The 57,162-nt window shown below is 62.6% G+C and carries 53 protein-coding genes (2 of these 53 running past the window's edge); 39 read left to right on the top strand and 14 right to left on the bottom strand.

The features are described from left to right. On the top strand, positions 1–113 hold the 3' end of the coding sequence (gene cobO, locus ACN9MO_RS09010) for a cob(I)yrinic acid a,c-diamide adenosyltransferase (protein ID WP_057254188.1). Its footprint begins 532 nt before the window's first position; the window shows 113 of its 645 coding nt (coding positions 533–645); its start codon lies off the left edge, out of view; it ends in the stop codon at positions 111–113. Further along, positions 113–538, top strand: coding sequence for an EamA family transporter (locus tag ACN9MO_RS09005; protein WP_113133093.1), 426 nt, complete (start codon positions 113–115; stop codon positions 536–538). The genes cobO and ACN9MO_RS09005 overlap by 1 nt, the downstream gene beginning before the upstream one ends. A 663-nt stretch (positions 539–1,201) precedes the next feature. On the opposite strand, the gene ACN9MO_RS09000 is transcribed toward ACN9MO_RS09005, so the two are convergent. Both ACN9MO_RS09000 and ACN9MO_RS08995 read right to left on the bottom strand, forming a co-directional pair. After that, positions 1,202–1,813: a methyltransferase family protein gene (locus tag ACN9MO_RS09000; RefSeq protein WP_425987107.1), complete on the bottom strand. Its 612-nt coding sequence runs from the start codon at positions 1,811–1,813 to the stop codon at positions 1,202–1,204. A gap of 1,182 nt (positions 1,814–2,995) precedes the next feature. After that, entirely contained in the window at positions 2,996–3,781 is a 786-nt protein-coding gene (locus tag ACN9MO_RS08995) for a TSUP family transporter (RefSeq protein WP_112995577.1), read from the bottom strand. A 549-nt stretch (positions 3,782–4,330) separates the two neighbouring features. Between ACN9MO_RS08995 and ACN9MO_RS08990 the strand changes: the two genes are divergently transcribed. The 6 genes from ACN9MO_RS08990 (at position 4,331) to ACN9MO_RS08965 (ending at position 9,598) form a co-directional block, all read left to right on the top strand. Further along, positions 4,331–4,765: a cobalamin biosynthesis protein gene (locus ACN9MO_RS08990; protein WP_113133090.1), complete on the top strand. Its 435-nt coding sequence runs from the start codon at positions 4,331–4,333 to the stop codon at positions 4,763–4,765. Positions 4,766–4,895: 130 nt separating this feature from the next. Next, complete coding sequence (gene cobA / locus ACN9MO_RS08985; RefSeq protein ID WP_373419902.1) at positions 4,896–5,735, top strand: uroporphyrinogen-III C-methyltransferase; 840 nt, start codon at positions 4,896–4,898, stop codon at positions 5,733–5,735. Continuing rightward, positions 5,732–7,033 carry a cobyrinate a,c-diamide synthase gene (locus ACN9MO_RS08980; RefSeq protein WP_113133089.1) on the top strand — a complete coding sequence of 434 codons (1,302 nt, stop codon included), beginning with the start codon at positions 5,732–5,734 and terminating at the stop codon, positions 7,031–7,033. Before cobA ends, ACN9MO_RS08980 begins: the two co-directional genes overlap by 4 nt. Further along, positions 7,030–8,049, top strand: a complete 1,020-nt coding sequence (cobD, locus tag ACN9MO_RS08975) for a threonine-phosphate decarboxylase CobD (RefSeq protein WP_058327004.1) — start codon at positions 7,030–7,032, stop codon at positions 8,047–8,049. The genes ACN9MO_RS08980 and cobD overlap by 4 nt, the downstream gene beginning before the upstream one ends. After that, entirely contained in the window at positions 8,050–9,021 is a 972-nt protein-coding gene (cbiB, locus tag ACN9MO_RS08970) for an adenosylcobinamide-phosphate synthase CbiB (protein WP_113133088.1), read from the top strand. Positions 9,022–9,169: 148 nt separating this feature from the next. Then, on the top strand, positions 9,170–9,598 hold the full coding sequence (locus tag ACN9MO_RS08965; RefSeq protein WP_057254207.1) for a L,D-transpeptidase: 429 nt from the start codon (positions 9,170–9,172) through the stop codon (positions 9,596–9,598). Positions 9,599–9,836: 238 nt separating this feature from the next. On the opposite strand, the gene ACN9MO_RS08960 is transcribed toward ACN9MO_RS08965, so the two are convergent. Further along, positions 9,837–10,574: a Crp/Fnr family transcriptional regulator gene (locus ACN9MO_RS08960; RefSeq protein ID WP_058323185.1), complete on the bottom strand. Its 738-nt coding sequence runs from the start codon at positions 10,572–10,574 to the stop codon at positions 9,837–9,839. 303 nt (positions 10,575–10,877) lie between these two features. Between ACN9MO_RS08960 and hemN the strand changes: the two genes are divergently transcribed. The 8 genes from hemN (at position 10,878) to ACN9MO_RS08920 (ending at position 19,038) form a co-directional block, all read left to right on the top strand. Continuing rightward, positions 10,878–12,227 (top strand): oxygen-independent coproporphyrinogen III oxidase, encoded by a 1,350-nt coding sequence (gene hemN, locus ACN9MO_RS08955; RefSeq protein ID WP_113133087.1) that lies wholly within the window; start codon positions 10,878–10,880, stop codon positions 12,225–12,227. A 265-nt stretch (positions 12,228–12,492) separates the two neighbouring features. Then, entirely contained in the window at positions 12,493–12,777 is a 285-nt protein-coding gene (locus tag ACN9MO_RS08950) for an acyl carrier protein (protein ID WP_089044188.1), read from the top strand. 130 nt (positions 12,778–12,907) lie between these two features. Then, positions 12,908–13,393, top strand: coding sequence for a 3-hydroxyacyl-ACP dehydratase FabZ family protein (locus ACN9MO_RS08945; RefSeq protein WP_058327002.1), 486 nt, complete (start codon positions 12,908–12,910; stop codon positions 13,391–13,393). A 1-nt stretch (position 13,394) separates the two neighbouring features. Next, positions 13,395–14,597 (top strand): beta-ketoacyl-ACP synthase, encoded by a 1,203-nt coding sequence (locus ACN9MO_RS08940; RefSeq protein WP_057254214.1) that lies wholly within the window; start codon positions 13,395–13,397, stop codon positions 14,595–14,597. A 12-nt stretch (positions 14,598–14,609) separates the two neighbouring features. Further along, the gene (locus ACN9MO_RS08935) at positions 14,610–15,893 is read left to right on the top strand and encodes a beta-ketoacyl-ACP synthase (RefSeq protein ID WP_057254216.1); all 1,284 of its coding nucleotides are present in this window, start codon (positions 14,610–14,612) and stop codon (positions 15,891–15,893) included. A gap of 101 nt (positions 15,894–15,994) precedes the next feature. After that, complete coding sequence (locus ACN9MO_RS08930) at positions 15,995–17,023, top strand: zinc-binding dehydrogenase (protein WP_057254218.1); 1,029 nt, start codon at positions 15,995–15,997, stop codon at positions 17,021–17,023. 11 nt (positions 17,024–17,034) lie between these two features. Further along, positions 17,035–17,964, top strand: coding sequence for a lipid A biosynthesis lauroyl acyltransferase (locus tag ACN9MO_RS08925; RefSeq protein WP_057254466.1), 930 nt, complete (start codon positions 17,035–17,037; stop codon positions 17,962–17,964). Positions 17,965–18,327: 363 nt separating this feature from the next. Further along, positions 18,328–19,038, top strand: coding sequence for a PAS domain-containing protein (locus tag ACN9MO_RS08920; protein WP_057254468.1), 711 nt, complete (start codon positions 18,328–18,330; stop codon positions 19,036–19,038). A gap of 95 nt (positions 19,039–19,133) precedes the next feature. Here the strand turns inward: ACN9MO_RS08920 and ACN9MO_RS08915 are convergent, their stop codons facing one another. Then, the gene (locus tag ACN9MO_RS08915; RefSeq protein ID WP_425987118.1) at positions 19,134–20,501 is read right to left on the bottom strand and encodes a DUF1254 domain-containing protein; all 1,368 of its coding nucleotides are present in this window, start codon (positions 20,499–20,501) and stop codon (positions 19,134–19,136) included. A 465-nt stretch (positions 20,502–20,966) separates the two neighbouring features. Between ACN9MO_RS08915 and ACN9MO_RS08910 the strand changes: the two genes are divergently transcribed. After that, complete coding sequence (locus ACN9MO_RS08910) at positions 20,967–21,233, top strand: DUF4158 domain-containing protein (protein ID WP_057254220.1); 267 nt, start codon at positions 20,967–20,969, stop codon at positions 21,231–21,233. Between the two features lie 164 nt (positions 21,234–21,397). Here the strand turns inward: ACN9MO_RS08910 and ACN9MO_RS08905 are convergent, their stop codons facing one another. Next, entirely contained in the window at positions 21,398–21,898 is a 501-nt protein-coding gene (locus ACN9MO_RS08905; protein WP_057254471.1) for a hemerythrin domain-containing protein, read from the bottom strand. A 189-nt stretch (positions 21,899–22,087) separates the two neighbouring features. Here ACN9MO_RS08905 and ccoN point away from each other — a divergent pair, with 189 nt between their 5' ends. Genes ccoN through ccoP form a run of 4 tightly spaced genes read left to right on the top strand, consistent with a single transcriptional unit; the run spans position 22,088 to position 25,498 of the window. Beyond that, on the top strand, positions 22,088–23,719 hold the full coding sequence (gene ccoN, locus ACN9MO_RS08900) for a cytochrome-c oxidase, cbb3-type subunit I (protein ID WP_058323180.1): 1,632 nt from the start codon (positions 22,088–22,090) through the stop codon (positions 23,717–23,719). A gap of 13 nt (positions 23,720–23,732) precedes the next feature. Further along, positions 23,733–24,464 (top strand): cytochrome-c oxidase, cbb3-type subunit II, encoded by a 732-nt coding sequence (gene ccoO, locus ACN9MO_RS08895; protein ID WP_113133086.1) that lies wholly within the window; start codon positions 23,733–23,735, stop codon positions 24,462–24,464. A 13-nt stretch (positions 24,465–24,477) separates the two neighbouring features. After that, on the top strand, positions 24,478–24,630 hold the full coding sequence (locus ACN9MO_RS08890) for a CcoQ/FixQ family Cbb3-type cytochrome c oxidase assembly chaperone (RefSeq protein ID WP_057254226.1): 153 nt from the start codon (positions 24,478–24,480) through the stop codon (positions 24,628–24,630). A 4-nt stretch (positions 24,631–24,634) separates the two neighbouring features. Further along, positions 24,635–25,498 carry a cytochrome-c oxidase, cbb3-type subunit III gene (ccoP, locus tag ACN9MO_RS08885; protein WP_113133085.1) on the top strand — a complete coding sequence of 288 codons (864 nt, stop codon included), beginning with the start codon at positions 24,635–24,637 and terminating at the stop codon, positions 25,496–25,498. A gap of 479 nt (positions 25,499–25,977) precedes the next feature. Here the strand turns inward: ccoP and ACN9MO_RS08880 are convergent, their stop codons facing one another. The 3 genes from ACN9MO_RS08880 to ACN9MO_RS08870 all read right to left on the bottom strand — a co-directional run bounded on the left by ACN9MO_RS08880 (position 25,978) and on the right by ACN9MO_RS08870 (position 27,607). Beyond that, positions 25,978–26,331 carry a VOC family protein gene (locus ACN9MO_RS08880; RefSeq protein WP_057254230.1) on the bottom strand — a complete coding sequence of 118 codons (354 nt, stop codon included), beginning with the start codon at positions 26,329–26,331 and terminating at the stop codon, positions 25,978–25,980. A gap of 4 nt (positions 26,332–26,335) precedes the next feature. Beyond that, on the bottom strand, positions 26,336–26,746 hold the full coding sequence (locus tag ACN9MO_RS08875; protein WP_113133084.1) for an SRPBCC family protein: 411 nt from the start codon (positions 26,744–26,746) through the stop codon (positions 26,336–26,338). A gap of 63 nt (positions 26,747–26,809) precedes the next feature. Beyond that, positions 26,810–27,607 carry a helix-turn-helix domain-containing protein gene (locus ACN9MO_RS08870; protein ID WP_162733655.1) on the bottom strand — a complete coding sequence of 266 codons (798 nt, stop codon included), beginning with the start codon at positions 27,605–27,607 and terminating at the stop codon, positions 26,810–26,812. Between the two features lie 313 nt (positions 27,608–27,920). On the opposite strand from ACN9MO_RS08870, the gene ccoG reads away from it, so the two are divergent. From ccoG to gndA, 5 genes are all read left to right on the top strand, one after another. Then, on the top strand, positions 27,921–29,495 hold the full coding sequence (gene ccoG, locus ACN9MO_RS08865) for a cytochrome c oxidase accessory protein CcoG (protein ID WP_057254234.1): 1,575 nt from the start codon (positions 27,921–27,923) through the stop codon (positions 29,493–29,495). Beyond that, positions 29,492–29,989, top strand: coding sequence for a FixH family protein (locus ACN9MO_RS08860; protein WP_058326996.1), 498 nt, complete (start codon positions 29,492–29,494; stop codon positions 29,987–29,989). The genes ccoG and ACN9MO_RS08860 overlap by 4 nt, the downstream gene beginning before the upstream one ends. Continuing rightward, on the top strand, positions 29,986–32,277 hold the full coding sequence (locus ACN9MO_RS08855) for a cation-translocating P-type ATPase (protein ID WP_113133082.1): 2,292 nt from the start codon (positions 29,986–29,988) through the stop codon (positions 32,275–32,277). The genes ACN9MO_RS08860 and ACN9MO_RS08855 overlap by 4 nt, the downstream gene beginning before the upstream one ends. Then, positions 32,274–32,432, top strand: a complete 159-nt coding sequence (ccoS, locus tag ACN9MO_RS08850) for a cbb3-type cytochrome oxidase assembly protein CcoS (RefSeq protein WP_034788403.1) — start codon at positions 32,274–32,276, stop codon at positions 32,430–32,432. The genes ACN9MO_RS08855 and ccoS overlap by 4 nt, the downstream gene beginning before the upstream one ends. Positions 32,433–32,612: 180 nt before the next feature. Then, the gene (gndA, locus tag ACN9MO_RS08845) at positions 32,613–34,043 is read left to right on the top strand and encodes an NADP-dependent phosphogluconate dehydrogenase (protein WP_425987106.1); all 1,431 of its coding nucleotides are present in this window, start codon (positions 32,613–32,615) and stop codon (positions 34,041–34,043) included. Between the two features lie 298 nt (positions 34,044–34,341). Here gndA and ACN9MO_RS08840 read toward each other — a convergent pair whose 3' ends face one another. The 4 genes from ACN9MO_RS08840 to ACN9MO_RS08825 all read right to left on the bottom strand — a co-directional run bounded on the left by ACN9MO_RS08840 (position 34,342) and on the right by ACN9MO_RS08825 (position 38,336). After that, positions 34,342–34,530 (bottom strand): hypothetical protein, encoded by a 189-nt coding sequence (locus ACN9MO_RS08840; protein WP_058328737.1) that lies wholly within the window; start codon positions 34,528–34,530, stop codon positions 34,342–34,344. A gap of 168 nt (positions 34,531–34,698) precedes the next feature. After that, positions 34,699–34,929 carry a hypothetical protein gene (locus ACN9MO_RS08835; protein WP_058328736.1) on the bottom strand — a complete coding sequence of 77 codons (231 nt, stop codon included), beginning with the start codon at positions 34,927–34,929 and terminating at the stop codon, positions 34,699–34,701. Between the two features lie 370 nt (positions 34,930–35,299). Then, positions 35,300–36,922: an ABC-F family ATP-binding cassette domain-containing protein gene (locus tag ACN9MO_RS08830; protein ID WP_113133798.1), complete on the bottom strand. Its 1,623-nt coding sequence runs from the start codon at positions 36,920–36,922 to the stop codon at positions 35,300–35,302. Between the two features lie 358 nt (positions 36,923–37,280). After that, on the bottom strand, positions 37,281–38,336 hold the full coding sequence (locus ACN9MO_RS08825; protein WP_113133797.1) for a LacI family transcriptional regulator: 1,056 nt from the start codon (positions 38,334–38,336) through the stop codon (positions 37,281–37,283). Between the two features lie 520 nt (positions 38,337–38,856). On the opposite strand from ACN9MO_RS08825, the gene ACN9MO_RS08820 reads away from it, so the two are divergent. From ACN9MO_RS08820 to ACN9MO_RS08770, 11 genes are all read left to right on the top strand, one after another. After that, positions 38,857–40,092 (top strand): ABC transporter substrate-binding protein, encoded by a 1,236-nt coding sequence (locus tag ACN9MO_RS08820; RefSeq protein ID WP_058324202.1) that lies wholly within the window; start codon positions 38,857–38,859, stop codon positions 40,090–40,092. Positions 40,093–40,300: 208 nt separating this feature from the next. After that, positions 40,301–41,209: a carbohydrate ABC transporter permease gene (locus ACN9MO_RS08815; RefSeq protein ID WP_057254250.1), complete on the top strand. Its 909-nt coding sequence runs from the start codon at positions 40,301–40,303 to the stop codon at positions 41,207–41,209. Then, on the top strand, positions 41,202–42,152 hold the full coding sequence (locus ACN9MO_RS08810) for a carbohydrate ABC transporter permease (protein ID WP_065377089.1): 951 nt from the start codon (positions 41,202–41,204) through the stop codon (positions 42,150–42,152). The genes ACN9MO_RS08815 and ACN9MO_RS08810 overlap by 8 nt, the downstream gene beginning before the upstream one ends. Before the next feature lie 4 nt (positions 42,153–42,156). Further along, entirely contained in the window at positions 42,157–43,251 is a 1,095-nt protein-coding gene (locus ACN9MO_RS08805; RefSeq protein ID WP_057254254.1) for an ABC transporter ATP-binding protein, read from the top strand. Positions 43,252–43,400: 149 nt separating this feature from the next. Next, positions 43,401–45,875: a glycoside hydrolase family 2 protein gene (locus ACN9MO_RS08800; protein ID WP_113133796.1), complete on the top strand. Its 2,475-nt coding sequence runs from the start codon at positions 43,401–43,403 to the stop codon at positions 45,873–45,875. A 5-nt stretch (positions 45,876–45,880) separates the two neighbouring features. Beyond that, positions 45,881–46,570, top strand: coding sequence for a D-lyxose/D-mannose family sugar isomerase (locus tag ACN9MO_RS08795; RefSeq protein ID WP_113133795.1), 690 nt, complete (start codon positions 45,881–45,883; stop codon positions 46,568–46,570). 64 nt (positions 46,571–46,634) lie between these two features. After that, complete coding sequence (locus ACN9MO_RS08790; protein ID WP_093232952.1) at positions 46,635–47,396, top strand: sugar phosphate isomerase/epimerase family protein; 762 nt, start codon at positions 46,635–46,637, stop codon at positions 47,394–47,396. A gap of 15 nt (positions 47,397–47,411) precedes the next feature. After that, positions 47,412–48,590: a Gfo/Idh/MocA family protein gene (locus ACN9MO_RS08785; protein WP_093232953.1), complete on the top strand. Its 1,179-nt coding sequence runs from the start codon at positions 47,412–47,414 to the stop codon at positions 48,588–48,590. A gap of 364 nt (positions 48,591–48,954) precedes the next feature. Continuing rightward, complete coding sequence (gene mgrA, locus ACN9MO_RS08780) at positions 48,955–49,983, top strand: L-glyceraldehyde 3-phosphate reductase (RefSeq protein ID WP_113133794.1); 1,029 nt, start codon at positions 48,955–48,957, stop codon at positions 49,981–49,983. A gap of 275 nt (positions 49,984–50,258) precedes the next feature. After that, positions 50,259–51,365 carry a TRAP transporter substrate-binding protein gene (locus tag ACN9MO_RS08775; RefSeq protein ID WP_057254265.1) on the top strand — a complete coding sequence of 369 codons (1,107 nt, stop codon included), beginning with the start codon at positions 50,259–50,261 and terminating at the stop codon, positions 51,363–51,365. Positions 51,366–51,551: 186 nt separating this feature from the next. Beyond that, positions 51,552–51,965, top strand: coding sequence for a cupin domain-containing protein (locus ACN9MO_RS08770; protein WP_057254267.1), 414 nt, complete (start codon positions 51,552–51,554; stop codon positions 51,963–51,965). A gap of 305 nt (positions 51,966–52,270) precedes the next feature. Here ACN9MO_RS08770 and ACN9MO_RS08765 read toward each other — a convergent pair whose 3' ends face one another. Next, a complete protein-coding gene (locus ACN9MO_RS08765; protein WP_057254268.1) occupies positions 52,271–54,124 on the bottom strand; it encodes a TRAP transporter large permease in 1,854 nt (617 codons plus the stop codon). Continuing rightward, positions 54,121–54,696 carry a TRAP transporter small permease subunit gene (locus ACN9MO_RS08760; protein WP_058324212.1) on the bottom strand — a complete coding sequence of 192 codons (576 nt, stop codon included), beginning with the start codon at positions 54,694–54,696 and terminating at the stop codon, positions 54,121–54,123. Before ACN9MO_RS08760 ends, ACN9MO_RS08765 begins: the two co-directional genes overlap by 4 nt. A gap of 347 nt (positions 54,697–55,043) precedes the next feature. Between ACN9MO_RS08760 and ACN9MO_RS08755 the strand changes: the two genes are divergently transcribed. Further along, positions 55,044–56,672, top strand: a complete 1,629-nt coding sequence (locus tag ACN9MO_RS08755; RefSeq protein ID WP_113133793.1) for a glycoside hydrolase family 43 protein — start codon at positions 55,044–55,046, stop codon at positions 56,670–56,672. Between the two features lie 124 nt (positions 56,673–56,796). Beyond that, positions 56,797–57,162 carry the 5' portion of an RcnB family protein gene (locus ACN9MO_RS08750; protein WP_058324214.1) on the top strand. 36 nt of this gene lie beyond the right edge of the window, so only the first 366 of its 402 coding nucleotides appear in the window; the start codon lies at positions 56,797–56,799; its stop codon lies off the right edge, out of view.

Below are 57,162 nucleotides of genomic sequence, written 5' to 3'. Positions count from 1 at the left end.
GCCGCAACGCCAAGGAAGACCTGATCGAGATTGCCGATCTCGTCACCGAGATGGAGCTGATCAAGCATCCGTTCCGCTCTGGCATCAAGGCGCAGCAGGGCGTCGAGTTCTGATGAGCCAGAGCTGGCAGTTCTGGGCGCTGCTTTCGGCAGCCTTCGCTGCCCTGACGGCCGTGTTCGCCAAGGTCGGGGTTGCGCAGATCAACTCCGACTTCGCAACGCTGATCCGCACCGTCGTCATCCTCTGCGTGATCGCCGCCATCGTGGCGGCGACAGGGCAGTGGCAGAAGCCATCGGAAATCTCCGGACGCACCTGGCTGTTCCTGGCACTGTCCGGCCTTGCCACGGGCGCTTCGTGGCTTGCCTATTTCCGGGCGCTGAAACTCGGAGACGCCGCCCGCGTGGCGCCGATCGACAAGCTGTCGATCGTCATGGTCGCGATCTTCGGCGTCTTGTTCCTGGGCGAAAAGCTCAACCTGATGAACTGGCTGGGCGTCGTGTTCATCGCCGCCGGCGCGCTGCTTCTGGCGGTGTTTTGAGGTTTCATGATCGGTTTGTTGCTTCGAAGCGATTTGCTCACTGAACTTTAAGAGGCAATCGCGGTAACTGAATGGATGGTATCTGCTCAGCGCTAAATGGTATTTCCAAAATGAATTACGGCGATGTCGGCCTCAGAAAGGCATTTGGTCCCTATGCGGTATTCTTGTCCGTCAGTTTTCTTTTCGCGACCATTGTTGTCTACTTATACTTAACGTTGTTCGACGATCAGGCAATCGTAAGGCGGCTCGGGATCGAGGGGCTGAGCCTCGAAACATGTGTGAGTGCATCTTATTGGATCGCGAACTCAATTTACATTTCGCATAAGCTCCTATCGATCGTAGTATTTTTCAGTTTTGTCGTTGCATTATATTTCTCGTATAAGTTCAATTCTCTCCTTTTTGTTGGTGTCACTATTGTCGGGTCATTGTGTATTTTCCCGTTCGCGATAATGTTTCTGAGCAGTAACGTTTTCATCATTCCATCGTTGCTCGTATCTTCATGTTCTCATGGGGGTGCGTCTGTGTTTTATATTTTAGTGTTAATGATCAACATGATGTCGGCCTATGTAATTTCAGGAACCGCCTATTTTTTGTTCAAAGCTCACAGAGACGGTCTTGGTCGCGACTGAAGCCGGTGACGTAGTTGCTGCCAGTCCGTCAAAATCAAACCCACCGGCGGACGCGCCCGCAATAGGCACTGTATGCCTCGCCAAAAGCGCGGGAGAGGTGGGTTTCCTCCATGCGGATCTGGTAGGAGATCGAGATCCAGGCGGAAAGCGCCAGCGCCACCGAGACGACGTTGGGCACCGCCAGCACCGTGCCGATCAGCGCCGTGACCATGCCGACATAGATCGGGTTGCGCGAGAAGGCGTAGAGGCCTGAGGTCACGAGCGGCGCGTCCTGTTTCTCAGGGATGCCGATCTTCCAGGAACGGCGCATCGCCGATTGCGACAGCATGGTCAGCCCGCCGCCGAGGGCCATCAGCACGAGGCCGATCGCGGCGATGGACGGCGTGTCCAGGGCCGGGATGCGGCCGAATCCCGCGTCGACAACCTGCGGAAAGGCGGCGACCGCCAGCAGGTGAACCACCAGCGCCGCCACGATCACGCGAAAGAGTTTGCCTGCAAACCCCTCGGCATCGTCGCCATAGGTCAGCACGACGGGTGAGCGGCCGGATTGAACGCGGCGCAGCGCTGCCAGCGCCAGCGTGAACAGGCCGACGATAAGCATCAGGATGGCGGGCAGGAAGTGGTGAACATTGGAACCTCTGGGCAACGACAGGGGGACGCTTGCGGCCGGGCGCCTGTCTCACAGTCTCTGGCTCGCCCGACTTCCGCGACGCATTTCCTGCAAGTTGCAATCTCTAGCGGCTAGAGGTTCAAGGGGGTGCGCACTCGACTTTCGTTTTGGTTAGCGCATTTTGTATCAGCGAGTGTCGATGACAGGGAATGCTCGTCAGGCCCTAGGGAGGATTTCACCGCCATATCCGCACATTGCCTAGATTCAGACATCGCCCCATGACCACCCAATGACCGACATCTATGCGCAGGGTGGTCGCCTTCAGTTTCCAGGAAGCGATCCTGCGTTGGCCGTCCTGATCGTTCTTAGTGGTCCGAGAGTTCCTCGGCCGTTGCGGCAATCTCGGAGTTGCCGAACGTGCCGTCGACATACTTGAAAACAAGTATACTCATGATCGAGGCGACTATTGCAATCACGACTATACGCGTTCGGCTTTCCCGGTGGTCGTTGCGATCTACAGCAACACCCGGCGAAGGCCTTGGTTCCCCCATCTAGTCTAGTTGGCAGGAACAATTGCAGGCGTGGGCGATGGGGCGTTCTCCAAATCCGGCCGAACCGCCAGAATGCTTATTACGAGAGCGACGAGAACGCAGATGAGCATGAGGAAGGCGATACCAGCTTTGTCCATGCCCCGACATCAGACGTTCAATGTGGGCAAATCGAGGCGGCGGCACAGCCGCGTTTAGGGTTGCCCTCTGTGCGGGGGGCCTTGATGAGGCTTCTGGAAGCACGCATATAGATGCCCAAATTGTTTAGATCGCGGGTGTACCTTGAAGACCGTTGCTAGAGTTGCGTTTGCTATCGCATCGCTTTTGATAATCGCATCATGCAGTGAAACCGGCCCAGCCCAAACGACCAAGGCGAGCGCATCCGCGGTCCAGCAGGCAGCCAAAGCAAAGGCGGCTCCCACGCCGAAGATGAGCCGAAAGCAGAGAGCCGCAGCGGAAGCTGAGGCAAAGGCGCGTGCAGAAGCGCGCAGTCCTCGGCAATGCAAGACCCCCAAACAGATATGTGGTTACGGCGCCGGGCCAGCAGGCGAAGAATGCTCATGCTGGTCGACCACAGGCGCGCCCGACGTTGGTGTGACAGTCAAGTGACGTTCACTTAAGTCGCGGCATCTGGTTCCAGTCTAAGAGAGCCAGGAATGCGCGCCGGGACTCAAAGCCCCAGCCAGATTCTGAGCGGATGCGTCGGATCTGCCAGCAGCCGGATGGCGAGTGCGATCGAGACGATGACGAGCAGCGGCTTGATGATCTTGGCGCCCTTGGCCATGGCATAGCGCGAGCCGACCTGGGCGCCGAGAAACTGGCCGACGCCCATCATCAGGCCGACCTTCCAGAGAATGGCGCCGAAGAAGAGGAAGATGCCAAAGGCGCCGACGTTGGAGCCGAAGTTGAGGAACTTCGTATGCGCCGTGGCCTTCAGCACGCCGAAGCCGGCCAGCGTGACGAAGCCGAGCATGAAGAAGGAGCCGGTGCCGGGACCGAAGACGCCGTCGTAAAAGCCGATCAGCGGCACAAGTGTCAGCGTAAACACGAAGGGCGTGATCCGACGGTGCTGGTCGACGTCGCCCATGTTCGGCTTCAGCCCGAAATAGAGTGCAATGGCGATCAGCAGGAAGGGCAGCACGGCCTTCAGGACGTCGCCTGGAACGATGGTTGCAAGCAGCGCCCCCAGCACGGAGCCTGCCGCCGACATCAGCGCCATCGGCAATTGCTCTTTCAGGTTCACGTGACCGCGCCGCGCATAGGAAAGGCTTGCCGAACCCGAGCCGAACAGCCCCTGCAGCTTGTTGGTGCCGAGCGTCTGCAAGGGCGGAATGCCGGCGATCAGCATGGCGGGAATGGTGATCATGCCGCCGCCGCCGGCGATCGAATCGATGAAGCCGGCGATGAAGGCGGCAACGAACAAGAAGGCGAGCAGGTGGAAGGCGAGATCTTGCACGGGAGGGACTCCGGGAGAGGGAGACGTATGGAGGTTTTGCCGCCTTGTGTCAGAGCCGGCCACGATTTGCAAAGCCTTCTGTTGCGGCGTTGTTGGCCGCCCGGGCGGACGACCTTCGAATCTTTCACGGAATCAAAAGCTTGTCCTGAGTCGCTGTGTTTCTGGATGGAGGCGCCGGCGATCGAATGGCGGCCGACACAGGCGGCTATAGCGATCCGCCGGGCAACTGTGCGCCTTCGTCAATCGCGACATGGCGATGGCGCAATCCGGTTTGACCGGTCTCCCGCGCTCCGGTAAAAATGACAATCATGCGACGGCGTCCGCTTCGGTGGACTGAAAGAGCGTCCGGTGCGGCCGACCCAGCCAGGGGGCCATCAGCCGGTGCTGTCCAGATCGGCCGGAACGGTTCGTTCCTGCCGGCGCTTCGTTAAGGAAACCGACGAAGGGAGCCGGCCGCCGATGCCATCGGTTAGCGGATCAAAGCAATTCCAGCAAAAGTGCGCAGCGGTTTTGCGTCCGGAATCGCGTGAAAATAACGTTCTGGCACAAATGAAAGAAGAGGCCGGGCTGGTGCTCGGGCTCGGTTGCGAGCGCCGCACGCCGGCCGAAGAGGTGATCGCACTTGCCGAGCGCGCTTTGGCAGACGCCGGTGCCAGTGCCGGCGATCTGCGGCTGGTCGCCTCGCTCGATGCCCGCGCCGAGGAGCCGGCAATCCTTGCAGCCGCGAAGCACTTCTCCGTTCTTGCGGTTTTCTACGATGCGGCCACGCTGGAGGCCGAAGCCTCCCGTCTCGCCAATCCCTCCGAGATCGTCTTTGCCCACACCGGCTGTCATGGCGTGGCCGAGGGTGCTGCCCTTGTCGGCGCCGGACGCGAAGCGGTGCTGATCGTGCCGAAGATCATCTCCGCGCATGCGACGGCGGCGCTTGCCGGGCCGGCGGCATTGCGTGTCGAAGAGTGCCTCCAGGCGGCGGAGGTTATCTGATGCGCTTCTATGTTGTTGAAGTGAATCAATATTTTGTCCGGGTTTGCTCTGAAATGGAATCCGGTTCTTCGCGGCTCGATTTAGGCACGGCGTCAAACGGTGCCGGTATACAGGTGAGGCAGCACGCATGATCGACGACCTCTTTGCCGGATTGCCGGCGCTCGAGAAAGGTTCGGTCTGGCTCGTCGGCGCCGGTCCGGGAGACCCGGGCCTTTTGACGCTGCATGCGGCCAATGCGCTGCGCCAGGCGGATGTGATCGTGCATGATGCGCTGGTCAACGAGGATTGCCTGAAGCTCGCCAGACCGGGCGCCGTGCTTGAGTTTGCGGGAAAACGCGGCGGCAAGCCTTCGCCGAAGCAGCGCGACATCTCGCTTCGGCTGGTCGAGCTTGCGCGTGCCGGCAACCGGGTGCTGCGGCTGAAGGGGGGCGATCCCTTCGTCTTCGGCCGCGGCGGCGAGGAGGCGCTGACGCTGGTCGAGCACCAGATCCCGTTTCGCATCGTGCCCGGCATCACCGCCGGCATCGGCGGTCTTGCCTATGCCGGCATTCCCGTGACGCACCGCGAGGTCAATCACGCCGTCACCTTCCTCACCGGCCACGATTCCTCCGGCCTCGTGCCCGATCGCATCAACTGGCAGGGCATCGCCAGCGGCTCGCCCGTGATCGTCATGTACATGGCGATGAAACATATCGGCGCGATCACCGCCAACCTCATTGCCGGCGGCCGTTCGCCGGACGAGCCGGTCGCCTTTGTCTGCAATGCGGCGACGGCGAACCAGACGGTGCTCGAAACGACGCTTTCGCGCGCCGAGGCCGATGTCGAGGCGGCAGGGCTTGAGCCGCCGGCGATCGTCGTCGTCGGCGAGGTGGTGCGGCTCCGGGCAGCGCTCGACTGGATCGGTGCGCTTGATGGCCGCAAGCTCTCGGCCGACCCCTTCGCCAACCGCATTCTCAGGAACCCGGCATGAGCGGACTGCTGATCGCCGCACCTTCGTCGGGCTCGGGCAAGACGACGGTGACGCTCGGGCTGATGCGCGCGCTGAAGAAGCGCGGTGTTGCGATCGCGCCCGGCAAGGCGGGCCCCGATTACATCGATCCCGCCTTCCATGCGGCCGCGACCGGCAAACCCTGCTTCAACTTCGACCCCTGGGCAATGCGGCCGGAACTGCTGCTGGCGAACGCTTCGCATGCCACGACCGGTGGCCGCACGCTGATCGTCGAGGCGATGATGGGGCTGCATGATGGCGCCGCCGACGGATCCGGTTCACCCGCCGATCTCGCTGCGACGCTCGATCTCGCCGTCATCCTCGTTGTCGATTGCGCCCGCCTGTCCCATTCGGTCGCCGCACTCGTTCGCGGCTATGCAGATCATCGCGACGATATTCGGGTGGTCGGCGTCATCCTCAACAAGGTCGGTAGCGACCGACACGAGATGATGCTGCGCGATGCGCTGGAGCGGGTGCGCGTGCCTGTCTTTGGTGTCTTGCGGCAGGACAGTGCGTTGCAACTGCCGGAGCGCCATCTCGGCCTCGTGCAGGCGGGCGAGCATGGGGCGCTCGAAGGTTTCATCGGGGCTGCTGCCGAACGCGTGGAGGCGAACTGCGACCTCGATGCCGTCGGCCGCGCTGCGACGATCTTTCCGCACGGGTCGGTCACGAGGATCGAGCGGTTCCGGCCGCTCGGGCAACGCATCGCCGTGGCGCGCGATATCGCCTTTGCCTTCTCTTACGAGCATCTGTTGTTCGACTGGCAGCGGGGCGGCGCCGAAATCTCGTTCTTCTCGCCGCTCGCCGACGAAGCGCCGGATCCTTCGGCCGACGCCGTCTATCTGCCGGGCGGTTATCCGGAGCTGCATGCGGGGCACTTAAGTGCTGCTTCAACCTTCCGTACCGGCATGCAATCCGCGGCGGAACGCGGCGCCCGGATCTTCGGCGAATGCGGCGGCTACATGGTGCTCGGCGAAGGGCTTGTCGCCGCTGATGGCGCACGCTACGACATGCTCGGCCTGCTGCCGCTGACGACCAGTTTTGCCGAGCGCAGGCGGCACCTCGGCTATCGCCGTGTCGTGCCTGTCGACAACGCCTTCTTCGATGGACCCATGACGGCGCACGAATTCCACTATGCGACCATCGTTGCCGAAGGCGCGGCCGAACGCTTGTTTTCGGTGAGCGACGCTGCGGGCGAAGATCTCGGCCACGCGGGCCTCAGGCGCGGCAATGTCGCCGGCTCCTTCATGCATCTCATCGACATCGCAGGCGCGCCATGAGCGCACCGATCGTCCACGGCGGCGGCATCACCGAGGCCGCGGCGCGCTTTGGCGGGCGCTTCGAAGACTGGCTCGATCTTTCGACCGGTATCAATCCTTGCCCCGTCGCCTTGCCCCCAGTATCCGAACGCGCGTGGCATCGGCTGCCGGATCGGCAGACGGTGGATGACGCGCGCCTGGCAGCCGCAGATTATTACCGCACCAATGGCGTGCTGCCTTTGGCGGTGCCGGGCACCCAGTCGGCGATCCAGCTTTTGCCGCGTCTCATAAATGAAAACGGGAAGGCGCCGGCGAACAGGCGCGTCGCGATCTTCGGGCCGACCTATGGCGAATATGCCCGTGTGCTGTCGGCAGCCGGCTTTGCCGTCGATCGCGTCGAAGATGCCGCTGCGCTCAGCGCCGAGCATGCCCTGGTCATCGTGGTAAACCCCAACAACCCGACTGGCCGTGCCTTCGCGTCCGCCGAACTTCTGGCGATGGCGGCGAGGCAGAAGGCAAACGGCGGGCTGCTGCTGGTCGACGAAGCCTTCGGCGATCTTGAGCCGGAGTTGAGCGTCGCCGGCCATGTGCGCGATGAAGGCAACCTCATCGTCTTCCGCTCCTTCGGCAAGTTCTTCGGGCTCGCCGGTCTGCGCCTCGGCTTCGTCGTCGCGACGGAGCCTGTGCTTGCGTCCTTTGCCGATTGGCTCGGTCCCTGGGCCGTCTCCGGCCCGGCGCTGACCATCTCGAAAGCGTTGATGCAGGGCGACACCAGGGCGATTGCGGCCGGTATCCTCGAGCGGCGAGCCGGCCTCGATACGGCGCTTGATGGAGCAGGGCTCAAGCGGATCGGTGGAACAGGGCTTTTCGTGCTGGTCGAGCATCCGAGGGCCGCTCTGTTGCAGCAGCGGCTCTGCGAGGCGCATATCCTCACGCGCAAGTTCGACTATGCGCCGGAGTGGCTGAGGATCGGTCTGGCACCGGATGCGGTGGGTGACCGGCGACTGGCGGATGCGCTTGCGCGGATGGAGCTCTGAATGTCGGAGACCATCCTTCTCATCCTCGCGCTGGCGCTGGTGATCGACCGCGTCGTCGGTGACCCGGACTGGCTCTGGGCGCGTCTGCCGCATCCGGTCGTCTTCTTCGGCAAGGCGATCGGCTTCCTCGATGACAGGTTGAACCGCGAGAATCTGGAGGACGGCGCGGCCAGGTTTCGTGGCGTTGTCACCATCGTGCTGCTGCTTGCCGTCAACGCCTGGTTCGGCCACCTGCTGCACCGCCTGTTCGCCACTCTCGGTCCGGTCGGCTTCCTGCTGGAGGCGGCGCTGGTCGCGGTCTTCCTGGCGCAGAAGAGCCTTGCCGATCATGTGCGCCGCGTTGCCGAGGGCTTGCGGCAAGGGGGGCTCGAAGGCGGGCGGGCGGCCGTTTCGATGATCGTCGGCCGCGATCCGAAGACGCTCAACGAACCGGCGGTCTGCCGCGCGGCGATCGAAAGCCTCGCCGAAAACTTCTCCGACGGCGTCGTGGCGCCGGCCTTCTGGTATGCGATCGCCGGTCTGCCCGGTCTGCTCGCCTACAAGATGCTGAACACGGCCGACTCGATGATCGGCCACAAATCGCCGAAATATCTGCACTTCGGCTGGGCTTCGGCGCGGCTCGACGATCTTGCCAACCTGCCGGCAGCACGGCTCTCGATCCTGCTGATCGCCGCTGGCGCGCTGATCCACCGTGGCACGCGCGCCGCCAAGGATGCGTTGACGGCAGCCCTTCGTGATCACGGCCTGCACCGCTCGCCGAATTCCGGCTGGCCGGAAGCGGCGATGGCAGGGGCGCTCGATCTGCAGCTTGCCGGCCCGCGCATCTATGGCGGCGTCAAGGTCAGCGAGCCGATGATCAATGGTCCGGGCCGTGCGGTGGCGACGAGCGAAGATATCGATGCCGGCATCGCCGTGTTCTATGGCGCCTGCACGGTAATGACCGTTTTTGTTCTTGCCGTCGCGATGATTTGATCGTTTCGGCAGCTCCCGTCTTGCGAATCCGAGCTTCGCATTAAGACTTTGCTTTCCATATGTATTAAGATTGCTTCATACTCGGCCGGTTATTCTCTTCGGACGTTTGGTTCCACCGGTAAGTGTTCGTCATCCCGGAGAGAGAAGCATGCGGAATGCGTTTTTGACTGTGCTCGTTGCCGCATTGATGCAGTTTTCCGTTCAGCCGGCGAACGCCGCCAATCTCATTGCCAATATCAGCCTGTCGTCGCAGACCATGACCGTCAAACAGAACGGCGTCGTCATGTATCGCTGGAAGGTGTCTACCGCCCGCAGGGGCTATGTCACGCCGCGCGGCAGCTGGAGGGCCAAATGGCTCTCACGCTACCATCGCTCGAGCAAATACGACGACGCGCCGATGCCCTATGCGGTGTTCTTCAATGGCGGTTACGCCATTCACGCCACCTATGACATCAAGCGCCTCGGCCGCCCGGCATCGCATGGCTGCGTGCGGCTGCATCCGAACAACGCCGCCGAGTTCTTCGCGCTGACGCGCGAGCATGGGTTGAAGAACACGCGCATCGTGATCGCGCGCTGATCGGAGCTGCCCCTCATCCCCCTGCCGGGACCTTCTCCCCGCAGGCGGGGAAAAGGGACCTGTGGCGCTGTTTCCGCTTCATCATCGGCGGCCTCCTTCGGGGGGGCTAACCGCAGGCGACGTTCCCTCTCTCCGCCTGCGGGGAGAGGGGTAGGGTGAGGGGCAAATTTCGCTGCTGGGAAATTCGGTGTAACACCGCAAATCTGCGAGCGTCTTCGCAGCCACCGCTGAGCGCGGCTCAGTCGATCCCGCCGACATGCATCAGCCGCTCGAGGCTCGGCACGGTGACGTGGCGGCTGTTTTCGATGCGGATGACGTTTTCCTTGCGCAGCTTGGTGATCTGCCGGCTGACGGTTTCGATCGTCAGGCCCAGATAGTCGGCGATGTCGGCGCGCGAAAGCGGCAGGTCGAATTCGTTCGCGGTCCCCTGTTCGGGATCGATATGGGTCGCAATGATGTAGAGGAAGCTCGCCACCTTCTCCTGAGCGGTCTTGCGGCCGAGCGTCAGCATCCAGTCGCGCGCCTCGTCGAGCTCCTTCAGCGCCTGCTCGTGCAGTCGGTGTTCCAGCCCCGGCGCCTCGGAAACGAGCCGCTCGATGACATTGCGCGGGAAGGCGCAGATGTCGGTGTTGACGGCGGCTTCCGCCGTCAGCGCGCTTTCGCGGGTGAAGGGGCGGCCCATGAAATCGGGCGCGAACTGCAGGCCGACGATCTGCTGGCGTCCGTCAGCCAGAACCTTGCTGAGCTTGACGACACCGCTGATGATGTTGGCGTAGCTGTCCGTCGTCTCGCCCTGGCCGACGACCTCGCGGCCCGGCTCGATGCTGCGGCGTGTCGAGTGGCGGGAGAGGTCGAGAAGCTGATCCGGGGTGAGCGTTCCGCAAACGCCGCCATGACGGGCCTCGCAGGCTGCGCAGACGGTCGGAATGTCCGAGTTATGGATATCCTTGCGGCGATGTTCGTTCACGATCTGCAATTCTTTCTACCTGCATGTCGTTGCTCTTACAGCGCCGCGCGTCTCGTCTGACGCACAAAGGTCGCTGTAGCACTTTGAAGTGCTGCATGTTTATCCTTCAAAGGAAACATGCAGCAGGATGACCAAAGAGGATGCAGGTCGTTAAATCAAGAGTTGACAGGTGCTAATTTCGAAAGCGCGAAACAATGTCTCATGTTGAATTGCGCATTGTCAATTTTAACGTGTTAATTCGACAACTTGATCAAAATCAAAGGCACGTTTGCCCATTCGTCCTATGCCATCGTCATGACAGCGGAGAGACCGATGGAAGACGCGCTCATCCTCAAATATTCAGGCCCTGTGCCGCGCTACACCAGCTACCCGACGGCCCCGCATTTTTCCGAGACGGTGGGCACAGCGGATTATGAAAGCTGGCTCGATGCGATCGGCGCGGGGGAGGCGATTTCGCTCTATGCCCATGTGCCCTATTGCGACCGGCTCTGTTGGTTCTGCGCTTGCCACACCAAGCAGACACTGCGCTATGAGCCCGTGGCGACCTATCTCAGAGGCCTGCACCGCGAGGTTGCAGAAGTCGGCGGACGGGTGAGCCGCGAGGCCAAGGTGCCGGCGCTGCATTTCGGCGGCGGCTCGCCGACGCTCGTCCGGCCGGATGACATGATCGCGCTCAAGCGCACCTTCACCGATCACTTCACCTTCACGCCCGATTGCGAGATCAGTGTCGAGATGGATCCGAACGACCTCGATGAGGCGCGCCATGATGCGCTGGCCGTGATCGGCATGACACGGGCGAGCTTTGGCATCCAGGATTTCGATCCTGAGGTGCAGAAGGCGATCAATCGCATCCAGACCTTTGAGCAGACGCGCGGTGCGATCGAGGCATCCCGGGCGAGGGGCGTCCACTCGGTCAATTGCGACGTTCTCTACGGTTTGCCCTATCAGAGCCTCCAGTCGCTGGAGCGCACGATAGAGGCGGTGCTGACGCTTGTTCCGGATCGCGTTGCGCTCTTCGGCTATGCGCATGTGCCGTGGATGAAGACGCATCAGAAGATGATCCCGGACGAGAGCCTTCCCGGCATTGTCGAGCGCTTTGGCCAGATGACCCGCGCCGGCGAGATGCTGGTTGCGGCGGGCTACGAAGCCATCGGCATCGATCATTTCGCAAAGCCCGGAGACAGCTTGGCGCGTGCCAGCCGGGAAGGGCGTCTCCGTCGCAATTTCCAGGGCTATACGGACGATGCCGCGGAAACGCTTGTTGGCCTCGGCGCCTCGGCGATCGGCCAGTTTCGTCAAGGTTATGTCCAGAACATGCCGGCAACCGGTGAATATCTGCGTCATGTGGAAGGGACGGGGCTGGCCGCGGTTCGCGGCTACCGCTTCACGCCGGACGACCGGCTGAGGGCAAAAGTGATCGCCGACATCATGTGCCGTTTCGCCTTCTCCTTTGACGAGGTCGAGCAGGCATTTCCGGGTCTGGCCGGCGCGGTGATCGAGGAATCGCGGCTGTTTCGGGCGCGCGATGCCGACGGGTTGACGACGATCGAGAACGGCATCTTCCGCCTGACCGAGCGCGGCCGACCCTTTGCCCGCTCGGTGGCGGCTACCTTTGATGCCTATCTCGGTAACGGCCGTGGCCGGCATTCGGTGGCGGTCTGACCGATGCGCTTATCCGTACTGTGGGCATCAGAGCGCCTTGTGCGCGCCCAGGGGCGCGCGGCGCCGCGCATAACCGCGAAAACCAGGTCTGGTTTCGCCAAGGCTTATGCGCTTCTTGGTAGGCAGAGCGCCTTTGCGCGCCCATGGGCGCGCGGCGCTCTGGCAACACCGGTTTCCAATTTGCAAACCGTTGCCATCTAGGCCATTGGCTTTTGCAGCGCATTTACCTATAGGATCGCCGAGACTCGACATAGAATAAAGAGGTATGCGCGTGACAGCTACATTCGACAAGGTTGCCGACATCATCGCCGAAACGAGCGAGATCGATCGCGAGACGATCACGCCGGAAAGCCACACGATCGACGATCTCGGCATCGACAGCCTGGACTTCCTCGACATCGTGTTTGCGATCGACAAGGAATTCGGCATCAAGATCCCGCTCGAGCAGTGGACGCAGGAAGTCAACGAAGGCAAGGTTTCGACCGAAGAGTACTTCGTTCTGAAAAACCTCTGCGCCAAGATCGACGAACTGCGGGCTGCCAAGGGCTGATCGGGCTTTCGCCCGAGCCTTGCCGCACCAATTCCAATGCCGCCCGTCGCGCCCCGCGCTTGACAGGCGGCATTGGCGTTTTTACTTGAGCCCGAAACGAACGGCCCGAAAACGAACAGGGTGAGCCTCAATGCTCCTTGAATACTTCCAGATGATCGATCGTGTCGAAACGGTCGATCTTTCGGCTGGCCGGCTGACGGCGCGGTCCGTGGTGCCAGAGAAGAGCCCCGTGTTCGAAGGCCATTTCCCAGGCTATCCGCTGGTTCCGGGCGTGCTTCTGATCGAGACCATGGCGCAGGCCTCCGGTTTCCTGGTGCTGGCCGCCACCAATTTTGCAGCCATGCCCTTCCTGATGTCGGTCGACGGCGCCAAGATGCGCACCTTCGTCGAGCCTTCGGCCGAACTCGAGATCGAGGCCTTCCTCGAACATGAGGGTTCGGGCTTTGCAGTGACGAAGGCAAAGATCACCTCGGCCGGCAAGAAGGTGTGCGACGCCCAGCTGAAACTGAGAACGATGCCGTTCGATCAGGTTCCGCTCGGCGATATCGTACGCAAGCGGGCCGAGGAAGTGGGTCTGATGGCGGCTCTTTCGGCAACAGCCGGTTCGGAGAAGTAAGATGAGCAAATCCGCAAACGACGTTGTCATTACCGGCGTCGGTATCGTCACCAGCCAGGGCGTCGGCGTCGAGCCACATCTGGCGCTGCTCACCGCCGGCACATCGCCGGCCGTGCGGGTCGAGACCGAAAAGTTCAGCCCCTATCCGGTGCATCCGCTGCCGGAAATCGACTGGTCGCAGCAGATCGCCAAGCGTGGCGACCAGCGCCAGATGGAAAACTGGCAGCGCCTCGGTGTCTTCGCCGCCGGCCTGGCGCTCGATGACGCCGGCCTGAAGGACAATCTCGAAGCCTGCGGCAGCATGGACATGATCGTCGCTGCCGGCGGCGGCGAGCGCGACATCAATGTCGACTCGCTGATCGTCGACGAAGCGCTGAAGCGCAACGATCGCGAACAGCTCCTCAACGAAAAGCTGACGACGGAACTGCGCCCGACGCTGTTCCTCGCCCAGCTTTCCAACCTGCTCGCCGGCAACATCTCGATCGTGCACAAGGTGACCGGTTCTTCGCGCACCTTCATGGGTGAGGAAGCGGCCGGCATCTCGGCGATCGAAACCGCCTTTGCCCGCATCAAGGCCGGCCAGTCGAGCCATACGCTCGTCGGCGGCGCCTTTTCCGCCGAACGTCTCGACATCATTCTCCTGATCGAAGCGATCCAGGGTCACGCGCTTGGCGACTGGCACCCGATCTGGTCGCGCAAGGCTGACAATGGCGGCGGCATGATCCTTGGTTCGGTCGGCGCCTTCCTGGTGCTGGAATCGCGCGAATATGCCGAAGCCCGCGGCGCCCGCATCTATGCCTCGATCGACGCGATCGGCGGCGACCGCGGCGCGCGTGACGGCGGCAAGCTCGAAGCGCGTCTTGGCGACCTCGCCAAGCCTGCGGAAAAGCTTGATGCGGCCTCGACCGTCGTGTTCTCCGGTACGTCCGGTTTCCATGAGCTCGTGGCGCGCGAGAAGGCGTTCCTCGACAAGACGTTTGCCGGTGCGCCGGTGCGTGCCTATGGCGGTCTTGTCGGCCACAGCATCGAAGCGCAGTTCCCGCTGGGTCTCGCGCTGGCAGCACTGACGCTGGGCGAGGGCGCCAAGGTACCGGCCTTTGACGCCGGTGCGGAAAAGCCGATGACGGCGGCGGCGAAAAGCGCCGTGGTCACCACCATCGGCCATTCGCGCGGCGAAGGCGTCGCCGTCCTTTCGGCGGAATAACAGGAGCGGACCATGAGCAACGCTTACAAGGACCATCTCGGCCGCCCGATCATCGCCATTACCGGCATGGGCGTCATCACCTCGCTCGGCCAGGGCGTCGAAGATAACTGGGCAGCGCTTTCGGGCGGCGTATCGGGCATCCACAAGATCACCCGCTTCCCGACGGAAGGCTTGAACACGCGCATTTCCGGCACGGTCGATTTCATCGATATCCCGGCTGCCAATTCCGTCGAGCGCTCCTATGCCATGGCGCGCGAAACGACGCTGGAAGCTTTGGCGCAGGCCGGCATTTCCGGCGATTTCAACGGCCCCTTGTTCCTGGCCGCCCCGCCGGTCGAGCCGGAATGGAGCGCGCGCTTCGAGCTTGCCGACCGTTCGCCGCCATCGGAGCGCCCGGGCGACGCCTATAACCGCTTCCTCGCCGCCATGCGCCAGAAGGCCGATCCGGTGTTCCACGAAGCCGTGCTTTTCGGCTCGATCTCTGAACGCCTGGCCGATCGCTTCGGCACGCGCGGCCTGCCGGTGACGCTGTCGACCGCTTGCGCTTCCGGCGCCACCGCGATCCAGCTCGGCGTCGAGGCGATCCGCCAGGGCCGCACCGATCGTGCGCTGACGGTTGCGACCGACGGCTCGGTCAGCGCCGAGGCACTGATCCGCTTTGCGCTGCTTTCGGCACTCTCCACCCAGAACGATCCCCCGGAAAAGGCCTCCAAGCCCTTCACCAAGGACCGCGACGGCTTCGTCATCGCTGAAGGTGCAGCGACCCTGGTGCTGGAATCGCTCGAAGCGGCCGTTGCCCGCGGCGCCCGCGTCTACGGCATCCTCAAGGGCTGCGGTGAGAAGGCCGATCTCTTCCACCGCACGCGCTCCTCGCCGGACGGTGGCCCGGCGATCGCGACGATCCGCGCAGCCCTTGCCGACGCCGGCATCAATGAGGACGGTATCGGCTACATCAACGCCCATGGCACCTCGACGCCCGAGAACGACAAGATGGAATATCTGTCGATGTCGGCCGTCTTTGGCGATCGCCTGCCGTCGATCCCGGTCTCGTCCAACAAGTCGATGATCGGCCACACGCTGACGGCCGCCGGTGCGGTCGAGGCGGTGTTCTCGATCCAGACGATGCTGACCGGTACGCTGCCGCCGACGATCAACTACCAGAACCCCGATCCGGCGATCGTGCTCGACGTGGTGCCGAACGTGAAGCGCAGCCAGCAGGTGACTGCGGTGCTGTCGAACTCCTTCGGCTTCGGCGGCCAGAACGCCAGCCTTGTCATGACCGCCGAGCCGGCCTAAGCCGGAAACTCAAGAGCTGCAGCGCCTTTCTCGCGCCCCGTCGGGCGCGCGGCGCTGCAAAATCCAAGACGCAAACATGCCGCCAAGGCAGAGGAAGAACCATGCGCGCCCTGCAACTGCTCGATGACCGCAAGCTCGAAATCACCGACATTCCGGAACCGGAAGCGCCCGGCCCGGGCGAGGTGACCCTGCGCGTCAAGGCGGTTGCGCTCAACCATATCGACGTCTGGGGCTGGCGCGGCATGGCCTTTGCCAAGCGCAAGATGCCGCTCGTCATCGGCGCGGAAGCATCCGGCGTGGTCGACGCGATCGGTCCGGGCGTTTCGAGCGTGCTTCCGGGCCAGCTCGTATCGATCTATGGCGCGCGTACCTGTGGCCTCTGCCGTCCGTGCAAGGAAGGCCGCGACAATCTCTGCGAACATGTCGGCGGCGTGCACGGCTTCCATCTCGACGGCTTCGCGCAGGAAAAGATCAACCTGCCGGCGCGCCTGCTGGTCCCGGCGCCTCCGGGTGTCGATGCCGTCGCTGCAGCGCTTGCTCCGGTCACCTTCGGTACCGTCGAGCACATGCTGTTCGACAATGCCAAGCTTGAGCCGGGTGAAACCATCCTCGTCCATGCCGGCGGCTCCGGCATCGGCTCGGCGGCGATCCAGCTTGCCAAGAAGATCGGCTGCACGGTGATCACCACCGTCGGTTCCGACGACAAGATCGAGAAGGCCAAGGCGCTCGGCGCCGATCACGTCATCAACTACCGCACCGATCGCTTTGAAGGCGTGGTGCGCAAGCTCACCAAGAAGAAGGGCGTCGACGTCGTGTTCGAACACGTTGGCAAGGACACCTGGGCGGGCTCGATGCTCTGCATGAAGCGCGGCGGCCGTCTGGTCACCTGCGGTTCCACCTCGGGCGTTTCCACCGACATGAACCTGATGATGCTGTTCCAGCAGCAGCTGAAGCTGCTCGGCTCCTTCGGCTGCCGCATGGAGAACATGGCGAACGCCATGCAGAAGATGGCCCGCGGCCTGGTGCATCCGGTCATCGACACTGAAATCAGCCTCGATCAGATCGACCGGGCGCTGGAGCGCATGGAATCGCGCCAGATCTTCGGCAAGATCATCCTGAAGATGGATTGATCGACGTGCGCATGCTGATCACACGGCTGGTGCTGGCGGCGGATCGTACCCGCCAGTGGCTGATCGCGCAGTTCGTTTTCCTGCTGCTGACGATCCTGAAGATGTTTCCGGCCGATGCCGCGATCCGCTTCATGGATCGTGCCCTGCGGTTCATCGGGCCGAAGACCAGCCGGCAGAAGCTGACGCTCACCAACCTGCGCAACGCTTTTCCTGAGAAAAGCGAGGCGGAGATCAACGCGATCGCGCTTGAGAGCTGGGGCAACATGGGCCGCATGGCGGCCGAATACGTGTTCCTCGACCGTCTGTTCGATTTCGACCCCGAGCGCACGACGCCCGGCCGTGTCGAGGTGTCGGGCATCCCGTTGTTCCTCGAGCTTCGCGACAATCCGCGCCCCTTCATCGTCTTCACCGCGCACAGCGGCAATTTCGAGATGCTGCCGGTCGCCGGCTCCGCCTTCGGCCTCGACGTGACCGTGCTGTTCCGGCCGCCGAACAACCCTTACGTGGCGGAAAAAGTGTTCAAGTTCCGCGAGGAGCGCATGGGCAATCTGGTGCCGTCACACGCCGGCTCGTCCTTCGCACTCGCCCGCCAGCTCGAACGGGGCCTGGGCGTCGGCGTTCTCGTCGACCAGAAGTTCCGCAAGGGGCTGAAGACCAAGTTTTTCGGCCAGGACGTGCAGACCAATCCGCTGCTGGCCAAGCTCGTCCGCCAGTTCAACTGCGAAGTCTATCCGGCCCGCTGCATAAGGCTGCCGGGCGGCCGTTTCCGGCTGGAGCTGGAACCGGCGATCGCCATTCCCCGCAAGGCCGACGGCAATGTCGACGTCACCGCCACGGCGCAGGTGCTGAACGACAAGGTGGAAAGCTGGGTGCGCGAGTATCCGGGCCAGTGGCTCTGGTATCACGACCGCTGGCACATCAAGCGCTACCTCAAGGACTGATTCCCCTCCGCACGAACGATCGCGCTTGAGCTTGCTTCCGGGCAGCCTTGAGAATTCGGCGCGTTCCGATTTCGGTTCGGCGAGCATCACCTTCGTGGTCCGTCCGCGGCAGCGCATGCCCTTTGTCCCGAAATTGCTTCAAAAGGTTACGTTTTTCTTTCTGCTGTTGAACGCTAACGCAATGAGTGTAAACTCAACGTTGTCTCGCGAGGGGAAGATTGCAAGCGCTTTGGGTGGCCGGAGCGGTGTGGTTTTACACGGAAAGGGTGGGGAAGCCTCAAAACAAAATCAGTGTCTGCAGCATCAACGCCTGTCTTGAAGTGCATCGAAGCGGCTCTGCCGTGGGGGAATTGGGGTTTCGAATTGAACGCACTGATTGAGCTGTTCTGGTTCAAGTATTCGCAGCTGCAGTATGCCGTACGTACGGCAGACGAGCATTTGATCGGCATTCTGGATCGCGAATTGGATCCGATCCTCAGATCCGTCTACGACGAGAAGGCGGTGAGCGTCGAAGATGCCCGACTTCAGTTCCAGTTCCTGATCGACATCCTGCGCGTCGAAGCCGACGACATCTCCTGCGTGCTCCGGCACTCGCAATTGCTACAGTCGCTGATCAACCGCTATTTTGCGGCGACGGGCGCGGAGAAATTCGCCGACCTCCAGCTCGAGCGGCTGCCGGCCCAGCCGAGCAAGGGCAGGGCGGATGAAGGCCTGCTCAACGAGGCGATCCTCGACAGCTTTCCGGATCGGATCGCGGTGATCACGCCCGACTACCGCTACCTCTACACGAACCCCCGCAATGCCGACCATCTGGAGAGCCGCCCGATGGATCTGATCGGCCGGCACATCGTCGAGTTCATCGGCATCCAGCGCTTCGAGCAGCGGGTGAAATCCTATCTCGATCGTTGTTTTGCGGGCGAGGTGGTCGACTATACCTTCGCCAAGACCGTCGATGCGCGCACGGTCGTCGTGCGTTGCCGGCTGACGCCATGCATGTCCAGCTCCGGCAAGCTCATCGGCGCGATCCTCGTGATCCAGGAACATGCCGACCGCCGCCGCGCGATCGCGGCCTGACACGTCATTGCCGGCGCTACCAATCAAGAGAGAGTGAGGACCCCAAAGACCCGGCCGGGGATCGCGACGTCGAACCCGCGGGCGAACTGGACAAACTATGGTGTCTTGGTCATGGGCGGATGCTTCCACATGCCATTGAGCGCCTCGTCTTTCGGCCAATAGAGCCGCATCGCGACGAAGAAGGGACCCTTGGGCGCCGGCAGCCAATTCGGCTCCTTGTCCTTGCCCGGCGACTCGTTCTGAACGTAGAAGGTGTAGCCGCCGTCGGCATCCTTCACGAATTGCGGGAGCATCGGCTTGTTAAGCAAATAGCGGTTGATCGGATTGGCAACGAGCAGGCTCGCCGGCAGATCATACATCGTCAGCGACCAGAAGGCGTTGACCGGCGGCATCTTATCGGCGGCGAAATGGACGGTGTAGCGGTTGGCGCCGTCGAGCTTCTGCCCTTCGACGTCAGTGGCGTAGACCGGGTACATCGCCTCCTGCTTCGAATTGCCGTAAATGCCGAGAACGGCCGCCGCCATGCGGTAGAGATAATTGTTCTTCAGGTATTCGCGCGTGCCGAAGAGGTCGCCCGAAGTCACCGTTCCGGCGTCGATCTGCTTCTTCAAGCCCTCAAGATCGGCCCAGGCGTCGGCCATACCTTGCTCGATGGCGGTCTTGATGTCCGGCGAGAGCGCCGCAACGTCTATGGTCTTGCCTGCACCAACCCCGATCTTGGCAAAACGCGCCATCAACTCGGTCTCGGATGGATTAGTCGGGCAGAACTGCAGGACGAAATTCAGGATGTTGAAGAACTCCAGCGACTTCTTCTCTTCGTCCGGCGAAAGCGGCTTGGTGAAGTCGATTGCGGGAGCGGCCGCAGGCGCCGCCCCGCCGAGAAACGCCGAAAGCGGCTCTGCCTTGTAGCGATCCTGGATCTTCTTCACATTGTCTAAGTCGTCGGGGTTGAATAGCTGCGTGCGATAGGCCCCGAGAACGAGATCGGTCTCGGCGCGAAACACCTTCTTGATGCCCGCAGGCGTCTCGCCTTTCCAGCCCGGGCCGGCGACCAGGAAGCTGCCGCCGTCGTTGCCGGTCGTGCGGCTGCCGGCATAGTCGAAGTTGAACGTATAAGCGTCGATGAGCTGGATGCTGAAGTACCGGTCCTTCTCGATCACTGGTACGGCGAGGACCATCGGCTCCGCACGCAGGTCCATGCCGATCATCGAATAGGGCGTGTCGGAGTTGGGCGTCTGGATCGCCGTATCGGCGGGGGTGTAGACGCGGGGGATGTTCTTGAGGTGGTTCCACGGCGCCTTGTATTCCGGGTTCTTGTCGTCGACGAAATAGGCGTATTGGATGCGGTAGCTGTCCACCATCGGGAAGCCGTAGATATAGGCTTCCTTGGCGATCTTTCGTGCCTCGTCAGGCGTGATTTCGCTCTGGGCGGCCGCAGTGCCTGGGAAGCGCAATGACGGCATCAGGGCGATCCCGCCGACAAAAGCTCTTCGTGTGATCGTTGTCATGGGCATCGCCTTCATCGGTTGGCGCATGACGTTCTGCATCGTTCATCAGCGCCGTGTGGACCTGTGAATTCGCAGGAGAAATGAGTAGGTGACTGAAATTTTACAGCGATTTAACGTACGCTGCCGCGCATCGCCAGAACGATTGGGATCGCGTTGCTCCCAAACTCGATCCAGTTTCGCGTATAGCACGAATGGCGTTGCGTTTACAGTCAGATTGTATGCACCTTTGGTCATCCAAAACGGTAGCTTTTGGGCCAGCAAACAGGGCATGCCCCAGCGCTATCGTCGACCGGCAGCTTTGGTCGAAAAGCGAAGTTGCACTAAGCAGGGCGGCTGATTCCTAACCGGCGCATTTCGCGATAGACCGTGGAACGGCCAAGGCCAAGTTGCTTGGCAGCTTCCGCCGGAGGTGTTCCCTCCATGATCGACGCGGCCGCGGAGGCCGCCCGGGACACGGATAAAGGCCCAGTGATCGCCGCCGGCATCATTGATACGCTGCGCCAGGCCAGGATTCTCCTGCCTGCGATCTCTACTATCGAGCACGCCAGCATCGCCGGCCGGGCGCGCGCCAGAAAACAGGCGGCGCATGCACTTCTCTCCGGCCTTCGGTCGGATGGGAACACATCGCCTTCTCCGGCGGTTTCCTCTGGGATCGCGCCGCGAAGACAACCGGCCGGAAACCACTGAACCTGACTGGAAAACAGCGAGCAGCGTGAAGGCGTTCAGGCTTCGTCGCCCTTAACGTTGTTTAGCGGGAAACTAGCGCTATGCCCTTAAAGGGACTTGGTGCGGCCGATGACCGGCCGCGAACAATCCTACTTTGCCGCGTGCCGACCGCCCCGTCTGCCGGTTCACCCAACCGGCGAGGTGATGCTGCGCAGACATTCCTGTTCGAAGCCGACGTGCCGCCTGAGGCTGGTGAAGAAACCGCGCAGCATGTAGCCGGCGGTTTCGGCATTGACCGTTTGGTCGGCGGCGCCGAGGCGTTCCAGCATTTCCGTCAGTTCTTCGGCGAAGCACTCGTCTTCGCAGTGCTCGTATTTCAGCCGCTCCAGCGTCGCGCCGAGCGTCGGGTCGCCGCGGAAGGTGCGCTCGATCCACGGGAAGACCAGGCTTTCCTCGCCGGAATGCATTTCGCGGATCATCGGTCCGAGCACCTTGGCGGCGTAGACGCATTTCTGCCGATCGATTTCTGCAGGCAGACTGTCGGCGATCTCCTCGAGACAGTTGCAGAGCGCAAGCTGCTCCTCGTGCGCGCGGGCGAGCCATGCGAAAGGCTCGGCCACCGGGACGGCGCGGGGAGGCGGTTCCAGCCGGCTCCGGATTCGTCCCTCTTCAAAAGTCTTTTTCATCGGCTTCAAACGCCAGCTCCCACGGCGCTCCCTGTTATTTGCCGAGGATGATCCAATCGAGGTGGTGCAGCCTTGATCTGAATCAAGGCCAGGATGCCCCGATTCTGACACTTTCCGGCCAGCTGCGGTGGCGCGCCTCGTTCTGGGGCGTGTCGTCGCGTGCGATCGGACCAAGTTGGGGACCCAACCATGAAATACACATTCGAGATGATCCTGCTCGGGGTCGGTGCTTTCCTGGCGCTCGTCGGCGCCGGGTTTGCGCAGGACCGGCACTTTGAAGCCCATATGTGGGTGCTGTTCTTCGTGCTCCTCGCCGGCACTGTCATGCTGATGCGACGCATCGAGTTCAGCCCGGTTTCCGCCGGCAGGGCGCCACCACCACCGCCGCAGTCGGAATATTTCGACGAGGTGGTCAAGTATGGCGTGATCGCCACCGTCTTCTGGGGCGTCGTCGGCTTTCTCGTGGGCGTCGTGGTTGCGCTCCAGCTTGCCTTTCCCGACCTCAACATCGAGCCCTGGTTCAACTTCGGCCGCATGCGGCCGCTGCACACTTCGGCTGTCATTTTCGCCTTCGGCGGCAACGCGCTGATCGCGACGTCCTTCTACATCGTCCAGCGTACCAGCCGCGCGCGCCTTTTCGGCGGCAATCTCGGCTGGTTCGTGTTCTGGGGCTACCAGCTCTTCATCATCATGGCGGCCACCGGCTACCTGCTCGGCATCACCCAGTCGAAGGAATATGCGGAGCCGGAATGGTATGTCGACCTGTGGCTGACGATCGTCTGGGTCGCCTATCTCATCGCCTTCCTCGGCACGCTTCTGACGCGCAAGGAGCCGCATATCTATGTGGCCAACTGGTTCTACCTCGCCTTCATCGTCACGATCGCGATGCTGCACATCGTCAACAACCTGGCGGTGCCGGTCTCCTTCCTCGGCTCGAAGAGCTACTCGGCCTTTGCCGGCGTGCAGGATGCGCTGACGCAGTGGTGGTACGGGCATAACGCCGTCGGCTTCTTCCTGACGGCCGGCTTCCTCGGCATGATGTATTACTTCATCCCCAAGCAGGCCAATCGCCCGGTCTATTCCTACCGCCTGTCGATCATCCATTTCTGGTCGCTGATCTTCATGTACATCTGGGCGGGTCCGCACCACCTGCACTATACGGCGCTGCCCGACTGGGCGCAGACGCTCGGCATGGTCTTCTCGGTCATGCTGTGGATGCCCTCCTGGGGCGGCATGATCAACGGCCTGATGACGCTTTCGGGCGCCTGGGACAAGATCCGTACCGACCCGATCATCCGCATGATGGTGATGGCGGTTGCCTTCTACGGCATGGCGACCTTCGAAGGTCCGATGATGTCGATCAAGACGGTCAACTCGCTCAGCCACTACACCGACTGGACGATCGGCCACGTGCATTCGGGTGCGCTCGGCTGGAACGGCCTCATCACCTTCGGCGCGATCTACTATCTGACGCCCAAGCTATGGAACCGCGAGCGGCTCTATAGCGTGCGCATGGTCAACTGGCACTTCTGGCTCGCCACGCTCGGCATCGTCGTCTACGCGGCGGTCATGTGGGTCGCCGGCATCCAGCAGGGCCTGATGTGGCGCGAGTACGACGACCAGGGCTTCCTCGTCTATTCCTTCGCGGAATCGGTCGCGGCCATGGTTCCCTACTACGTGCTGCGTGCTCTTGGCGGCGCACTGTTCCTCGCCGGGGCTCTGCTCATGGCCTTCAACGTAACAATGACCATCCTCGGCCGCGTGCGTGACGAAGCTCCGATCTTCGGTGCTGCTCAGCCCGCGCTGAAAGCTGCGGAATAGGAGGGCATAGACCATGTCCATTCTCGACAAACACGCGACCCTTGAACGCAACGCCACCCTCTTGCTCGTCGGCTCGCTGCTCGTCGTCTCCATCGGCGGCATCGTGGAAATCGCGCCGCTCTTCTATCTCGAAAACACCATCGAGAAGGTGGAGGGGATGAGGCCCTATTCGCCGCTGGAGCTCGCCGGTCGCGACATCTATGTGCGTGAAGGCTGCTACGTCTGTCACAGCCAGATGATCCGGCCGTTCCGCGACGAAGTGGAGCGCTACGGTCATTACTCTCTGGCGGCGGAATCCATGTACGACCATCCGTTCCAGTGGGGCTCCAAGCGCACCGGACCGGACCTCGCCCGCGTCGGCGACCGCTATTCCAACGAATGGCACGTGCAGCACATGACCGAGCCGCGCTCGGTCGTGCCGGAATCGGTCATGCCGAGCTACGCCTTCCTCAAGGAGACGACGCTCGACGTGAACAACATCGCCGCGAACCTGAAGGCGAACAAGGCGGTCGGTGTTCCCTATACGGACGAGATGATCGACAACGCGCTCGCCGACATCAAGGCGCAGTCTGATCCGAATGCCGACACCTCCGGCGTCGGGGCGCGCTATCCGAAGGCCAAGCTCGGCGACTTCGACGGCAACCAGCAGCGGCTGACGGAGATGGACGCGCTCGTCGCCTATCTGCAGATGCTTGGCACGCTGGTCGACTTCTCCACCTACGACGACACCACCGGTTATCGCTAAGGGAGACACGCACATGGAAACCTACACGGCCATGCGCCAGTTCGCCGATAGCTGGGCGCTCCTTGCCATGACGCTCTTCTTCCTGGGCGTCGTCGGCTTCATCTTCCGGCCCGGCGCCAAGAAGGCCGCCGATGATGCCGCAGCCATCCCCCTGAAGGAGGATTAATAGTATGGCGGACAAACACGTCGACGAAATCAGCGGCGTCGAGACCACCGGCCACGAGTGGGACGGTATCCGCGAACTGAACAACCCGATGCCGCGCTGGTGGGTCTATACCTTCTACGCGACCATCGTCTGGGCGGTCGGCTACATGATCGTCTATCCGGCGGTGCCGCTTCTGACGGACGCGACCAAGGGTGTGCTCGGCTATTCGAGCCGCGCCGAGGTGAGCGCCGAACTCGCCAGCGCCAAGGCGGCCCAGGCCGGCAATCTCGAAAAGATCGCCTCGAGCTCGATCGAGCAGATCATTGCCGATCCGCAGCTGCAGCAGTTCGCCGTTTCCGGCGGCGCATCGGCCTTCAAGGTCAACTGCGCCCAGTGCCATGGCTCGGGTGCTGCGGGTTCCGCCGGCTTCCCGAACCTCAACGACGACGACTGGCTCTGGGGCGGCAAGCCCGGGGAGATCTACCAGACGATCGCTCACGGCATTCGCTACACTGGCGATGGCGAGACCCGCGTTTCGGAAATGCCGTCCTTTGCCGAAATCCTGCAGCCGGAAGAGATCAAGCAGACGGCGGCCTACGTCGTCAGCCTTACCGGCACGCCGTCGGACGTCTCGATGGTCGAGCCGGGCAAGGCACTGTTCGAAGCCAATTGCGCCTCCTGTCATGGTGCCGATGCCAAGGGCAACCGCGAGTTCGGCGCGCCTGATCTCGCCGACGCACTGTGGCTCAACGGCGAGGGCGAGCAGGCGATCGTCGCCCAGATGAAGGCACCCAAGCACGGCGTCATGCCCGCCTGGCTGCCGCGCCTCGGCGACACCACGGTCAAGCAGCTCGCCGTGTTCGTGCATTCGCTGGGCGGTGGCGAGTAGTCCGCTGGCGCTTTAACGGGCGGCGGCCCCTCATCCCGTTGCCGCGACCTTCTCCCCGCAGGCGGGGAGAAGGGAAACGCGGCGCCAGCATCGCCAATCTCGAGCGTTGAGGCTTGGCGACAGAGAGCGAGCCAAGCGTTTCTCTCCCCGCGTGTGGGGAGAGATGTCCGGCAGGACAGTGAGGGGCGATCCTAAAGTCGTAAAGTGGGGATGGGTGTCCACAGGATATGGATGGCGCCTTAATCACCTCCTTCATTCCTGTGCTCGTCACAGGAATCCAGCAGCGCCGCGTCGGCGGCGCGGGAGACCCCTTGCAGTCTGCAAATCAGGCGTCCCGGCTCTGCTCCTCCCGCCGTGCCGACGCACGGCTGCTGGATCTCTGTGACAAGCACAGAGATGAGGGTGGAGATGGCTGCGGTCGCTCAGCCTGCCGAAGGGGCAGCCCTCGTTCCCGTGCTGGTCTGGGGCGTCGACTGCCCTTACTGCGCCGACCAAACCGCCAGCTCGTATCCGTCAGGGTCGGCGAAATGGAAGCGGCGGCCGCCGGGGAAGGTGAAGATCGGCTTGACGATCTTGCCGCCGGCCTTTTCGACGCGGGCCAGCATGTCCTCGAGATTGTCCGCATAGAGAATGATCAGCGGTCCGCCGCTGCCGACGGGACCCGTGGTGGTGAAACCGCCGGTCAGCCGGCCGTCCTGGAATTCGCAATATTCCGGGCCGTAGTCGGTGAAGGTCCAGCCAAAGGCGCTGCCGTAGAAGGCCTTGGCGGCAGCGATGTCCGAGACGTTGAACTCGACATAGTCGATGCGGCTGTCGTTGCCCTTGTTGCCCATTTTCCTACCTGTCTTTTCCGGATTCCATGATTGATTTCAAAGTGGCGAGATCCTTTGCCACCCAACCGGCGTCGCCGGCAAATTGTTCCGCGCTCATGCCCGGCTGACGCAGCAGCGTGAACATTACCTCGGACCCGTTACCGTTCGGCACGACGCGCAGCGCGTTGTGGACCTCGGTGCCATCTGCGAGCGTCACCAGATGGTCGACGACGCCAAAGTCATTGGCGGGAGCAAAGCGCACGCGGGCTTGGCCGAGCGGTCCCGGCGCCAGCCAGACCTCGCCGTCGCGTGTCAGTCCCGACGATAGGCCGGACGCCCAGCGCGGCATGTTCTCGGGCTTTGCCATGAAGGCATAGACCTCGCGCCAGTTGCGGGCGATGGTGGTGTGGATGATTTTTGCTTCAAGTGTCGCCATGCTCGGTTCTCCTGAGCGAGGACTAGCACGGGCGGCCTCACCGGTCTTGAACGAAACGGCCAGTCAGGCAGCCTGCCGATGGCCACCAAGCTGGCGGCGGATTTCCGACGGTGAAAGCGACGTTAGTTCCTTGGCCTCACGCGAAAGATGCGCCTGGTCGGCATAGCCGGCATCAAGGGCGAGGATGCCGAGGCTTACGGATGGCTCGCTGCGGCAGGCCTTGAGGAATCGTTGCAGACGCAGGATGCGGTCGAGGGTCTTGGCGCCATAGCCGAAATGTTCGTGGCAGCGGCGGCGGAGCGTCCGCTCGCTGGTGCCGGTGGCGGCGGCCAATGCGCGGATGGGGTTGTCGGACGAATCATGCCGTAGCGTGAGATGGGCGAGGGCGGCTGCGACATCGCCGGGCGGCGGGGAGACGGCCGGTGAGCGCTCTAGCACTGCTGCCGCCATGATATCGGCGCGGATGGCATCCGGCGCGTCCTGAAGCTTGGCATCAAGTTCGCGCGCGGCTTTGCCCCAGAAGGCATCGAGCGGGACGATCTGACCGGTGATTTCCGAAAGCGATGCGCGCAGAAACGACGCGGCGACGCCCGGGCGGAAGCGCAGGCCGATGACCTTGGCGCCCGGCGCGATCACGGGAAAGGCAGCGGTCCGATCAGGGCCGGCAACGACGAGACCGCGATTGGACCAGAGGATGTCGACGCAGCCGTCGGGGACGGCCGCGATCGGCGCGGGCGGTCCCTCCGGCATCTGGTGGCTCCACAGGCATTCGACATGCCCGGCGAGAGCGTGAGGCGCGGCACGCTCGCGATAGGTGCCGCGCTGTTTGGCCAGCGTCAGGGGCTCGAGGGAGCCGTGCATGCTTTCTCCTTCGCGACTGTCCTGCCTTGCCTTCAGCATAGCCGATATAGGGAAACATGCAGCAATTCAAAGTACTACGGCGACCTTTGCGCGTCTCATAAGGCGCGTGGCGTTGTGGTGCAGATGGGCTCGAGCGCAAGGCCCTTGGCGTCCTTCCGCACCAAAGGTCGTTGCCGACCGCTGTGGTTCCGATGGCTCGGACGTTTCGCCGCATGGCGCGGCCTTAGGCCGCAAACTTGACACAGATCAACGTTTTCGGCGGTCAAATCGGGCAAGACATGGCTCAATACGCGATATCCGGGATGTCCCACTTATGAATTCTCAATCCGCCGCCAACGCCGCATCCGTCGAACGCCACGAGGCCGAACCGGTCAATGCGGCGCATGTGCGCAAGCCGCTCTACGAAAAGCGCAAGAAGATCTTCCCGAAACGCGCCGAGGGCAGCTTCCGCCGCTTCAAGTGGCTGGTGATGCTGGTGACGCTCGGCATCTACTATCTGACGCCGTGGATCCGCTGGGATCGCGGCGAACATGCGCCAGATCAGGCGGTGCTGGTCGATCTCGCCGCCCGTCGCTTCTATTTCTTCTTCATCGAAATCTGGCCGCAGGAATTCTTCTTCGTGGCCGGCCTGCTGGTCATGGCAGGCTTCGGCCTGTTCCTGGTGACGTCTGCCGTCGGGCGCGCCTGGTGCGGCTATACCTGTCCGCAGACGGTGTGGGTCGATCTCTTCCTGGTGGTGGAGCGCTACATCGAAGGCGACCGCAACGCCCGCATGAAACTCGACACCGGCCCCTGGACGGGCGCCAAGATCGTCAAGCGCGTGTCGAAGCACTCGATCTGGATCCTGATCGGTATTGCCACCGGCGGCGCCTGGATCTTCTATTTCGCCGATGCGCCGACGCTTCTGAAAAGCTTCGTTTCGCTGGAAGCGCCAACCGTCGCCTACATGACCGTCGGCATCCTGACCGCCACCACCTATGTCTTCGGCGGGCTGATGCGCGAGCAGGTCTGCACCTATATGTGCCCTTGGCCGCGCATTCAGGCGGCGATGCTCGATGAGAATTCGCTGGTCGTCACCTATAACGACTGGCGCGGCGAGCCGCGCTCGCGCCACCAGAAGAAGGCGGTGGCAGCCGGGGAGGCCATCGGCGATTGCGTCGATTGCAACGCCTGCGTCGTCGTCTGTCCGATGGGCATCGACATCCGTGACGGCCAGCAGCTCGAATGCATCACCTGCGCGCTCTGCATCGACGCCTGCAACGGCGTCATGGACAAAGTCGGCCGCGAGCGCGGACTGATCTCCTATGCGACGCTGAACGACTATGCCTCCAACATGGCGCTTGCCACCAATGGCGGCACGACGGCGATCGACCCGAGCCGGGTTCGCAACGCGGATGGCGCCTTCTCCGACAAGGTCCGCCATTTCAACTGGAAGATCGTCTTCCGTCCGCGGGTGCTCGTCTATCTCGGCGTCTGGACGCTCGTCGGCATCGGGCTGCTCTATGCGCTCTTGTCGCGCGACCGGCTGGAGATCAACGTGCTGCACGACCGCAACCCGCAATTCGTCGTCGAATCCGACGGTTCGGTGCGCAACGGCTACATGGTCAAGCTCTTGAACATGATCCCCGAACAACGCACCATCACGCTCGCGATCGACGGTATGTCTTCGGCGACGATGCGCATCGCCGGCCAGGCGGCGGGCGACGGCCGCACCTTTGCGATCGGCGTCGATCCGGACAAGGTCACCGCCGTGAAAGTGTTCGTGACGCTGCCGAAGGACAAGCTTGGCGAAGCGGCTGACGGTTTCAGCCTGATCGTCGAGGATCCGTCGAGCCACGAGCGCGACGTCTACAAGGCCAACTTCAACAGCCCTGGAGCGGCGAAATGATCACCAAACAGGCAAAGGCACCGCGGCCCTTCACCGGCTGGCATATGCTGGGCGTCATGGTGCTGTTCTTCGGCACGATCATCACCGTCAATCTGATCATGGCCTGGAATGCCAGCCATAGCTGGAGCGGGCTGGTGGTGCAGAACACTTATGTCGCCAGCCAGCAGTTCAACGGCAAGGTGAAGGAGGCGAAGGCCTTCGCCGCCAGCGGGCTCGAAGGCAAGCTCAGTGTCGAACAGGAAGCGCTGCGCTACACGCTAACGCGACAGGGCAAGCCGGAACTGACCGCGGACAAGGTGGTCGCGGTCCTGAAGCGCCCGGTCGAGGAGCATGAGGATGTGACGGTCGAGATGGCGCATCAGGGCGAGGGCGTGTTCGTTGCCGCCGCGACGCTGAAGCGCGGCCAGTGGATCGCCGATATCACCGCGACCAAGGGCGACACGGTCGTCTATCGCCAGGCCATCCGCTTCATGGCGCCGGGAGCAGCGCAATGAGCTGCTGCGCTCCTGGAACCGAAATGGCTCTGGAGATCGACAGGGCCGGGCAGGGACTGCCCACATCGGAAGAGCTCTGGCTGACGAGCCGGTCGCTCGGCGGCGGGTTGCGCCAGACGGACCTCAGCGTACCCGGCGTGCATTGCGGCGCCTGCATCGCGACACTTGAGGGCGCCTTGAAAGCGCGGCCCGAGGTTGAGCGGGCGCGCGTCAACCTTTCGTCGCGGCGGGTGGCGATCGTCTGGAAGGAAGAGGTCGATGACGCCCGCACCGATCCGCGGGAAATGGCGCGCACCATCCGCGCGCGCGGCTACGAGACCCATCTCTTCGCGCCGGGCGAGGAAGACGGCGACCAGACGCTGAAGCAGCTGGTGCGCGCTGTCGCCGTTGCGGGCTTTGCCTCGGCCAATATCATGCTGCTCTCCGTCTCCGTCTGGTCGGGCGCGGAGGCGGCCACGCGCGATCTCTTTCACTGGATCTCGGCGCTTATTGCCGCGCCGACGCTGATCTATTCCGGGCGCTTCTTCTACGCGTCTGCGTGGAATGCGCTGAAGCACGGCCGCACCAACATGGACGTGCCGATCGCGCTTGCGATCACGCTCTCCTTCTCGATCTCGCTCTACGAGACGATTACCCACGGCACCCATGCCTGGTTCGACGGCACGGTGATGCTTCTCTTCTTCCTGCTGATCGGGCGCACGCTCGATCATATGATGCGCGGGCGTGCGCGTTCTGCGATCAGCAGCTTGGCCAGGCTGTCGCCGCGCGGCGCGATGGTGCTCGATGCAGACGGCGGGCGCGAATATCGTCCGGTCGACGAGATCAAGCCGGGCGAAAAGCTGGCGATATCAGCCGGCGAACGCATCCCGGTCGATGGTCGCATTCTCATCGGCGCCAGTGACCTCGATCGCTCGATCGTCAATGGCGAGAGCGCGCCGGTGCCGGTCAAGGCAGGCGACAGCGTCGAGGCGGGCACGCTGAACCTCACCGGACCGGTGACGATCGAGGCGACCGCTGCGGCGCGCGACTCGCTGCTTGCCGAGATCATGGGCCTGATGGAGGCCGCCGAAGGGGGCAGGGCACGCTATCGCCGTATCGCCGACCGGGCGGCGCAATATTACTCGCCCGCGGTGCACCTCCTGGCGCTTTTGAGCTTCATCGGCTGGATGTTCGTCAATGGCGACTTCCACCATGCGATGCTGGTTGCGGTCGCGGTATTGATCATCACCTGCCCCTGCGCGCTCGGGCTGGCGGTGCCGGTCGTGCAGGTGATTGCCGCCGGACGGCTGTTCCAGAATGGCGTCATGGTCAAGGACGGCTCGTCCATGGAGCGGCTGGCCGAGATCGATACGGTGCTGCTCGACAAGACCGGCACGCTGACGGTGGGGGAGCCACGGCTCGTCAATGGCGGGGACATTCAGCCCTCCGTGCTGGCGACGGCGGCGGGGCTTGCCGTCCATTCGCGTCATCCGCTGGCGATGGCCATTCACGATGCGGCGACGGTTGCGCCCGTCGTCAGCGGCGAGATCCGCGAGATTCCCGGTGCCGGGATCGAGGCCCGCACGGAAGTGGGCATCTACCGGCTCGGCAGCCGCGCCTTTGCCTGTGGCGACGCCGGCGAGGCGAGCGGCCAATCCGAGGCGATCCTGTCGCTCGACGGCCGCGAACTTGGCTGCTTCCGCTTCGAGGATCGGCTCAGGCCGTTCGCCCGCGAAAGCATTGAGGAGCTCGGTCGCCTGGGCCTGTCGACTGGCATTCTCTCCGGTGACCGCGAGCCTGTCGCGGCGGCCCTTGCCCGCCGGGTCGGCATCGACAGCTTCAAGGCCGAGCTGACGCCGCGTGGCAAGGTGGACGAATGTGCGCTTGCGGCCGAAGGTGGGCACCGCGTGCTGATGGTCGGCGACGGCATCAACGACGCGCCGGCGCTGCGCGCAGCCCATGTCTCGATGGCCCCGGCAACGGCGGCCGATGTCGGGCGCCAGGCCGCGGATTTCGTCTTCCTGCACCAGGGGCTGAATGCCGTGCCGATGGCGATCGACACCTCGCGCCGGGCTGGGCGGCTGATCCGCCAGAACTTTGCGCTGGCGATCGGTTACAACGTGATTGCCGTTCCGATCGCGATCCTCGGCTACGCCACCCCGCTGATCGCAGCCGTTGCCATGTCGACTTCATCGGTGATCGTCGTTGCCAATGCCTTGCGTCTGCGTGCTGCCACCGGCAATGTTGCCGAGGAGGCGCGCGACGGCCAAGCGCCTGCCGCCCTTCGTCCAGTCGGGAATGCCTCATGAACACGCTGATCTATCTCATTCCCATCGCGTTGTTTCTCGGCGGCATCGGTCTCGCCGCCTTCCTCTGGGCGCTGAAGAGCGGCCAGTACGAAGACCTCGAAGGCGCGTCCTGGCGGGTGCTCGACGATGGCGACGGCAAGCCCGAAAAGAAGTGATTTTGTCAGTAATCGCTTGTCGTTAATCGATTTGAATGCCAAAACATCCTCCGCCGTCGCTTCTCGCGCCAGGGCCTTCGACAGAGCCCGCCGCGAGAGGGCGAAGTTCAATTCGAAGGGCCGGCACCGACGCGCTTATCCCGATCGCGCCCGGCACTTCTGTCCAATGGAGGCAATCACGTGTCACAGGCGGAAATCGGCCTAATCGGTCTTGGCGTCATGGGCTCGAACCTGGCGCTCAACATCGCTGAAAAGGGCAACAAGATCGCGGTGTTCAACCGCACCGTCGAGGCGACGCACAAGTTCTACGCGGAAGCCGGTGAACTCAAGGGCCAGATCGTGCCCTGCGACACCATTGAAGCGTTCGTCGCCGCCATCCGTCCGCCGCGCCCGATCATCATCATGATCAAGGCCGGCGAGCCGGTCGATCAGCAGATGAAGATCCTCGAGCCCTACCTTTCCAAGGGCGACATCATGATCGACGCCGGCAACGCCAACTTCCGCGACACGATGCGCCGCTTCGAGGCGCTGAAGGACAGTGGCCTGACCTTCATCGGCATGGGGGTTTCCGGCGGTGAGGAGGGCGCGCGCCACGGCCCGTCGATCATGGTCGGCGGCAAGGAGGAGTCCTGGAAGCGCGTCGAGAGCGTTTTGACCTCGATCGCTGCCAAGTATGACAACGACCCTTGCGTTGCCTGGCTCGGCGAAAACGGCGCCGGCCATTTCGTCAAGACCATCCACAACGGCATCGAATATGCCGACATGCAGATGATCGCCGAAATCTACGGCATCCTGCGCGACGGCCTGAAGATGTCGGCGACCGAAATCGGCGAGGTCTTCGGCACCTGGAACAAGGGTCGCCTCAACTCCTACCTGATCGAGATCACCGAGAAGGTGCTGAAGGCGGCCGATCCTTTGACCGGCAAGCCGATCGTCGATTTGATCCTCGACAAGGCCGGCCAGAAGGGCACCGGCAAGTGGTCGGTGATCGAAGCGCAGAACATGGGCGTGCCGGCAACCGGCATTGAGGCGGCGGTTGCGGCGCGCAGCATCTCCTCGATGAAGGACGAACGCGAAGCGGCCGAAAAGATCCTCGGGCTGCCTGAGGTCGGCGAGTTCAAGGTAGCCGACAGGGCAGCCTTCATCAGGGATCTCGAAAGCGCGCTGCTGGCCGCCAAGATCGGCGCCTATGCGCAAGGCTTCGCCGTGATGTCGGCGGCATCAAAGGAGTTCAACTGGAACCTGCCGATGCCGACCATTGCCAAGATCTGGCGTGCCGGCTGCATCATCCGCTCGCAGTTCCTCGACGAGATCACCACCGCGTTTACCAAGGCGCCGGATGCCGCCAACCTGATCGTCACCCCGGCCTTTGCCGCCATGGTCAAGGAAACCGACGCCGCCCTGCGCCGCGTCGTCTCGGCTGCCGTTCTCGGTGGTCTGCCGGTACCGGCGCTTGCCTCGGCACTCGGCTACTTCGACAGCTACCGCCGTGGCCGCGGCACGGCCAACGTCATCCAGGCGCAGCGCGACTTCTTCGGCGCCCACGGATTCGACCGCGTCGACGGTGCCGACAGCCATCACGGCCCGTGGGGCAGCGGCCTCAACGGCTAGAGCAATTCCAGGAAAAGTGCAAAGCGGTTTTCCGTCCGGAACTGCGTGATTTCAAAGACTTAGATCGCTTCAGTTTCGATGAAACAATGAAGTGATCTAAGTCTCGACGACAGAGCAGCTTGAGACGGGGCGGCCTTGGCTGCCCCGTTTGCGTTTGGGGCCGATGCCGCCGCTTCGTTCGGACAAGATGCTAAAGCGCGTCGCGATCTTTCAGATTCGCTCCTGCGCTTTAAGTTTTTGATATTTCGCATTTCGTGTCGTTATCGCAAAACCGCTGCGCACTTTTGCGCGACACGCTTTAGCCCGTCATCGATGAGGTCGCTGATATCCCTGTACCGCCCGATGCCCCCGGATTGGAGCAGGATTTGATTGGCAGGACGGCGAACACCGAGGCAATCATCAGCACAATAATGATCAGCACCAGCCTGTCGGTGAAGGTGGCTCGAAAGATCTGCAGCACATAATGCTTGGTCTTCATCGTGCCCACGCGCTTTCATCGCCATCTGCGTATGATGGCTTCCGTGCACCGTGGACGTCATGCGTCCGTTCATGTGAATCTGCTTACTTCGTCGGGAAACTGCTGACGTCGCGTATTGTTCCGGGAAGGGCGCCTGGCGCTGCGATTGTCGCCAGGCGCTTTCGCCGATGGGCGTGACTAACGCCGATAGGCGTTGCGGTCGCCACCCGAGCGGCGGCGCTGTGCCCGCAGCTTGCCCAGCCTTTTCGGCGGATCGACAAAGATCACCAGCAGAAACCCGACGGCCATAAGCACGTATGCCGGGATCCCGGTCGCCGCGCTGCCGAAGAAAGCGCAAAGGGTGGCCAGCGCAAGGTAGATGCCGATGGTGAAGGGGTTGGATACAAAGCCCCATACGCGGTTCGTCATTCGGTCTTTCCATGCAATTTTCGGTGTCATGCCGAACATCACCTGTCTGAAGTGATTGGCAGCAGATGCTGCGATGGCGCCCCAGCCAGCCCAGCAATATGTGAATGGGGAGCGTCGCGACAATGACACTCGGACCTTTGACTGCGCGAATCGGACCAAAGTCCCATCGATTTCAAGCGGCCATCCGGTAGGATCTGTAGCAGCTGCTACGGTAGCACTTCACAAGAACCTAGTTTTTTCAGTACCGATTTAGAGCGGAGTCGCGTTGTTCGTTCGGGCTCTGCTTGTGGACCCTCGGTCCCCGCCGAGGAAGGCGGGCACTGCGAATGCTGGGCGCCGGCGCGCGACGCCCAGCTCGCCTATTTTCGTGTCAGCTCCGCAGACCGGGAGCTTCCTGGCCGGTGCGGGCGACATATTCGGTGTAGCCGCCGCCATATTGGTGGATGCCGTCGGGCGTCAGTTCGAGCACACGGTTGGACAATGCTGCGAGGAAGTGGCGATCGTGCGAGACGAAGAGCATGGTGCCTTCGTAGTCCGCCAGCGCCTTGATCAGCATTTCCTTGGTGTCGAGGTCGAGGTGGTTGGTCGGCTCGTCGAGAACCAGCAGGTTCGGCGGATCGAACAGCATGATTGCCATCACCAGGCGGGCCTTCTCGCCACCGGAAAGCACCCGGCACTTCTTCTCGACATCGTCGCCGGAAAAGCCGAAGCAGCCGGCAAGTGCGCGAAGCGGCGCCTGGCCGGCTTGCGGGAACGTGTCTTCAAGCTGCTGCAGCACCGTGCGGTCGCCGTCGAGCACGTCCATGGCATGCTGGGCGAAGTAACCCAACTTGACACTGGCGCCGAGCGCGACGTTGCCTTCATCCGGCTCGGTCGAGCCGGCAACGAGCTTCAGCAGCGTGGACTTGCCGGCGCCGTTGATGCCCATGATGCACCAGCGCTCGCGGCGGCGCACCATGAAGTCGAACCCTTCATAGATGCTGCGGCTGCCGTATTTCTTGTGCACGCCCTTGATGTTGATGACGTCTTCGCCGGAGCGTGGCGCCGGGCGGAATTCGAAAGCGACGCTCTGGCGGCGCTTCGGCGGCTCGACCCGGTCGATCTTGTCGAGCTTCTTCACCCGGCTCTGAACCTGAGAGGCGTGCGAGGCGCGGGCCTTGAAGCGCTCGATGAACTTGATCTCCTTGGCGAGCATAGCCTGCTGGCGCTCGAACTGCGCCTGCTGCTGCTTCTCGTTCTGGGCGCGCTGCTGCTCGCAGAAGCCGTAGTCGCCCGAATAGGCGTTGAGCGAGCCGCCGTCGATCTCGATGATCTTGGTGATGATGCGGTTCATGAACTCGCGGTCGTGCGAGGTCATCATCAACGCGCCGTCGTAGTTCTTGAGGAAGTCCTCGAGCCAGATCAGGCTTTCGAGATCCAGATGGTTGCTCGGCTCGTCGAGCAGCATCACGTCGGGCCGCATCAGAAGAATACGGGCAAGCGCCACGCGCATCTTCCAGCCGCCCGAGAGCGCGCCGACATCGCCGTCCATCATCTCCTGGCTGAAGCTCAAGCCCGCCAGCACCTCGCGGGCGCGGCCTTCCAGCGCGTAGCCGTCGAGCTCCTCGTAGCGTGCCTGCACCTCGCCGTAGCGCTCGATGATCGCATCCATCTCGTCGAGCCGATCCGGATCGACCATCGCGGCTTCAAGCTCGCGCAGTTCGGCGGCGACTTCGCTGACCGGCCCGGCGCCGTTCATGACCTCGGCAACCGCGCTGCCGCCCGCCATCTCGCCGACGTCCTGGTTGAAGTAGCCGATGGTGATGCCCTTATCGACGGCGACCTGGCCTTCGTCAGGCACTTCCTCGCCGGTAATCATGCGGAAGAGCGAGGTTTTGCCGGCGCCGTTCGGGCCGACGAGGCCGACCTTTTCGCCGCGGTTGAGGGCGGCGGAGGCTTCGATGAAAAGGATGCGGTGGCTGAGCTGCTTGCTGATGTTTTCGATGCGGATCATGTCTGCTGTAGCCTGAAGGGAGGTGTGGGGCGCCGTCGCGCCCGATTGTTGCCCCGGCCTGTCGCAGGTTTCTGCGTCACAAGCAAGACTTCAGGGTGCTTCCGCGTCGTTTGACGACGCCCATGGCAAACTGTCGCTGGTCGACGACAGCCGAAGTGTCTGTTGTCGCGGCCATGCCGTGCGCAGTGGATGGGTAGTCGTCGGGGCACGCCGTCTCCCAGATCCTCATTCCTGTGCCTGTCACAGGAATCCAGTCAGGCCCAAGTCTTTGGGCCGAAAAGACCCTTACGCGCCGCGGACGCGGCGCTGCTGGATCCCTGTGACGGGGCACAGGGATGAGGGTGGAGTTGTTTTCGGCTCAGGCTCGCAAACCGCGGGTGATCGGCGGCTGGAACTCCGGCTGGCTGAGGCTCTGCAGCGTTTCCGGCGGTTGGCCGTCGATATGGCCGATGACCGCCTTTGCCAGTTCGCGACCGGCAACGCGGATGTCCTCGTACATGGTCATCACCTCCGGGCGAAGCCAGCGCAGGAAGTCGCTCGGGGACTTCGAAACCATGTCGCAGTCTTCGCCGAGCTTCTTCTTGGCCATCTCCAGACCGGCGATCAGCGCGATCGCGCCTGAACCGCTGCCCGAGATGATGCCGTCGGGCGCGTCCTCCGAGCGCATCAGCACCTCGAAGGCATCGCGGATCTCGACCAGCGAATGGTCGATGTTGGTCTGATGGAAGCCGACCGCATCGGCCTGGAAGTCGCGAAGGCCCCGTTCGAAGCCGGCGCGCATATGCGAATAAAAGGTGAGATGCGGCGGCGGCTCGAGCAGCACCAGGCGCCGCCGGCCGCGCGCGGTGAGCTTGCGCACCGCCTCATAGGCGAAACGCTCATTGTCGAAGTCGTGATAGGGGTGGACGATGCCCATTTCGGTGCGGCCGTGAGTGACGAAGGGCAGGCCGCGCTCGGTCAGAAGTGCCACGCGCGGATCGTGCGGCTCGGTGCGCGAGATGATCACGCCGTCGGCAGCGCCCGTGTCGAGGATGTAGCGGATCGGGGCCAGCGCATCCTTGACGGCGCTATAAGGTGTGACGACGAGATGATAGGGCGTGCCGGCGAGGATCTCGGTGATGCCGACGACCATCGGGCTGGTGATGCCCATGATCTCTTCTTCCAAGGTGAGCACCAGGCTGATGACATTGGTCTTGCCGGTTCTGAGCCGCACGCCGGCGCGGTTCGGCTGATAGCCGATCTGCTTGGCGACGAGACGCACGCGCTCCTTGGTTTCCGCGCCGATATCGGGCGCATCCTTCAGCGCCCGGGAAACCGTGGTGATGCCGAGCCCGGTCATGAAGGCGATCGTCTTCAGCGTTGGCCGGCCGCCATCCGGCAGTGTTTGCGGCCTGTTTTTCGTCTTGCTGTCCATTGCCGTCACCCGCCCACTCTCTGCCCGCGCGCCGCCAGTTTTGCCCGCCCGGCGGCGAAACGCGTCGGTTCAGCCCTGTCCACTGCTGCCTGCCGCGTCACTTTATCGCCTTATATACGAAAAGCAGCGAGCGGCTATCCTGCTTTGGACCGATAAAATTGCTTCAAATCTGTAACGATACAGTTGCGATGTCGAGCGTTTTCGTTGCTGCACTGCGGAATCTGAAGCGGTCTGGTTGAATCGCACCTTGGGGCGGGTGTCTTTTGCGCTTGCGAGACGATGATCTCCACAACGGCGCAAGGCACTCGCTGAAGTTCTATAGATATCAGCTATATAAGCGAGTCTTCTGCAAGACGCGAAGGGGCAGGCGCCGGGCGCAAAGCGCTTTGGACGTCCGCTGTCATCTGCACGCAATAGGTGTTTTCTAAGATTCTGTTTAAATCGATTGTGGTGGGTGTTGCGTCCTGTAATCGATTGCATTAAGTTTTTTACGGTAACGTTACAGTGAGGGAGGAGACTCATGAAAATACGTTCTTTTGCAGCCATGCTCGCGACCGCGGTGGCCCTGCCACTCGGTGCGGCCAGTGCCGCCGATCTTGAAGTAACCCATTGGTGGACGTCCGGCGGCGAAGCAGCGGCGGTCGCGGAACTCGCGAAGGCCTTCGACGCAACGGGCAATCACTGGGTTGACGGCGCGATCGCCGGCTCCGGCGGCACCGCCCGCCCGATCATGATCAGCCGCATCACCGGCGGTGATCCGATGGGCGCCACGCAGTTCAACCACGGCCGCCAGGCAGAAGAGCTGGTTCAGGCCGGCCTGATGCGCGACCTGACCGACGTCGCGACCCGCGAGAAGTGGAAGGACATCATCAAGCCGGCAAGCCTGCTCGATTCCTGCACCATCGACGGCAAGATCTATTGCGCCCCGGTCAACATCCACTCCTGGCAGTGGCTGTGGCTGTCGAACGCCGCCTTCAAGACGGCCGGCGTCGAAGTTCCGAAGAACTGGGACGAGTTTGTTGCCGCCGCACCGGCGCTGGAAAAGGCCGGCATCGTGCCGCTCGCCGTTGGCGGTCAGCCCTGGCAGGCAGCCGGCGCGTTCGACGTGCTGATGGTGGCGATCGCCGGCAAGGACACGTTCCAGAAGGTCTTTGGCGACAAGGACGAGGAAGTGGCGGCCGGTCCGGAGATCGCCAAGGTCTTCAAGGCCGCTGACGATGCCCGCCGCATGTCCAAGGGCACCAATGTCCAGGACTGGAACCAGGCGACGAACATGGTCATCACCGGCAAGGCCGGCGGCCAGATCATGGGTGACTGGGCTCAAGGGGAATTCGCGCTCGCCGGCCAGAAGGCCGGAACGGACTACACCTGCCTTCCGGGTCTCGGCGTCAACGAGATCATTTCGACCGGTGGCGACGCATTCTACTTCCCGCTGCTGAAGGACGAAGAAAAGTCCAAGGCGCAGGAGGCGTTGGCTTCGACGCTGCTCGATCCGAAGACCCAGGTCGCCTTCAATCTCAAGAAGGGCTCGCTGCCGGTGCGTGGCGACGTCGACCTCGCAGCCGCCAACGACTGCATGAAGAAGGGCCTGGACATCCTTGCCAAGGGCAATGTGATCCAGGGCACCGACCAGCTGCTTTCGGCCGACAGCCAGAAGCAGAAGGAGGACCTGTTCTCCGAATTCTTCGCCAACTCGTCGATCACGCCGGAAGACGCGCAGAAGCGTTTCGCCGACATCATCGCGAACGCGGAGTAACCGCAACTGCCTGATTGACCGGTCCCGCCGTAATGGCGTGGGCCGGCCAAGGCCTCCCTTTCGGCACGACGTGCCGACAGCCGCGCGTGCGTTCGCCTTCACGCGGCACTTAGGGAGCGGTTGTCGCCCTGATGCGGCACGACGTCGACGTTGATCGCGCGGCGCTGCCCATCGTCCGAAACCCATTGCAGTTCCGGAGGAACGAAACATGGCAGGCTACACACAAGGTTCGGGCCGACCGAACCAGTGGCTGCGGAACCTGAACGCGAAGATTGCCTCCGTCCCGATGATCCTGACGGCCGTGGTGATTTTCCTCGGCGGCACGATCTGGACGGTCGTCTATTCCTTCACCAATTCCAAGCTCTTGCCGCGGCTATCCTTCGTCGGCCTCGATCAGTACGAGCGCCTCTGGGACGCGCCGCGCTGGCTGGTCTCGGTGCAGAACCTGGCGATCTACGGCATCTTCTCGCTGATCTTCAGCCTGGTCATCGGCTTCGTGCTGGCGGCGCTGATGGACCAGAAGATCCGCTTCGAAAACACCTTCCGCACCATCATGCTCTATCCCTTCGCCCTGTCCTTCATCGTGACGGGCCTGGTGTGGCAATGGCTGCTCAATCCGGAATTCGGCATCCAGTCTGTGGTGCGTTCGGCCGGCTGGGAGAGCTTCACCTTCGACCCGCTCTATAATGCCGACATCGTCATCTACGGCATCCTGATCGCCGCCCTCTGGCAGGGCACCGGGCTCGTCATGTGCCTGATGCTTGCGGGGCTTCGCGGCATCGACGAGGACATCTGGAAGGCCGCGCGCGTCGACGGCATCCCGATGTGGAAGACCTACATCTTCGTCGTCATCCCGATGATGCGCGGCGTCTTCATCACCACGCTGGTGATTATCGCCAGCGGCATCGTCAAGGTCTACGACCTGGTGGTGGCGCAGACGAGCGGCGGCCCCGGCATCGCCTCGGAAGTGCCGGCCAAATACGTCTACGACTACATGTTCCAGGCGCAGAACCTCGGTCAGGGCTTCGCCGCCTCGACCATGATGCTGATCACCGTCGCCATCATCATCGTGCCTTGGGCCTATCTGGAATTCGGGGGAGGGCGCAAGCATGTCTGATATCGTTGCTTTCAATTCGGTGGCTGACGAAGCCGCACCTCAGGCGCAGACCGACAGGGTCATTGCCGGCCCACGCGGTCGCAAACCCCGCCGGGCGCTGTCGGGCCGCAACATCATGATCTACGGCACGCTGATCGTGGTCGCACTCTACTACCTGCTGCCGCTCTATGTGATGGTCATGACCTCGCTCAAGGGCATGCCGGAAATCCGGCTCGGCAACATCTTCGCCCCGCCGGTCGAAATCACCTTCGAGCCCTGGGCGAAGGCCTGGGCGAGTGCCTGCACCGGTCTCAACTGTGACGGCCTTTCGCGCGGCTTCTGGAACTCGGTGCGCATCACCGTTCCCTCGACGATCGTCTCGATCGCGATCGCCTCGGTCAACGGCTACGCGCTTGCCAACTGGCGCTTCAAGGGGGCGGAGCTGTTCTTCACCATCCTGATCGTCGGCGCCTTCATTCCCTATCAGGTGATGATCTACCCGATCGTCATCGTGCTCCGCGAAATGGGCATCTACGGCACGTTGACCGGCCTCATCATCGTGCACACGATCTTCGGCATGCCGATCCTGACGCTGCTCTTCCGCAACTATTTCGCCGGCCTGCCGGAGGAACTGTTCAAGGCGGCGCGCGTCGATGGCGCCGGGTTCTGGACCATCTACTTCAGGATCATGCTGCCGATGTCGCTGCCGATCTTCGTCGTGGCGATGATCCTGCAGGTTACCGGCATCTGGAACGACTTCCTGTTCGGCGTCGTGTTCACCCGGCCGGAATATTACCCGATGACGGTTCAGCTGAACAACATCGTCAACTCGGTCCAGGGCGTGAAGGAATACAACGTCAACATGGCGGCGACGATCCTGACCGGGGCGGTTCCGCTCTTCGTCTACTTCGTTTCCGGACGGCTTTTTGTCCGCGGCATCGCCGCCGGCGCAGTGAAAGGGTAACAACATGCAAAACGTCAGCGTATCGGTCAAAGACCTGTCGTTGAGCTTCGGTGCCGTCACTGTGCTCGACACGCTCAACCTCGACATCAAGGACGGCGAGTTCCTGGTGCTACTCGGCTCGTCCGGCTGCGGCAAGTCGACCCTGCTCAACTGCATCGCCGGCCTGCTCGACGTCAGCGACGGGCAGATTTTCATCAAGAACAAGAACGTGACCTGGGAGGAGCCGAAGGACCGCGGCATCGGCATGGTGTTCCAGTCCTACGCGCTCTATCCGCAGATGTCGGTGGAGAAGAACCTTTCCTTCGGCCTGCAGGTTGCGAAGGTCCCGAAGGAGGAGATCGACAAACGTGTGCGCCGCGCCTCCGAGATCTTGCAGATCCAGCCGCTCCTGAAGCGCAAACCGTCTGAGCTTTCCGGTGGCCAGCGCCAGCGGGTGGCGATCGGCCGGGCGCTGGTGCGCGATGTCGACGTGTTCCTCTTCGACGAGCCGCTTTCCAACCTCGACGCCAAGCTGCGCTCGGAGCTGCGCGTCGAGATCAAGCGGCTGCACCAGTCGCTGAAGAACACGATGATCTACGTCACCCACGACCAGATCGAGGCACTGACGCTCGCCGATCGTATTGCTGTCATGAAGAGCGGCGTGATCCAGCAGCTGGCCGATCCGATGACGATCTACAACGCCCCGGAAAACCTGTTCGTCGCCGGCTTCATCGGTTCGCCGTCGATGAACTTCTTCCGCGGCGAGCTGCAGCTTCGCGACCAGCGCGCCTACGTCCACGCCAACGGCGTCGACTTCGACGTGTCCGCCTATCCGTCGCGGGCACCCCTGGTGCACGGGCAGAAGGTTGTCCTCGGCCTCAGGCCCGAACATGTGCGCGTCGACGAGGCGGCAAGCGGGGCCGCGGCCTCGCATCGCGCGGTCGTCGATATCGAGGAGCCGATGGGCGCCGACAACCTGTTGTGGCTGAAGCTTGCCGGGCAGTCGATGTCCGTGCGCATCGCCGGCCAGCGGCGCTATGCGCCTGGCACGGCGGTCACCCTCTCCTTCGACATGGCGGTTGCCTCGATCTTCGATGCGACGAGCGAAAACCGGCTCTAGCCGCATATCGTGCAAAAGTGTGAAGTGGTTTTGCGGAAACGATATGCGCGGAAGTAAAGAAATAAGGAGATGCCGGGCAGGGACCTCTGTCCGGCACCTCCCGGCAATGACAGCGCCGGCGTCGCCGGTCGATCCATGGAAATACGACAATGCTCTCTGAGGACTACACCCGAACCGCCATCCGTCTCGACATTTCAGGGGATTGGCAGCTCAGCTCGGTCGACAACAGCCACAGCTTGGCGATGGCGCTGCCGGGCGACGTGCACTCGGCCTTGCAGAAAGCGGGCGTGATCGAAGACCCCTATGTCAGTCGCAACGAGAACGACGTTCAGTGGGTGGCGCATAAGGACTGGGTGATCGAGCGAACGGTCACGGTCGCCGCCGACGAACTCGCGGGCTACTGGTATCTCGACCTCGAATGCCTTGATACCGTTGCCTCGGTCTTCGTCAACGACACGCTGGTGCTCGAAGCGGAGAACTGCTTCCGCCGCTACAGGCCGGAGGTCTCGCGCGCGATCGTCGCCGGCGAAAACCGCATCCGCATCGTGCTGCATTCCTCGATTTCCGAAGGCGCGCGCCGGCAGGCCGAGCAACCCTTCTACGTGCCTTACCATCCCGGCAATTCGCCGATCGCCAATGGCAACATGCTGAGGAAGCCCCAGTGCCACTTCGGTTGGGACTGGAACCTCGCGATCGCGCCGCTCGGCGTCTACGGCGAGATTGCTCTCTGCCGGCTGGAGATCGCCCGCATCGAGCATGTGACGACCAAGCAGGTCTGGCTTGAGGACGGTTCGGTCGATCTCGTGGTGACGGTGACCTTGTTTGCCGACGCGCCCGGCATCGTGCCCATACATTTTTCGCTCGACGAGGACCGCGAACGGCTGGACTGCGCCGTCGGCAAAGGCGAGACGCGCATCACCCATGTCTTCACCGTGACCAGGCCGAAGCGCTGGTGGCCGGCGGGCAGCGGCGAGCAGCACCTGTCGCGCCTGACAGTGGACCTGCCGCAGGAGCAGGTGAGCCGCCAGATCGGATTCCGCGCGATCGAGCTGCTGACCGACAAGGACGAGGCTGGCAGCCGCTTTGCCTTCCGCGTCAACGGCCGCGAGATCTTCTGCAAGGGTGCCAACTGGATCCCGGCCGATGCGCTGATGTCACGGGTGACGCCAGAGGGCGTCGAGGATCTGCTGACCTCGGCAGTGGACGCCAACATGAACATGATCCGGGTCTGGGGCGGCGGCTTCTACGAGCCGGACTGGTTCTACGATCTCTGCGACCGGCTCGGGCTCATGGTCTGGCAGGACTTCATGTTTGCCTGCAACCTCTATCCCTCGACCCCGGATTTCCTGGAGAATGTCGCGGCAGAGGTGGATTATCAGGCAAAGCGCCTGTCGTCGCATCCATCGATCACGGTCTGGTGCGGCGACAACGAGTTGGTCGGCGCGCTCACCTGGTTCGACGAACCGCGCAAGGATCGCGACCGCTATCTCGTTTCCTATGACCGGCTGAACCGCACGATCGAGGTGGCGCTGAAAGCGGCACTTCCCGAAGCGATCTGGTGGCCGTCGAGCCCGGCGTCCGGCTATCTCGATTTCGGCGATGCCTGGCATGCCGATGGTTCCGGCGACATGCACTACTGGTCGGTCTGGCACGAGAACAAGTCCTTCGACAATTACCGAACCGTGCGCCCGCGTTTCTGCTCGGAGTTCGGCTTCCAGTCCTATACGTCGATGCCGGTCATCCGGCAGTTTGCGGCGGAGAAGGACCTCAACATCGCGTCGCCTGTGATCGAGAGCCACCAGAAGAATGTCGGCGGCAATGAGCGCATCGCCGGCACGATGTTCCGATATTTCCGCTTCCCCAAGGATTTCCCGGCTTTCGTTTATCTCAGCCAGGTCCAGCAGGGGCTGGCGATCCGCACGGCCGTCGACTATTGGCGCTCGCTAAAACCCCATTGCATGGGCACGCTCTACTGGCAGCTCAACGACACCTGGCCGGTCGCCTCCTGGTCGAGCCTCGACTATGGTGGCAGCTGGAAGGCGATGCACTATATGGTCCGCCGGTTCTTCCAGCCGGTTTCGGTCGCGGCCATCCCATCGGCGGATGGCAGAGAGATCGCCTTCTCGATGGTCAACGATACGGCGGAGCCGGTGACGGTCGAGCTTCAGACCTTCTTGGTTTCGCTCGATGGCAAGCGCACGCCGCTGACGGCGGCCGCCGGCACCTGCAGCCCGGATCGCGCGGCGACCCTGGTGGCGCTTGCGGCTTCCGATATTCCGGCGGATCACCTGTTGTTCTGGTCGTTCGATGCATCGAACGGCATGCGCGGCGAGGGGCACCACGCCAACGGCACCTACAAGGCACTCGACCTGCAACCGTCCGGTTTGACACTCGATGTGGCGCCGGCGGGCGAAGGCGCTTTCGACGTCAGCGTCAAGGCAAGCGGCCTGGCGCTGCATGTGATGATCGAGGCCGATGTCGCCGGCCGATACTCCGACAATGCCTTTGATCTGCTGGCCGGGGAAACCAAGCTTGTCCGCTTCACGCCGAAGGTGCCGCTCGCCGCAGGCGAGCTTCCGCGCTTTGCCGCCTTCGATCTTGAATCCTGCCAGGGAAAAGGTTGACCGCCATGAAACGCAGCCACGTCAACGATATCATCGCCGAGAGCGGTGCCTTCATGAAGAGCTACGGCTTCACGCTGCCGCCCTTTGCCTACTGGTCGCCAGAACAACTGAAGGCGCGGGTCGCCTCTGACAGCCCGACGATCTTCGAGGCCCGGCTCGGCTGGGACATCACCGACTACGGCAAGGGACGCTTCGATGAATTCGGGCTGGTGCTCTTCACGCTGCGCAATGGCAATGCCGCGAACCTCACGACCGGCCACGGCATGATCTATGCCGAGAAGCTGATGATCACCGCCAAGGACCAGGTCAATCCGCTGCACCGCCATGCGGTGAAGACCGAGGACATCATCAACCGCGGCGGCGGGTCGCTGGTGCTGCAGATGTACAATTCGAGGCCTGATGGCACCGTCGACGAGGAAAGCGACGTGGTGGTCGCCACCGATGCGCGGCTGAGAGCCCTCAAGGCTGGCGAACTCTTGAAGCTCAAGGCCGGCGAAAGCGTCACGCTTTTGCCCGGCAACTGGCACGCCTTCTGGGCCGAAGGCACGGACGTGCTGATGGGCGAGGTTTCGACCGTTAACGACGATCTCACCGACAACTATTTCCGCGAGCCCGTCGGTCGCTTCTCGGCGATCGAGGAGGACGCGGCACCCACCCACCTGCTGGTGTCGGACTACGACACCTGGCTCAAGTGATCCCAGGACCCCAACCCCCAAGGGCAATTGACCCAAGACCAAACGATCTTTCGAGGAGGATTTCATGAAGGACGTCAGTTTCCAGCTTTATAGCGCCCGCAATTTCCCGCCGTTCGCCAATGTGCTCGAGGCACTCGGACAGGCCGGCTACAGCCAGGTCGAAGGCTATGGCGCACTCTATGCGGCGCTCAGCGACGCGGAGATCGCGAGCTTCAAGGAAGGGCTCGACAGCAATGGCCTCGCCATGCCGACGGCGCACTTTGGCTTGGACATGCTCGAAAGCGATCCGGGCCGCGTGCTGGAGATCGCCAAGGCGCTCGGCATCCAGGCGATCTATTGCCCGTACCTGATGCCCGACCAGCGCCCGACGGATGCGGCCGGCTGGCGTGCCTTCGGAGAGCGGCTGCAGAAGGCCGGCAAGCCCTATCGCGATGCCGGGCTGATCTTCGGCTGGCACAACCACGACTTCGAATTCTTTGCCCTTCCTGACGGCAGCATTCCGCAGGACCTGATCTTCGAAGGCGGACCGGATCTTTCCTGGGAAGCCGACATCGCCTGGATCATCCGCGGCGGTGCCGACCCGATCGCCTGGATCAGGAAATACGGCGACCGCATCACCGCCGTCCACGTGAAGGACATCGCGCCCACCGGCGAGAAGAAGGACGAGGACGGCTGGGCCGATGTCGGCGAGGGCACAGTCGACTGGAAAGGCCTGTTCCAGGCGCTCTCAGGAACCAAGGCCCGCTACTTCATTGCGGAACATGACAATCCGAGCGATTTCAAGCGCTTCGCCAAGCGTTCGCTCGCCTCCATCCAATCCTATTGAGAAGCAGGTTCATCCATGACCAAGGAACTTGGCGTCGGCATCATCGGATGCGGCAACATCTCCACCACCTACTTCAAGCTCGCTCCCCTCTTTAAGGGCATCAAGGTCGTCGCCTGCGCCGACATCAACCCGGCGGCAGCCGAGGCGCGGGCAGCCGAATACGGCGTCGAGGCGCAGAGCATCGAAGCGCTGCTCGCCAATCCTGACGTCGACATCGTCGTCAACCTGACGATCCCGGACGCGCACTACCCGGTGTCGAAGGCGATCCTCGAGGCCGGCAAGCACGTCTACTCTGAAAAGCCATTGGTGCTTTCGCTCGAACAGGGCGAAGACCTCAGGGCGATCGCTAGGGACAAAGGCCTTTCCGTCGGTTGCGCACCGGACACCTTCCTCGGCGGCGCGCACCAGCTGGCCCGCAGCACCATCGATGCCGGCAAGATCGGCCGGGTGACGTCTGGCACCTGCCACGTGATGAGCCCGGGCATGGAGATGTGGCATCCGAACCCGGACTTCTTCTTCCTGCCCGGCGGCGGCCCGATCCTCGATCTCGGCCCCTATTACATCGCCAACCTGATCAACCTGATCGGGCCGGTGAAGCGCGTCGCAGCACTGTCCTCCATGGCCAACCCGACCCGCACCATCACCAGCGAGCCACGCAAGGGCGAGGAGATCCCGGTCAAGACCCCGACCAACATCCACGCGCTGCTCGAGTTCCAAAATGGCGCGACGATCACCCTGTCGGCGAGCTGGGATGTCTGGTCGCATCGCCATGCCAATATGGAGCTCTATGGCACCGAAGGCTCGCTCTACGTGCCCGATCCGAACTTCTTCGGCGGCAAGGTGGAGATAAGCGGTCGCGACAGGAACATTGAGCCACTGGAACCCTGGGATCATCCCTTCGGCGTCGAAAACCAGGAGCATCCGCAGGGACCGATGGCGAACTACCGCACCGCCGGCCTAGCCGACATGGCGCAGGCGATCCTTGAAGGCCGCGATGCCCGCTGCTCGCTCGACCGGGCGCTGCACGGCGTCGACGTCATGGTCTCGATCCTGAAATCGGGCGAGGAGGGCCGCTTCATCGAGCTCTCCACCACCTGCACGCAGCCGGCCGCGCTCGGCATCGAGGAGGCGCGGGCGCTGCTGCGGGAGCGGCAAGAAGAAATGTCGGGAAATCGCGTCGCTGCGGCTTCATAGGGGGCAGCCGTCCGGCACGCGCGCCGCGGACCAGGGGGCCCTCTGCAAACTCGGAAGAGAGGCTTCCGGGGGAGAGCTGCACCCCAACCTCCCTCATCCTCGCCCTTGTGGCGGGGATCCAGCGACACGACGTCTGTCGGGTCAAAAGACTATTCAGCCCAAGGACTTGGGCTGGCTGGATTCCTGTGACAAGCACAGGAATGACGGAGATTTTGGCTGGGGCAAAGCTTCCCTCGCGAGCGTTCGGCGATTAGAGATATCTTTGACAGCAAGCTTGGGTTTCCGTGATCACGGAAACCCTTCTCGTTTTGAGGGATGGTAGGTGCATGCCGCCATCCGGATACGGATCGCGGAGGATTGTGCGATGACCTGGCTACCGGCGGAAAACCGCTACGACACCATGAAGTATAACCGCGTCGGCCGCTCCGGCCTGAAGCTGCCGGCGATCTCGCTGGGGCTCTGGCACAATTTCGGCGGTGACACGCCGCATGACCGCAAGGTCGACATGTGCCGCACCGCGTTTGACCTCGGCATTACCCATTTCGATCTCGCCAACAATTACGGCCCGCCTCCGGGCTCGGCCGAGACCGCCTTCGGCGAAATCATGCGCACGGATTTCGCCCATCTGCGCGACGAGCTGATCATCTCGTCCAAGGCCGGCTACGATATGTGGGCCGGTCCTTACGGCGAATGGGGCAGCCGCAAGTACATGATCGCTTCCTGCGACCAGAGCCTGAAGCGCATGGGGCTCGACTATGTCGACATCTTCTATTCGCACCGTTTCGATCCGGACACGCCGCTTGAAGAAACCTGTGGCGCGCTCGACCATATCGTGCGTTCGGGCAGGGCGCTTTATGTCGGCATTTCCTCCTACAATTCGCAGCGCACCCGCGAAGCGGCTGCAATTCTCAAGGATCTCGGCACACCGTGCCTCATCCATCAGCCGAGCTATTCGATGCTCAACCGCTGGATCGAGGACGATGGCCTGATCCACACGCTCGAAGATCTCGGCATCGGCTCGATCGTCTTTTCGCCGCTTGCCCAGGGCATGCTGACGACCAAGTATCTGCAGGGCATTCCGAGCGACAGCCGGGCGGCGCAGAACCACTTCCTCAAGAAGGACTTCATCCGCCCGGAGATCATCGACAACATCCGCAAGCTGAACGGCATCGCCGAAAAGCGCGGCCAGACTCTGGCGCAGATGGCGCTTGCATGGGTGCTGCGCAACGGCCGGATCACCTCGGCGCTGATCGGCGCCAGCCGCTCCGAGCAGATCGTCGATTGCGTCAAGGCGCTCGAAAACGACACGTTTACGGCGGAGGAGCTGGCCGAGATCGATCTCTATGCGCGTGAGGCCCACATCAACCTCTGGGCATCGTCGGCCGAACGCTAATTTCGGCTGAAAACATTGATTTGCCTGCATTTTGGGCAAAATTGCCTGCTTTCCGGCGCATTAGACAAAAGTCGAATAGGTGCCGGAAAGCGCCTTCTGGACATGGTCCGGTGTTTCTGTAAGGTGCTGGAATGCCGGTCGATTGCGACGCCGATTTGCGTCGTTTCGGCAGGTTAACGAGGAGGAGCCACCGTCGCCCGGGAAGGGGCAGGGTGGATTGATGGGTGGTAGCGCTGATCGCGGCCGCCCTTTTGGCGAGAACTAGGGGAGGAACCATGGATCGCCGTTCATTTATCAAAAACGCAAGCCTCGGTGGCTTGGCCGCAGCGGGTGCTGCCGCGCTTGCAACGCCGGCCATTGCGCAGGCAAACCCCAAGATCAACTGGCGCCTGGCATCGTCGTTCCCGAAGTCGCTCGACACGATCTATGGCGGCGGTGAAGTGCTGGCGAAGCATGTGTCGGAAGCGACCGACGGCAACTTCCAGATTCAGGTCTTCGCCGCCGGCGAAATCGTCCCCGGCCTGCAGGCTGCTGACGCGGCGGCTGCCGGTACGGTCGAGGCTTGCCACACGGTTTCCTACTATTACTGGGGCAAGGACCCGACTTGGGCGCTTGGTGCCGCCGTTCCCTTCGCGCTCAATGCGCGCGGCATGAACGCCTGGCACTACCACGGCGGCGGCATCGATCTCTTCAACGAGTTCCTGGGAACCCAGGGCCTCGTCGGTTTCCCCAACGGTAATACCGGCGTGCAGATGGGCGGCTGGTTCCGCAAGGAGATCAAGACGGTCGCCGACATGCAGGGCCTGAAGATGCGCATCGGGGGCTTCGCCGGCAAGGTCGTCGAGAAGCTCGGCGTCGTGCCGCAGCAGATCGCCGGCGGCGACATCTATCCGGCGCTCGAAAAGGGCACCATCGACGCCGCCGAATGGGTCGGCCCCTATGACGACGAGAAGCTCGGCTTCTACAAGGTCGCGCCCTACTACTACTATCCCGGCTGGTGGGAAGGTGGCCCGACGGTCCACGCCATGTTCAACAAGGCGGCCTTCGACGGCTTGCCGAAGAACTACCAGTCGCTGCTGCGCACCGCTTGCCAGGCGACCGACGCGAACATGCTGCAGAAGTACGACTACCTGAACCCGTCGGCGATCAAGCGCCTGGTGGCTTCCGGTGCCAAGCTCAGCCCGTTCAGCGCCGAAATCCTGTCGGCCTGCTTCGACAAGGCGAACGAAGTCTATGCCGAAATGGAAGACTCGAACCCGACCTTCAAGAAGATCTGGGACTCGATCAAGGCCTTCCGCGGCGAGTACTACCTCAACGCCCAGATCGCCGAATACAACTACGACACCTTCATGATGATCCAGCAGCGCGGCGGCAAGCTCTAAGCTTTCGCCTGTTGCTGATGACAAAGGGCCGCTCGCAACGTCTGTTGCGGGCGGCTTTTCGTTTCGGCCGGAGGCCGCCGGCGTCCCGACGACCCTGCATTTCTGATCCCTACGCATGCGCAGGAGGCGCGGCACGGCAGCGGTTTCGTGGTATGGTTGCGGCCTTGATGAAAGGGAGAAGGTGCAATGCCAAGCGAAGGCCAATCGGTCGTGCTCGGTCCCCATCAGGGCCGCCGGTACGACATGGGTGCCATACAGGCTGTCTTCAAAGCCGATCGCCCGGAAACCCTAGGCCGCTTTTCGATCTCGGAATGGTGGCTCGATGCTCGGCATGAAGGACCCGGCGCTCACAAGCACGACGACAATGACGAGATTTTCTACGTCATCGAGGGCACCGCCAGCATCCTGGTCGGCGACACCTGGCACCAGATGGCCAAGGGCTCGCTCTGCGTCATCCCGCGCGGAACGATGCATGATTTCCGCAATGAGAGCGCATCGCGCATGGGTCTGCTCAACGTCTATGTCGGCGGACCGTTCGAGGAGATGATGCCCATGATCGTCGACTGGTATCGCGACAATCCGGCCAAGAGGATCGATTGAGCAAGTGCGTTTGGTGTGGCTGCCCTGAGATTGCTGACAGACCTCGACGATGGCCTGCGGCGATATGCGTGCCCCGTTCTCCCTCATCCTCGCCCTTGTGGCGGGGATCCAGCGATCCGACGTCCGTCGGATCGAAAGACTCTTTTCAGCCCAAGGACTTGGGCTGGCTAGATTCCTGTGACAGGCACAGGAATGGGGGAGAGTGTGGTTTGCGCTCGACCTCCTACAGGCATCGAGTATCGTTGTCGGCAAACGAAAAGGGCGGCCCTTGCGGGGCCGCCCTTATGTTTTGTGTGCCAGCCGTCTTACTTGAACGAAGGCGGCTGGCTGAGGTCGTTTGACGGTGCCGTCTGCGGCTGGGCACCCGTGCCGCCGAACGAAGGCGGCTGGCTGAGGTCGTTCGAGGGCGCGGTCTGCGGCTGGGCGCCGGAGCCGCCGCCCTGATCCGCAGGCTTCTGGTCGAGCGGGCTGCCGCCTGGAAGCTGCAGGCCGCCCGGAAGGCCGAGGCCACCGCCATTGTCCGGAAGCGTCAGGCCACCACCCGGCGCAAAGCCCGGCACCTCGATCTTGATTGTGTTCGGATCGACGCCCGTGCCCGTTCCCTTGTAGTGCATGACCATCTGCGGGAACATGATCGTCAGCGCCACCATCAGGATCTGGATGCCGACGAAAGGCACCGCACCCCAGTAGATCTGCCCGGTCGTGACGGGCTGGATCGTCTTGCCGGTGATTTTGTCGAGATAGGGCACCTTTGCCGCGACCGAACGCAGATAGAAGAGCGCGAAGCCGAAGGGTGGGTGCATGAAGCTCGTCTGCATGTTGATGCCGAGCAGAACGCCGAACCAGATGAGGTCGATGCCGAGCTTGTCGGCGGCGGGCGCCAGGAGCGGCACGATGATGAAGGCGAGCTCGAAGAAATCCAGGAAGAAGGCCAGGAAGAAGACGAGCAGGTTGACGGTAATGAGGAAGCCGGTTTCGCCGCCCGGCATCGCCGTCAGCAGGTGTTCGACCCAGATGTGGCCGTTGACGCCATAGAAGGTGAGCGAGAAGACGCGCGCACCGATCAGGATGAACAGCACGAAGGCCGAAAGCCGGGTCGTTGCCGTGAGCGCCCCGCGCACCACGTCCATGTTGAGACGGCCCTTGGCGGCTGCCATGATCAGCGCACCGACGGCGCCCATCGCACCGCCTTCGGTCGGCGTCGCGATGCCGAGGAAGATGGTGCCGAGGACGAGGAAGATCAGCGCCAAGGGCGGGATCAGCACGATGATGACCTGCTGGGCAAGCCTCGACATCGCATTGATCTTCAGGCCGCGGTCGATAAGCGCGACGACGTAGATGACGATGACGCCGACGGTGCCGCCGAGGATGTCGGCATTCTCGCCCTGGGTCGGGTAGAGATAGACGTGGGCGGCATACGCGATGCCTGCCGCCACCGCCAGCGCAACGGCGAGCGACGTGACGCCGGAACCGAGCGTGCGGGCTTCCAGCGGCAGGGCCGGCATCGAATCGCGCCGGATGAAGGTCATCAGCAGGATGTAGACCATGTAAAGGCCGGTCAGCACGAGGCCCGGGATCAGGGCGCCGGCGTACATGTCGCCGACCGAGCGGCCGAGCTGGTCGGCAAGAACGATGAGCACGAGCGACGGCGGGATGATCTGGGCAAGCGTGCCCGAAGCCGCGATGACGCCCGAGGCGACCTTCCGGTCATAGCCGTAGCGCAGCATGATCGGCAGCGAGATCAGGCCCATGGCGATGACCGAGGCGGCAACGACACCGGTGGTGGCTGCGAGCAGCGCGCCGACGAAGATGACCGCATAGGCAAGACCGCCGCGGATCGGGCCGAAGAGCTGGCCGACGGTGTCGAGCAGGTCTTCGGCCATGCCCGATTTCTCGAGCACGATCCCCATGAAGGTAAAGAACGGGATGGCGAGCAATGTGTCGTTTGACATCACCCCCCAGAACCGGTCCGGCAGTGCATTGAGCAGCGGCCAGGAAAGATTGATCGAGTCCGACAGCGGCGCGAGCTCGACGCCGATGATGAAGAACAGCAGGCCGTTGGCGGCGAGCGAGAAGGCGACCGGGTATCCCAAGAGCAGGAACACGATCAGCGACGCGAACATGATCGGCGCCAGGTTTTCAGCAATGAATTCGATCATGGACGGGTCTCCGGAGACACGACATCGTCAAGCGGCGCATGGGTCGGCACATAGGGTGTCGGGTCTTCCATGTTTCCGGTCATGATCGCGATCTTCTTGATGATTTCCGACACACCCTGGAAGGCGAGCAGCAGGAAGCCGACCAGCAGGATGGCCTTGGCCGGCCAGATGATCAGGCCGCCGGCCGAGGAGGAGACCTCGCCCGAGACGTAGGACATCTTCACGTAGGGGAAGAGGTAGTAGAGCACCAGGAGAACGAAGGGCATCAGGAACAGCAGGTGTCCGAGCAGATCGATCCAGTGCTGCACGCGACGCGAGAACTGGCCGTAGACAACGTCGATACGGATGTGTTCGTTCTGGCTGAGCGTGTAGGCGGCGGCAAACATGAAGGCGGCGCCGAACAGGTACCATTGCGCCTCAAGCCAGGCGTTCGACGACATGTTGAAGATTTTTCGGATCACGGCATTGCCGGCGCTGACGAGCACTGCCGCCAGGATCAGCCATGAAACGCTCTTTCCGATGAATTCCGTGATCGTGTCTATTAATCGGCTGAAGCCGAGCAAAGCTCTCATCGATTTCCTCCCCGCGATGGCTCTTATGGTTCTTGTGCCAAGCACAGCCAGAGTGCCGATTTCAAGCGCGCGTTCAAGTCCGAGGTACGATTTTCCCGTGTAGTTCGGCCGCCTCCGACTAAAGTAGAATAAGCTGTCCCGGCGCTCTGCCCATTGTTTGTGCAAACCCGTACCGCTTCATCGGTCTGAGCATGAGCGGACGGTTCTGCGCAGGTGGTCAGCTGTGCGAATCGGTGTGGAAAGACGGCCATAGAGAGGTGCTTGAACGTCTTACTGCAACGTTGCAGTCTTGAAATCGTATGATTTTTGAGATCGGATGTGCGCACCAACGGAGGACGCCGAAACCCATGACTGCCATGATCCGCAACCCGATCCTGAAGGGGTTCAATCCGGACCCTTCGATCTGCCGCGTCGGCGACGATTACTACATCGCGACCTCCACCTTCGAATGGTATCCGGGCGTGCAGATCCATCACTCGCGCGATCTGGTGAACTGGCGGCTCGTGCGTCGGCCGCTGGAGCGGGCAAGCCAGCTCGACATGCGCGGCAACCCGGATAGCTGCGGCGTCTGGGCGCCGTGCCTGTCCTACAACGACGGGCTGTTCTGGCTGGTTTACACAGACGTCAAGCGCTTCGACGGCAACTTCAAGGACGCGCACAACTACATCGTCACGGCGGAAGCGATCGAGGCGACCTGGTCGGATCCGGTCTACGTCAATTCCTCCGGATTCGATCCGTCGCTCTTCCACGACGACGATGGCCGCAAGTGGTTCCTCAACATGCAGTGGAACCACCGCACCGAGAGTTTCGGCGGTTCGCCCAAGCATCCGGCTTTCGACGGCATTTTGCTGCAGGAGTGGGACGAACGTACACGCAAGCTCGTCGGTCCGGTGAAGAACATCTTTGCGGGCTCGGCGCTCGGCCTGGTCGAAGGGCCGCATCTCTTCAAACGCAATGGTTGGTACTACCTGACGACGGCGGAAGGTGGCACCGGATATGATCATGCCGTGACCATGGCGCGGTCGCGCACGATCGATGGTCCCTACGAGATGCATCCGGATACCTACCTGATCACATCAAAGGATCACCCGGAGGCGCCGCTGCAGCGCGCCGGCCACGGACAATATGTCGAAACACCTGATGGTCAGGCCTATCACACGCATCTCTGCGGCCGGCCGCTGCCGCCGCAGCGTCGCTGCACGCTCGGCCGCGAGACGGCGCTGCAGAAATGCGTCTGGCGCGACGACGGCTGGCTCTATCTCGAAAGCGGCGGCCCGGTGCCGGAAGTGCTCGTGCCCGCTCCAGTTCAGGTCGAGCGGATACCGGCAGCGACCGTCGTAGAGACGGATTTCAACGACAGTGCGCTGCCGATCGAGTTCCAGTGGCTGCGCACACCGCAGCCGGAGCGGATCTTTTCGCTCGAATGGCGGCCCGGGCATCTCCGGCTCTTCGGGCGCGAGAGCATGGGCAGTTGGTTCGAGCAGGCGCTGGTCGCCCGCCGACAGGAACATCACGCCTTCCGCGCCGAGACGACGGTGGATTTCAAGGCCGAAACCTATCAGCAGGTCGCGGGCCTGACGCAGTACTACAATCGTCACAAATTCCACGCGCTCGGCGTGACGTGGCACGAAACGCTCGGGCGTGCGCTGACCATTCTCTCATGCCCCGGCGATTTCCCGCATGGCCGGCTGGAGTTCCCTGTCGGCAGCGGCATCGCCATTCCGGATGGGCCGATCGACCTTGCCATGGAGATCCGCGACAACGATCTGCAGTTCTTCTGGCGGGAGGCGGGTGCCGAGGATTGGCGCGCGATCGGCCCGGTTCTCGATGCGGGCGTCGTTTCGGACGAGGGCGGCCGCGGCGAGCATGGCTCGTTCACCGGTGCTTTTGCCGGGATGTTCGCCTTCGACACGTCGGGGGGCGGCAAGCCGGCCGATTTCGACCATTTCCGCTACGTCAGCCTCGCAGCAGATTGATGATGGCACATTAGAGATATGGAATAAGCGACGGATATCATTGCATATTTGTAATGTAGAGTTTCATATTCGGTTCAGGAGGCGGGGCCTATTTTCCGGGTGCAGACAACGAAAGGACACCCGAATGAAACGTCTCCTGATCGCGCTCGTCGCCAGCTCCGTTCTGATCGCGCCGGTCGCGGCACTTGCCCAGCCGGCAGGATCCTTCGAGGTGGCGCAGAACTATGACCGCTCCCGCCGCCCAATCGACCGGAATGGCGATCGCCAGATGGATCGTCACGTCGACCGCCACGTCGACAAGCACGTCACGATCGAGAAACGGGTGATCGTCAAGAAGAAGGAACGCTGGGCGCGCGGCCATCGCCTGTCGCCGGCCGACCGCCGCCACATGGCCCAGGTGCGCGACTATCGCTATTACAAGCTGCGTCCGCCGCCGCGCGGCCAGCAGTGGGTGCGGGTCGACAACGACTTCCTTCTGATCAGCCTTGCA

The sequence above is a fragment of the Ensifer sp. R-19 genome (assembly GCF_049905105.1).
GTDB lineage: Bacteria > Pseudomonadota > Alphaproteobacteria > Rhizobiales > Rhizobiaceae > Ensifer.
Note: the sequence above shows the minus strand (reverse complement) of the source record. Positions and strands in the feature narration are given on the sequence as shown.

Coding starts and splice junctions, on each gene's coding strand:
- ACN9MO_RS08930 (WP_057254218.1), top strand. CDS start 15,995: ATGCGCGCCCTGCAACTGCTCGATGACCGCAAGCTCGAAATCACCGAC.
- ACN9MO_RS08835 (WP_058328736.1), bottom strand. CDS start 34,929: ATGACGAACCGCGTATGGGGCTTTGTATCCAACCCCTTCACCATCGGC.
- ACN9MO_RS08775 (WP_057254265.1), top strand. CDS start 50,259: ATGGATCGCCGTTCATTTATCAAAAACGCAAGCCTCGGTGGCTTGGCC.
- ACN9MO_RS08965 (WP_057254207.1), top strand. CDS start 9,170: ATGCGGAATGCGTTTTTGACTGTGCTCGTTGCCGCATTGATGCAGTTT.
- ACN9MO_RS08880 (WP_057254230.1), bottom strand. CDS start 26,331: ATGGGCAACAAGGGCAACGACAGCCGCATCGACTATGTCGAGTTCAAC.
- ACN9MO_RS08945 (WP_058327002.1), top strand. CDS start 12,908: ATGCTCCTTGAATACTTCCAGATGATCGATCGTGTCGAAACGGTCGAT.
- cobD (WP_058327004.1), top strand. CDS start 7,030: ATGAGCGCACCGATCGTCCACGGCGGCGGCATCACCGAGGCCGCGGCG.
- ACN9MO_RS08990 (WP_113133090.1), top strand. CDS start 4,331: ATGAAAGAAGAGGCCGGGCTGGTGCTCGGGCTCGGTTGCGAGCGCCGC.
- ACN9MO_RS08770 (WP_057254267.1), top strand. CDS start 51,552: ATGCCAAGCGAAGGCCAATCGGTCGTGCTCGGTCCCCATCAGGGCCGC.
- ACN9MO_RS08980 (WP_113133089.1), top strand. CDS start 5,732: ATGAGCGGACTGCTGATCGCCGCACCTTCGTCGGGCTCGGGCAAGACG.
- ACN9MO_RS08915 (WP_425987118.1), bottom strand. CDS start 20,501: ATGCCGTCATTGCGCTTCCCAGGCACTGCGGCCGCCCAGAGCGAAATC.
- ACN9MO_RS08910 (WP_057254220.1), top strand. CDS start 20,967: ATGATCGACGCGGCCGCGGAGGCCGCCCGGGACACGGATAAAGGCCCA.
- ACN9MO_RS08890 (WP_057254226.1), top strand. CDS start 24,478: ATGGAAACCTACACGGCCATGCGCCAGTTCGCCGATAGCTGGGCGCTC.
- ACN9MO_RS08820 (WP_058324202.1), top strand. CDS start 38,857: ATGAAAATACGTTCTTTTGCAGCCATGCTCGCGACCGCGGTGGCCCTG.
- ACN9MO_RS08795 (WP_113133795.1), top strand. CDS start 45,881: ATGAAACGCAGCCACGTCAACGATATCATCGCCGAGAGCGGTGCCTTC.
- hemN (WP_113133087.1), top strand. CDS start 10,878: ATGGAAGACGCGCTCATCCTCAAATATTCAGGCCCTGTGCCGCGCTAC.
- mgrA (WP_113133794.1), top strand. CDS start 48,955: ATGACCTGGCTACCGGCGGAAAACCGCTACGACACCATGAAGTATAAC.
- ACN9MO_RS08855 (WP_113133082.1), top strand. CDS start 29,986: ATGAGCTGCTGCGCTCCTGGAACCGAAATGGCTCTGGAGATCGACAGG.
- ACN9MO_RS08785 (WP_093232953.1), top strand. CDS start 47,412: ATGACCAAGGAACTTGGCGTCGGCATCATCGGATGCGGCAACATCTCC.
- ACN9MO_RS08905 (WP_057254471.1), bottom strand. CDS start 21,898: ATGAAAAAGACTTTTGAAGAGGGACGAATCCGGAGCCGGCTGGAACCG.
- ccoP (WP_113133085.1), top strand. CDS start 24,635: ATGGCGGACAAACACGTCGACGAAATCAGCGGCGTCGAGACCACCGGC.
- ACN9MO_RS08790 (WP_093232952.1), top strand. CDS start 46,635: ATGAAGGACGTCAGTTTCCAGCTTTATAGCGCCCGCAATTTCCCGCCG.
- ACN9MO_RS08870 (WP_162733655.1), bottom strand. CDS start 27,607: ATGCACGGCTCCCTCGAGCCCCTGACGCTGGCCAAACAGCGCGGCACC.
- ACN9MO_RS08875 (WP_113133084.1), bottom strand. CDS start 26,746: ATGGCGACACTTGAAGCAAAAATCATCCACACCACCATCGCCCGCAAC.
- ACN9MO_RS08860 (WP_058326996.1), top strand. CDS start 29,492: ATGATCACCAAACAGGCAAAGGCACCGCGGCCCTTCACCGGCTGGCAT.
- cbiB (WP_113133088.1), top strand. CDS start 8,050: ATGTCGGAGACCATCCTTCTCATCCTCGCGCTGGCGCTGGTGATCGAC.
- ACN9MO_RS08805 (WP_057254254.1), top strand. CDS start 42,157: ATGCAAAACGTCAGCGTATCGGTCAAAGACCTGTCGTTGAGCTTCGGT.
- ACN9MO_RS08765 (WP_057254268.1), bottom strand. CDS start 54,124: ATGATCGAATTCATTGCTGAAAACCTGGCGCCGATCATGTTCGCGTCG.
- ACN9MO_RS08825 (WP_113133797.1), bottom strand. CDS start 38,336: ATGGACAGCAAGACGAAAAACAGGCCGCAAACACTGCCGGATGGCGGC.
- ACN9MO_RS08815 (WP_057254250.1), top strand. CDS start 40,301: ATGGCAGGCTACACACAAGGTTCGGGCCGACCGAACCAGTGGCTGCGG.
- ACN9MO_RS08760 (WP_058324212.1), bottom strand. CDS start 54,696: ATGAGAGCTTTGCTCGGCTTCAGCCGATTAATAGACACGATCACGGAA.
- ACN9MO_RS08800 (WP_113133796.1), top strand. CDS start 43,401: ATGCTCTCTGAGGACTACACCCGAACCGCCATCCGTCTCGACATTTCA.
- ACN9MO_RS08935 (WP_057254216.1), top strand. CDS start 14,610: ATGAGCAACGCTTACAAGGACCATCTCGGCCGCCCGATCATCGCCATT.
- ACN9MO_RS08950 (WP_089044188.1), top strand. CDS start 12,493: ATGCGCGTGACAGCTACATTCGACAAGGTTGCCGACATCATCGCCGAA.
- ccoN (WP_058323180.1), top strand. CDS start 22,088: ATGAAATACACATTCGAGATGATCCTGCTCGGGGTCGGTGCTTTCCTG.
- ACN9MO_RS08810 (WP_065377089.1), top strand. CDS start 41,202: ATGTCTGATATCGTTGCTTTCAATTCGGTGGCTGACGAAGCCGCACCT.
- ccoO (WP_113133086.1), top strand. CDS start 23,733: ATGTCCATTCTCGACAAACACGCGACCCTTGAACGCAACGCCACCCTC.
- ACN9MO_RS09005 (WP_113133093.1), top strand. CDS start 113: ATGAGCCAGAGCTGGCAGTTCTGGGCGCTGCTTTCGGCAGCCTTCGCT.
- ACN9MO_RS08925 (WP_057254466.1), top strand. CDS start 17,035: ATGCTGATCACACGGCTGGTGCTGGCGGCGGATCGTACCCGCCAGTGG.
- ACN9MO_RS08755 (WP_113133793.1), top strand. CDS start 55,044: ATGACTGCCATGATCCGCAACCCGATCCTGAAGGGGTTCAATCCGGAC.
- ccoS (WP_034788403.1), top strand. CDS start 32,274: ATGAACACGCTGATCTATCTCATTCCCATCGCGTTGTTTCTCGGCGGC.
- ACN9MO_RS08830 (WP_113133798.1), bottom strand. CDS start 36,922: ATGATCCGCATCGAAAACATCAGCAAGCAGCTCAGCCACCGCATCCTT.
- ccoG (WP_057254234.1), top strand. CDS start 27,921: ATGAATTCTCAATCCGCCGCCAACGCCGCATCCGTCGAACGCCACGAG.
- ACN9MO_RS08940 (WP_057254214.1), top strand. CDS start 13,395: ATGAGCAAATCCGCAAACGACGTTGTCATTACCGGCGTCGGTATCGTC.